This is a genomic window from Limnohabitans planktonicus II-D5 (assembly GCF_001270065.2).
Lineage (GTDB): Bacteria > Pseudomonadota > Gammaproteobacteria > Burkholderiales > Burkholderiaceae_C > Limnohabitans_A > Limnohabitans_A planktonicus.
The window spans coordinates 230,058-286,607 of record NZ_LFYT02000002.1 but is presented as its reverse complement, the minus strand read 5'-3'; the positions used below and the strand labels follow the sequence as shown (position 1 = coordinate 286,607).

Below are 56,550 nucleotides of genomic sequence, written 5' to 3'. Positions count from 1 at the left end.
TGAGCTACGAAATCGCCATGGGCTTTTGCTTCTTGGTGGTCTTGATGGTTTCGGGCAGCATGAATTTGACCGAGATCGTTCTGGCGCAAGGCAAGGGCCAAATGGCCCACATGGGCCTGGGCTTCCTGTCATGGAACTGGTTGCCTTTGTTGCCGATTTTCCTGGTCTACCTGATCTCGGGCGTGGCAGAAACCAATCGTCACCCGTTTGACGTGGTCGAAGGCGAAGCCGAAATCGTGGCCGGTCACATGGTTGAATACTCGGGCATGGGTTTTGCCATCTTCTTCTTGGCCGAATATGCCAGCATGTGGTTGGTGTCCATTTTGGCTGTGATCATGTTCCTGGGGGGCTGGTTGTCACCCATTGACAGCGCCTTGTTCAATTGGATACCCGGCTGGATCTGGCTGGGTCTGAAGACCTTCTTGGTCGTGTCCATGTTCATCTGGATTCGCGCCACATTCCCGCGCTTTCGATATGACCAGATCATGCGTCTGGGTTGGAAGATTTTCATCCCGGTCACCCTGTTGTGGCTGTTGGTGGTGGGCGTTTGGCTCCACTCGCCATGGAACATCTGGAAATAAGCGGCGCACCCCATGACCACAATGACTGCTTCTTCTTTTTCGATCAAAGACTTCCTCAAGAGCTTCATGCTCGTGGAGTTGTTCAAGGGCATGGCCCTGACCGGACGCTACGCTTTCGCCCGCAAGGTGACGGTGCAGTTTCCTGAAGAAAAAACGCCTTTGTCGCCACGTTTTCGTGGCCTGCATGCACTGCGCCGTTATGACAACGGCGAAGAGCGCTGCATTGCTTGCAAACTCTGCGAAGCCGTTTGCCCCGCGATGGCCATCACCATCGAAGCCGGCCAGCGCGAAGACGGTTCACGCCGCACCACGCGTTACGACATCGACCTCACCAAGTGCATCTTCTGCGGCTTTTGCGAAGAAAGCTGCCCGGTGGACTCCATCGTCGAGACGCATATTTTCGAATACCACGGTGAAAAACGCGGTGACTTGTACTTCACCAAGGACATGTTGCTGGCCGTGGGCGACCGATACGAAAAAGAGATCGCTGCCGCCCGTGCCGCAGACGCTCCTTACCGTTGATCGTCGCCAAGTCCTGAACATTTAAAAAGACAGACCTATGGACGTCAAGACCGGTTTCTTCTACCTCTTCTCGGTGGTGCTGCTGTTTGCAGCCTTCCGGGTGGTGACTGCACGCAACCCCGTGCATGCTGTGCTGTACCTCATGCTGGCTTTCTCGCAAGCCTCGGCCGTGTGGTTCCTGCTCAACGCCGAATTCCTGGCCATTTTGCTGGTGCTGGTGTACCTGGGTGCGGTGATGGTGCTTTTCCTGTTTGTGGTGATGATGCTGGACATCGGCATGGACACCGTGCGCAAGGGCTTCTGGAAAAACTTTCCGCTCGCAGCCACCTTGGGTGCCATTGTGGCGCTGGAGATGGCCGCAGTGCTGTTGTCGGGTTTCCGCTTGTCAACAGCGCCAGCCATGGCCCTGGGCGCTGTGCCTGTGGACAATACCAAGGCTTTGGGCATCTTGCTGTACACCGAGTACCTGATGCCCATCCAGATCGCTGCGGCCATTTTGCTGGTAGCGATGATTGCCGCAATTGCCCTGACTTTGCGTGAGCGCAAGGACAGCAAGGCGATTGACCCGTCCATTCAGGTCAGGGTGCGTGCGGCTGATCGTATGCAAGTGGTCAAGATGGCTCCGACCCAAGCGGCCCCTGCGCCGGATGCTCAAACTGATGCAGCACCTGCAGAGGTGAAAAAATGATGACACTGACCCTGGGACACTACTTGTCGCTCGGCGCAATGCTCTTCGCATTGGCCGTGATCGGCATCTTCCTGAACCGAAAGAACCTGATCGTTTTGCTCATGGCCATCGAACTGATGTTGTTGGCCGTGAACATGAACTTTGTGGCGTTTTCGCACTACCTGGGTGACATGCACGGCCAAGTGTTCGTGTTCTTCATCCTGACGGTGGCTGCGGCCGAATCGGCCATTGGTCTGGCCATCCTGGTGCTGTTGTTCCGCAATCAGCACAACATCAACGTGGACGAACTCAATTCGCTCAAGGGTTAACAAGAATATGAGTCAAACCCTCAACGCCAGCACGCTCCTGGCAGTCCCTCTGGCTCCCCTGGTGGGGGCGGTGCTGGCCGGTGTTCTCGGCACGCAATTCGGTGGCAACTGGATGGGCCGACGCCTGTCGCACACCCTGACCATTCTGGGTGTCCTGGTGGCCTTCATCTTGTCGGCCATGACGCTCAAGAGCGTGATCGATGGTGCACGCTTCAACGAAACGCTCTACACCTGGATGGTGGTCGGTGGGCTGAAGATGGAAGTCGGCTTTCTCGTCGATGGCATCACCGCCATGATGATGTGTGTGGTGACCTTCGTGTCACTGATGGTGCACATCTACACCATTGGTTACATGGAAGAAGACGAAGGCTACAACCGGTTTTTTGCCTACATCTCGCTGTTCACCTTCTCCATGCTGATGCTGGTGATGAGCAACAACTTGCTTCAGTTGTTCTTTGGCTGGGAAGCTGTGGGCCTGGTGTCGTATTTGCTGATCGGGTTTTGGTATAACAAGCCCACGGCCATATTCGCCAACATGAAGGCTTTTTTGGTCAACCGTGTGGGTGACTTCGGTTTCATCCTCGGTATTGGATTGATCGCTGCTTACACCGGCACGCTCAACTACACCGAGTTGTTTGCCAAAGCCAATGAGTTGGCGACGATTGATTTCCCGTGGTGCATCTTTGGCATGGACGCCATGCTGATCACCGTGATCTGCATTTGCTTGTTTATCGGTGCCATGGGCAAGTCGGCCCAGTTCCCTCTGCATGTGTGGTTGCCCGACTCCATGGAAGGCCCCACGCCCATCTCCGCCCTGATCCACGCTGCCACCATGGTGACAGCAGGCATATTCATGGTGGCCCGCATGTCGCCGCTGTTCGAGTTGTCTGACGCGGCTTTGAACTTCATGATGGTCATCGGCTCGATCACCGCTTTGTTCATGGGCTTTTTGGGCATCATTCAAAACGACATCAAGCGCGTGGTGGCTTATTCCACCTTGTCTCAGTTGGGTTACATGACGGTGGCTTTGGGTGCATCGGCTTACTCGGTCGCGGTGTTCCACCTGATGACACACGCGTTCTTCAAGGCGCTGCTCTTCTTGGGTGCTGGCTCCGTCATCATGGGCATGCACCACAACCAGGATATCCGCTACATGGGTGGCGTGCGCAAGTACATGCCCATCACCTGGATCACCTCTTTGCTGGGTTCGCTGGCCTTGATCGGAACACCTTTGTTCTCGGGTTTTTACTCCAAGGACAGCATCATCGAAGCCGTGCACCTGAGCAACTTGCCTGCCGCCGGTTTCGCTAATTTCGCGGTTTTGGCGGGTGTGTTTGTCACTGCCTTCTACTCGTTCCGCATGTACTTCCTGGTCTTCCACGGCAAAGAGCGTTACGACCAGAATCCGGATGCGCACCATGGCCACGATGACCATCACGGACACGATGATCATGGCCACGACAAACCGCACGAATCACCTTGGGTGGTGACGGTGCCGCTGGTCTTGCTGGCCATTCCTTCGGTGTTGATCGGTTTCATGACCATCCAGCCCATGCTGTACGGCGACTTCTTCAAGGACGTGATTTTCATTGACGCGGTCAAACACCCTGCCATGAAGCAACTCGGTGAGTTGTTCCACGGTCCTGTGGCCATGGCGTTGCACGGTCTGAGCACTGCACCGTTCTGGCTGGCTTTGGCGGGTGTGGTGGCGGCTTGGTACATGTACCTGGTCAACCCCAAAGTGCCTGCCTTCTTTGCCCGCGCCCTGCGCCCGCTGATCGTGGTCATGGAAAACAAGTACTACATTGACTGGATCAACGAAAACATCCTGGCCAAGGGAGCTCGTGGCCTGGGCCTGGGCCTGTGGAAGGTGGGCGACCGCGCCATCATCGACGGCTTCTTCGTCAACGGCTCATGGAAAGTCGTGGGTCTGGTCTCCGGTGTGGTGCGCTGGTTCCAATCGGGCTTCCTGTACCACTACGCCCTGGTCATGATTTTGGGTGTGCTCATGTTGATGACGTATTTCGTCTGGCTCGCTTAACGGTTTTGAGGACAAGATAAAAATGGAATTGTTAAGCCTTGCCATCTGGATGCCGATTGCTTTCGGTGTCGCCCTGCTGGCCCTCGGTCGTGACAGCCAAGCCCGCGCCGTGCGCTGGCTGGCACTTGTCGGCTCGATCGCCAGTTTCCTGGTCACGCTGCCCCTGTATTTGGGCTTTGCGCTCGGCACCTCGGGCATGCAGTTTGTCGAAAAAGTCTCGTGGATTGAGCGCTTCAACGTGCACTACCACTTGGGCGTTGATGGCATTTCGCTGTGGCTGGTGCTGCTCACCGCGTTCATCAACGTGATCGTGGTCATCGCAGGCTGGGAGGTCATCACCCGCAAGGTCAACCAGTACATGGCCGCGTTCATGATCCTGTCGGGCCTGATGATTGGCGTGTTCAGTGCCTTGGATGGCATTTTGTTCTACGTGTTTTTTGAAGCCACGCTGATTCCGATGTATTTGATCATCGGTATCTGGGGCGGTCCTAACAGGATTTACGCAGCGTTCAAGTTTTTCTTGTACACCTTGCTCGGCTCCTTGTTGATGCTGATTGCGCTGATTTATTTGTACGTGGCTTCAGCCGGCAGCTTCGACATCCTGACCTGGCACAAACTGCCTTTGTCGGGCTCGGTGCAGACCTTGCTGTTCTTTGCATTCTTTGCAGCTTTTGCCGTGAAGGTGCCGATGTGGCCTGTACACACCTGGTTGCCTGATGTGCACGTAGAAGCACCTACAGGCGGCTCCGCCGTACTGGCGGCCATCATGCTCAAGCTCGGTGCTTACGGTTTCCTGCGTTTCTCGATGCCCATCGCACCTGACGCCGCCCGTGAGTGGGGCATGTTCATCATTGTCTTGTCCTTGGTCGCCGTGATTTACGTCGGCTTGGTCGCCATGGTGCAGCAAGACATGAAAAAGCTGGTGGCTTACTCATCGGTCGCGCACATGGGTTTTGTGACCTTGGGCTTTTTCATCTTCAACCCGCTGGGTGTGTCCGGTGGCATTGTTCAAATGATTGCGCACGGCTTTGTGTCTGCGGCCATGTTCCTGTCGATCGGTGTGCTGTACGACCGTGTCCACTCCCGTGAAATCGCCAGCTACGGTGGTGTGGTCAACACCATGCCCAAGTTCGCGGCTTTTGCCCTGTTCTTTGCCATGGCCAACTGCGGCTTGCCAGGCACTGCCGGTTTTGTGGGCGAGTGGATGGTCATTTTGGGGGCCGTGAAGTTCAACTTCTGGATCGGCCTGCTGTCGGCTTCAGCCTTGATCTTTGGTGCCGCTTACACGCTTTGGATGTACAAGCGTGTCTATCTGGGCCCTGTGGTCAATGAAGACGTCAAAGCCTTGACCGACATCAACAGCCGCGAATTCCTGGTGATGGCCTTGCTGGCTGCTGCCGTGCTCTACATGGGCGTCTACCCCAAGCCCTTCACCGATGTGATGGACAGCTCGGTGCTGGACCTGCTCAAACACGTGGCCCAGTCCAAACTGCCTTGAGCAGGGGATGGGTCTCGCATTGCCAGATTTGAAGAATTGAAAGAACACCCATGATGGACAACTCCAGTTGGATGACGGTTTATCCGGAGATCGTGTTGCTGGTCATGGCCTGCGCCATTGCGCTGGTCGACCTCTTCGTGAAAAGCCCCAAGCGCACCGCCACCTACGCCCTGACCTTGTTGTCATTGGGCGGTGTGGCTGTGTTGCACGCCCTGTATGCTGACGCTGCCCAAACTTTCTACGGCTTTGACCGCTTGGTGGTGAGTGACCCGATGGGGCACTGGTTGCGCTGCTTTGCCACGATCGCGGTGATGGTCACCTTGGTCTATTCACGCCCCTATGCGTTTGATCGCGACATGTTGCGTGGCGGTGAGTTGTTCAGCCTCAGCATGTTTGCCTTGCTGGGCATGAGTTTCATGATCTCGGGTCAGAACTTCATTGTGATTTATCTGGGGCTGGAGCTGTTGACACTGTCAAGCTACGCCCTTGTGGCGCTGCGCCGTGACCACACGCAAGCCACTGAAGCGGCCATGAAGTACTTTGTGCTGGGTGCCATGGCCTCGGGTTTCTTGTTGTACGGCATGTCCATGATGTACGGCGCGACCGGCAGCCTGGAGTTGTCTGAAGTCTTGAAGGCGATTGCCACAGGACAAGTCAACCACCAGGTGTTGGTGTTCGGTCTGGTGTTCATCGTGGCTGGCTTGGCTTTCAAGATCGGCGCGGTGCCTTTCCACATGTGGATTCCCGACGTCTATCAAGGCGCACCCACTGCGGCCACCCTGATGATTGGCGGTGCACCCAAGTTGGCGGCTTTCGCCATCATGATCCGCTTGTTGGTGGAAGGCTTGCTGCCCTTGGCGTTTGACTGGCAACAGATGCTGTCGGTCTTGGCCATAGGGTCCTTGCTTGTGGGTAACTTGGCAGCGATTGCCCAAACCAATCTCAAGCGCATGCTCGCGTATTCGACCATTGCACAAATGGGTTTTGTCTTGCTCGGGTTTGTGGCCGGTGTCATCAACGGTCAAACCACTTTGGCCGCCAACGCCTACAGCTCGGCCATGTTCTACATCGTCTCTTATGTGTTGACCACCTTGGCGGCTTTCGGCGTGATCATGCTGCTGGCGCGTCAAGGCTTCGAGAGCGAAGAAATCACCGACTTGGCTGGCTTGAACCAACGCAGTCCCTTGTATGCTGGCGTGATGGCGATCTGCCTGTTTTCCATGGCTGGCATTCCGCCCATGGTGGGCTTCTATGCCAAGTTGTCTGTGCTGCAATCTTTGATCGTGTCGGGGCAAAGTTTTTACATCGGCTTGGCGATCTTTTCAGTGATCATGTCCCTGATCGGCGCTTTCTATTACCTGCGTGTGGTCAAGGTCATGTACTTTGACGAACCCGTGACGGCCACCACCGTGTCGGCCGATGCGGATGTGCGCGTGGTCTTGTCCATGAACGGTTTGCTGGTGTTGGTGCTGGGCATTGTGCCGGGTGCTTTGATGGCCTTGTGTGCCAACGCAGTGGCCCGTATGTTGGCGATCTGATCATGGCGAGCAATTGGCAAATTTTGGCCCTGGTCGTGCTGGCCTTGTGTGCGGCCAATTTGCCCTTTGTGAACCAGCGCATCTTGGTGCTTGGGCCGCAACGCATTACCAAATCACTGGCAGTGCGTCTGGTTGAATTGATGGTGCTGTATTTTGTGATCGGAGCACTGGGCCTGGCGCTTGAAAAACATGGTGGTCAAATTGCGCCCCAAGGCTGGGAGTTTTACGCCATCACCGCCACCATGTTCGTGACCTTTGCCTTTCCGGGTTTTGTTTTTCGCTATTTGATGCACCGGACGCACTGAAGCGGCATCATCCATGGCCTGCCGTTTGCGTATTCCTCATGTCTGATGAGCACCTGATCGAACACCGCATTGACCGGCAAGAGTTGTTGCGGGGTCATTTTTTACATGCTTTTCGCGACACGGTGCGCTTGCCAGATCAAAAAACGGCCACCCGTGAATATGTCGTGCACCCTGGGGCGGTGATGATCATCCCGCTTTTGCAAGAGCCCGATGGTTTGAAGCTGGTCCTGGAGCGGCAATACCGCTACCCCGTGGGGCAGGTGATGATCGAGTTTCCTGCTGGCAAACTCGATCCTGGTGAAGACCGTTGGGGCTGCGCCCAGCGTGAATTGCTCGAAGAAACCGGTTACACCGCACGGCAATGGGCCAGGGCAGGGGTGCTCCACCCAGTCATTGCTTACTCCACTGAAGTGATTGAAATCTGGTTTGCCCGAGACCTGCATTTGGGCAATCGCCAACTGGATGATGGTGAATTTCTGGATGTGTTCACCGCCACACCCACCGAATTGATGGCCTGGTGCCGGGAAGGGCAAGTCACTGACGCTAAAACCTTGACCGGGGCGCTTTGGCTGCAAAATATGCTCTCAGGTGACTGGCCCCTGACTTGGCAAAGCGTTGCCTGAAACCCCTCGCGCCACATGAAAGTTCTTGACCTCCAGTGCCGTCAGGGCCACAGCTTTGAAGGCTGGTTCGGCTCTCAGGACGACTATGACGCGCAACGTGCGCGGGGTCTGGTCACATGCCCGATGTGCAACGACATCGAGATCACCAAAATGCTGTCTGCGCCGCGGCTGAACCTGGGGCATGGTGTGGCACCTCCCGCCGATGCCCCTGAAGCAGCCCCCTCAGCAGCTTCAGAAGGGGGTTCTGCTTTGCCAGTACCCACAGCATCGAGCACCGAGTTGCCCAGTCTGGTGCAGATGCAAGCGGCGATGATGAACATGGTGCGCCACGTCATGGCCAACACCGAAGATGTGGGCAGTCAATTCGCCGAAGAAGCCCGCAAGATCCATTACGGCGAAGCCCAGGAGCGCAACATCCGGGGCCAGGCCACGCGTGAAGAAACTGAGGCCTTGCTGGATGAGGGCATTGACATCTTGCCATTGCCCGTTCCTGCTGCCCTGAAAGAGCCGCTGCAGTAAATCAGGAGCGCCCCGGTTTCCTGCTGGTCGGTAGCTTGAGCTCCGACTTGTGCTTTTGCTGGACAAACACCGCCTGAGCTGAAGATGCGACCTGCCAACTTCATTTCGGCAGACCGAAGCGTGTCTGCCATCACCGCCAAGCCCCGCCGTCTGCGGCATACTCGCGCCAGCCCATGAACATGCTCCACATTCCAGACACCGAGGTCGAGTTGACCGCCATCCGTGCCCAAGGCCCGGGCGGGCAAAACGTCAACAAAGTCTCCAGCGCCATCCAGCTGCGTTTTGATGTGGCCACTTCATCTTTGCCCGATGACGTCAAGCAGCGCTGGTTGCAGTCTGGCGACAGCCGCTTGACGCAAGAGGGTGTGTTCATTCTCAAGGCACAACGCTACCGCACCCAGGAATCCAACCGGCACGATGCCTGGATGCGGCTGTACGAACTGTTGGCTCAATTTGCCAAAGCCCCCAAGGCCCGCAAAGCCACGAAACCCACAAGGAGCTCGGTGCAGCGGCGGCTGGAGGGCAAGGCGATGCATGCCAAACTGAAAGCTTCACGCCGATCAAGCGATTGAATAGGGTACAGCACCTTGGCAATCCCTGTGGGTTGCGGCGCTATGCGTCATGCCCTCAAGCGCGTGTGAGCGCACCCATGGCTGCTTGCAACGTGTGCGCCAAAGCATCCGGCGCATCAGCTGCCACCACTTTTCGCTGCGCCAAGCTGCGCAGCCAGGTGATCTGTCGTTTGGCCAGCTGACGTGTGGCAAAGATGCCGCGCTCGCAAATTTCACTTTCGCTCCAGCCTTCATCCAGGCCTTGCCAAGCCTGCCGGTAACCCACGCAGCGCATCGAGGGTAGCTCCGGGTTCAGGTCGCTGCGCGCGCGCAGCAGGCGCACTTCTTCCATAAAGCCTTGTGCCATCATCAGATCAAAACGCTGGGCAATGCGCTCGTGCAGCCATTTCCTGTCCATGGGCTCCAGGCTCAGCACCGGGATGTGCCAGTCGGGCACAGCGGCCTTGGCGCTTTGGTGGAAAGACGACAAGGTTTGGCCGGTGGCTGTCCACACTTCCAGCGCCCGGCCAATCCGCTGGCTGTCGCCAGGTGCCAGGCGTGCCGCGGTGATGGGGTCGATTTGCTTCAGTTGGGCATGCAGGGCGGGCCAGCCGACTTGTTCGGCGTGGGCCTGGATATTGCCGCGTATCTGCGGATCGGCGGCGGGGATGTCGTTCAGGCCTTCCTGCAGCGCTTTCAGATACAGCATCGTGCCGCCCACCAGTAGCGGTGTTTTGCCGCGTGAGCGTATGTCAAGAATGAGCCGACTGGCGTCTTTGGCGAATTCGGCCGCGCTGTAGCTGTGCAGCGGCTCAAGGATGTTGATCAAGTGGTGGGGCACGGCGGCCAGTTCTTCGCGGCTGGGTTTGGCGGTGCCAATGTCCATGCCCCGGTAGACCAGGGCCGAGTCCATGCTGATAATTTCTGCGCCGCCTTGGCGCTCTAGGTTGTGCGCCAAGGCCAAGGCCGCAGCGGTTTTGCCACTGGCCGTGGGGCCCACGATGGCGATGGCGTCGATGGCTCGGCTCATGACAGGGCTTCGGGCACCAGCGTGGGCTGGACCACCACCGGGCGGCCGTGGCGCTGCACGGCGGTCCAGGCGATCAGGCTTACGCACACGCTCCACAGCAGCATGCCGTGAACCATGGAAAACAGCGGTGTATCCATGTGCCTGCCCAGCCAGCCGCCCATGCCAAAGGCCCCCAGCATCATGATGAATCCATTGAGTGCCGAGGCTGTGCCCGCCCGCGCAGGAAAGGGTGCCACAGCGCCGCTTTGGCTGCAAGGCATGTTCACGCCATGGCCGATCATGTAAATGCAGACCGGCAGCATCACGGCCCAGGGGCCATACCAGGCTTGGCCCTGGCCCGCATAGGCCAGTACGGTCAACAGCACGCCACCACTCAAGGTCAGCACTGCGGCTGAGGCAATGGCACGTTGCACGCTGGTGCGCTTGAGCATCCAGCGGCACCAGAAGGTGCCCACGATGTAGGCCAGCGACATGCTCAGCATCAGGAAGCCGTAGGCGGTTTTACTCAGGCCCATGTCCTGTATGAAGACAAAAGAAGAACAGGCCAGCATGGTGAACAGGCCCAAGAAAGTGGTGGTGGACATGGCGCACCAGCTGAGGAATGTGGGGTGGCGAAGCATGTCCCGGTTGGCGCGCAGCGTGGCGCGCCAGGCCAAGGCATGGGGGTCGGGGCGCGCCAGGGTTTCCTGAAAGCGCCCATACAGCAGGCACCAGGTGATCAAGCCGAACAAGGCCACGCTCAGCAGCGCCACACGCCAACCCAGCAAGTCGGTCAAAAAGCCGCCAGCAGGTCCACAAGTGCAGGCGATGATGCCAAGTCCGGTCAGGGCTTGCGACATGGCGTGGGCCCCTTTTGCGGGCTCAAACAGGTCGCGCACCACGGCGCGGGCGGTCATGACACCCGCACCCAGGGCGATGCCCTGAAGTATGCGGGCCGCTATCAGCCAGCCGATGCCGGGTGCCAGCACACAGGCCAGCGACGCCAGTACATAGGCACCAATGCCCCACAGGAGGATCGGTCGTCGGCCATAGCGGTCGGACAGGGGCCCCCAGACCAGTTGCGACAGGCCAAAAGCGAGCAGCATGGCGGACAGTGTCAGTTGCGCTTGGCCCATGCCTGCCGCCAGGTCCTGCGTGATGGCGGGCAGGGCGGGCAGGTACATGTCGGTGCTCACCGCCTGCATGCCCAGCAGCAGGGCGAGGATCAGCACGGTGAGGGCTTGTGACATGCCTTGTCGTGTGGCTGCGTTTTCAACGGTTGTTTGAAGCGCCTGTGTCATCACCGACCCCGCAAAAACAGCGCATCCAGATCGCGCATCGTCATCTGCCTCCAGGTGGGGCGGCCGTGGTTGCACTGGTCAGATCGTTCAGTCTCCTCCATCTGACGCAATAAACCGTTCATTTCGTCCAAGGTCAAGCGGCGGTTGGCGCGCACTGCGCCGTGGCAGGCCATGGTGGCCAGGATCTCGTTTTGGGCGCGTTGCACCACGGTGCTGGCGTCATGCTGGCCCAGCTCGGCCAGCACGCTGCGGGCCAGCTCTACCGCATCACCTTGCGCCAGGCTGGTGGGTACGGCGCGCACGGCCAAGGTTTTGGCCGACAGCGGTGAGATTTCCAGGCCCAGCTGTTCCAAGGCTTCGGCGCAGGTCTCGGCCGTGGCCACTTCAGTCGGGGTGGCGGCAAAAGTGGCGGGGATCAGCAGGGGTTGGCTGGCGATGCGCGGGCCTTCGCTGCATTGTGTGTTGAGTTGGTTTTTAAGGCGCTCGTACACGATGCGCTCGTGCGCGGCATGCATGTCCACCACCACCAGGCCTTGCTTGTTTTCAGCCAGGATATAGACGCCGTGCAGTTGGGCGATGGCGCGGCCCAGGGGCCAGTCACCTTCGGGCAGGTGGGTGGGCTCTGGCAGGGAGGCGGCGCCGCTGCTCAAAGTGTCCGCTGGGATTGGGGCTGTTTCTGCTGGGGCACCTGGAAGCCAGGCTGGCGTGGGGCGCTCCTGAGCGCTCAGGCTTTCGCCGCGCTCGGGCGGGTTCCAAAGTGCCTTGAGGTCAGCCATGGCCTGCTCACCGTCCACACGGGGTCGCACAAAATCTGCCGGTTTGTAGGTGGGGGCGCTGAAGGTGGAGGGACCGGGACGCTCAAACGCCATGCCGCCTTGCTGCCAACTGGCCGATTCGGGCAGGGCTTTGGGGGCGGGGCCGTGCTTCAATTCGAAGTCACTGGCTGCGTTCGGCGGCATGTCAGACAGGTTTTGCGAGCGTGGCGCAGCCAGCGCGTTTTCCAGCGCGTGTCGCACAGCCTGGTGCACAGCGCGGCTGTCCCTGAATCGCACTTCGATCTTGGTGGGGTGCACGTTCACGTCCACCAAGGTCGGATCGATCTCCATGAACAGCGCATAGGCTGGCTGCTTGTGCCCGTGCAGCACGTCTTCGTAGGCGCTGCGTGCGCCGTGCATAACCACCTTGTCACGCACAAAACGGCCATTGACATAGGCAAACTGGTGGTCGGGGCGGGAGCGGGCGGCATCAGGCAAACCGGCGCGGCCGATCACTTTGAGCGGTCCTGCGTTGTATGCCACGGCGATGGACTGCGCCACGAATTCTTCGCCCAGCACATCAGCCAGGCGCTGTTCCAGGCCCGCAGCGCCGGGGTGCACGCGCCATTGCTCGACCAGCTTGCCCTCGTGCCAAATGGCAAAGCCCACATCGGGGCGGGCCAGGGCATGGCGGCGCACTGCCTCGATGCAATGCGCCAGCTCGGTGCTGTCGCTTTTCAAAAATTTGCGGCGGGCGGGGGTCGAGAAAAACAGCTCTTTCACTTCTACCGTGGTGCCCACGGCGCGGGCCGCAGGGCAAATCTCACCGGTGCGGCCGTCCAAAGCGAAGGCATTGGGCTGGCCGTCCATGCGCGAGAGCAGGGTGAGTTCGGACACCGAATTGATGGCCGCCAGCGCCTCGCCCCGGAAACCCATGGTCATGACCGATTCGAGTTCATCGAGGTTGCCGATCTTGCTGGTGGCGTGGCGCTTTAAAGCGGTGGCCAGCTCGTCCGGCGCAATGCCGCCGCCGTCGTCTTCCACCGAAATCAGCCGGGTGCCGCCACCCATCAGGCGCAGGGTGATGCTGCGTGCCCCCGCATCCATGGCGTTGTCCACCAGCTCGCGCACCACTGAGGCGGGGCGTTCGACCACCTCTCCAGCGGCGATCTGGCTGATCAGTTCATCGGGAAGTTCGCGGATGGGGCGGCGCGCGGAAGCCGGGGTCTGTTGATGAGTCACGGGCTGATTTTAGGGCTTGAGCCGGTTCTCAATAGCTTTGAGTACTGACGAGGGCTTGTCTTTTGTCGGCGGTCCCAGACCCTGACATGAGGCCTGCCTCACAGGGAGAAAACGTCCATCTTCTCGAATGAAGGGTGAAGACCCGCATGGCATTTCATCATTTGAGCAATTTATTTCATGATGTGGGATTTTCTGAGGGTGAGTAAGGCAAATATTTTTCAATATGAAAAAGAGGATTTCATATTGAGAAATATTTTCCGTAAGCTATTGATTTTTATGAAATAAAAAAATGTCTTATATAAGACATAAGAATGGATAAAGGTCTTGTAGAAGAGTTAAGATTCAAACATCGACAAAGCAGAAACCACTGCCCACATCGCCTGATTTCAACTTGACCACAGGAGTTTTCCATGCCAGCAGACATCACTCAACAACTCAGCCGTGAACAGCAAATCGCCGCTCTCGAAAAAGACTGGGCGACGAATCCCCGTTGGAAGGGTGTCAAGCGCGGTTATTCCGCTGCAGACGTCGTGCGTCTGCGTGGCAGCATGCCTATCGAGCACACCTTGGCCAAGCGCGGCGCTGAGAAGCTGTGGGAAAAGGTCAACGGCGGCGCCAAGAAAGGCTACGTCAACGCCTTCGGCGCTATCTCTGCCGGTCAAGCCATGCAACAAGCCAAAGCTGGCTTGGAAGCCGTTTACCTGTCGGGCTGGCAAGTCGCCGCTGATGGCAACACGTCTGAAACCATGTACCCCGACCAGTCGCTCTACGCCTACGACTCGGTGCCCACCATGGTTCGCCGCATCAACAACACATTCAAGCGCGCCGACGAAATCCAGTGGGGCCGTGGCATCAACCCCGGCGACAAAGAATTCATCGATTACTTCCTGCCCATCGTGGCCGATGCAGAAGCTGGTTTCGGTGGCGTGTTGAACGCTTTCGAACTGATGAAGAACATGATCGCATCCGGCGCTGCTGGTGTGCACTTCGAAGACCAATTGGCTGCCGTCAAGAAATGCGGCCACATGGGTGGCAAAGTCTTGGTGCCCACGCAAGAAGCTTGCGAAAAGTTGATTTCGGCGCGTTTCGCGGCTGACGTCATGGGCGTGTCCACCATTGTGTTGGCTCGCACCGACGCAGAAGCGGCCAACTTGATCACTTCTGACCACGACGCCAACGACAAGCCATTCTTGACCGGCGAGCGCACCCAAGAAGGTTTCTACCGCGTCAAAAACGGTCTGGAACAAGCCATCAGCCGTGGCGTGGCTTACGCGCCTTACGCCGACTTGGTGTGGTGCGAGACTGGTGTGCCAGACATTGGCTTTGCCCGCGAATTCGCCCAAGCCGTGCACGCTGCATGTCCCGGCAAGCTGCTGTCGTACAACTGCTCGCCATCGTTCAACTGGAAGAAAAACCTCAACGACAGCCAGATCGCTTCTTTCCAGGAAGACTTGTCTGCATTGGGCTACAAATACCAGTTCATCACCTTGGCGGGTATCCATATCAACTGGTACAACACCTTCCAGTTCGCCAACGCCTACGCCAACGGCGAAGGCATGAAGCACTACGTCAACATGGTGCAAGAGCCTGAATTTGCAGCACGTGACAAAGGCTACACCTTCGTGTCTCACCAGCAAGAAGTCGGCGCAGGCTATTTCGATGACGTGACCACCGTGATCCAGGGCGGCTCGTCATCCGTGAAAGCCTTGGCCGGTTCGACTGAAGAAGAGCAGTTCCACTGATCAACTTTGGGATGCTGAAGGCGAGGGCGGCGTAAAATCTGGCCTCAGCGTTTAGTCATTTCCCCCAAGCGCGGCCTATGCCGCGCTTTTTTACTTGCAAACTCATGGTTCAGATCACTCTTCCCGACGGTTCATTGCGTGAATTTCCCGGTCCCGTGACCGTGGCTGATGTGGCCGCATCCATTGGCGCTGGCTTGGCCAAAGCGGCTTTAGGCGGCAAAGTCAATGGCCAATTGGTAGACACCAGTTTCAGCATGTCGGCCAATGCCAACTTGGCCATCGTGACCGCCAAAGACCCTGAAGGTCTGGACCTGATCCGCCACTCCACTGCGCACTTGCTGGCTTATGCCGTCAAGGACCTGTTTCCGCAGGCGCAGGTCACGATTGGTCCCGTCATTGAAAACGGCTTTTATTACGACTTTTCGTACAGCCGCCCCTTCACGCCAGAAGATTTGGTCGCCATTGAAAAACGCATGACCGAACTGGCCAACAAGGACGAGCCTGTGGTGCGCCGTGTTTTGCCGCGCGATGAAGCTGTGGCCTATTTCAAGAGCTTGGGCGAGCACTACAAAGCCGAAATCATTGCCAGTATCCCCGCTGATCAAGACGTGAGTCTTTACCGTGAAGGCATATTCGAAGACCTGTGCCGCGGCCCCCACGTGCCCAGCACCGGCAAGCTCAAGCACTTCAAGTTGATGAAGGTGGCCGGTGCCTATTGGCGCGGCGACAGCAAGAATGAAATGCTCCAGCGTGTGTATGGCACAGCCTGGGCCAGCAAGGAAGACTTGCAGCAGTACCTGACCCGTCTGGAAGAGGCCGAAAAGCGCGACCACCGTAAGCTGGGCCGCGAGCTTGACCTGTTCCACATTGACGAGCATGCCCCAGGCCTGGTTTTCTGGCATCCCAAGGGCTGGACAGTCTGGCAAACCATTGAGCAGTACATGCGTCAGGTGTACCGTGACAACGGCTACCAGGAAGTCAAAGGTCCCCAAATCTTGGACAAAACCCTGTGGGAAAAAACCGGTCACTGGGACAAGTACCGCGACAACATGTTCACGACCGAGTCGGAAAAGCGCGACTACGCCCTCAAACCGATGAACTGCCCGGGTCATATCCTGATCTTCAAGCAAGGCATCAAGAGTTACCGCGATCTGCCTTTGCGCTATGGCGAATTTGGCCAATGCCACCGCAACGAGCCTTCGGGCGGCTTGCACGGCATCATGCGCGTGCGCGGCTTCACGCAGGACGACGGCCACATCTTCTGCACTGAAGACCAGATCCTGCCCGAGTGCGACACCTTCACGAAAGTGCTCAAAAAGGTGTATGCCGATTTCGGATTCACTGACATCCTGTACAAGGTGTCCACACGTCCTGCTGCCCGCATTGGTTCTGACGAGTTGTGGGACAAGGCTGAAAAAGCCTTGATGGACAGCTTGCGCCACTCGGGTTGCGATTTTGTGATTTCTGAAGGGGATGGTGCTTTTTATGGCCCCAAGATTGAATACACATTGAAAGACGCGATTGGTCGGGAGTGGCAGTGCGGCACTATTCAGGTGGACTTCAATTTGTCAGAGCGCCTGGATGCTGAATATGTGGCCGAAGACGGCTCGCGCCAGCGTCCCGTGATCTTGCATCGCGCCATCGTAGGCAGCATGGAGCGATTTATTGGCATTTTGATTGAGCAACACGCAGGTGCCTTGCCGACGTGGCTGTCTCCCGTTCAGGTGTCGGTGCTCAACATCACCGATGCACAGGCCGATTACTGTCGTGAAATCGCTGCAAAATTGCACAAATCAGTGTCAAATCAAGGCCTTAGGGTCGAGTTGGACCTGCGTAACGAGAAAATCACGTATAAAATACGCGAGCATTCGTTGCAAAAGCTGCCTTACATCCTCGTCGCTGGTGACAAAGAAAAGGCAGCAGGTACCGTCGCAGTGCGCGCCCGAGGCAACAAAGACCTCGGTGTGATGTCGATCGATGCGTTCATTGAACTCATTGCTGCCGACATCGCTTCTAAAGCCTGAAGGTGAGTTTCGCCACAAGCTTTGGCCCGTGGGCACAAAGATGGATGGGCTGCATATCGCAGTTTTATTCCGTAAAGGATTGAGTCATCGCTACCGAATTTCGTGATCGTCGCCAACGCGAAGAACGTAAACACCGTTTGAACCGTGAAATCATGGCCCCTGAGGTCCGTGTTTCCGGTCCTGAAAACGAGCCGTTGGGCATCTTGTCTCTGGCAGAAGCCCTGCGCATGGCAGGTGAATTGGACGTGGACCTGGTTGAAATCGCCGCCACCGCCAATCCGCCAGTTTGTCGTTTGATGGACTACGGCAAGTTCAAGTACCAAGAGCAAAAGCGTGCGGCGGAAGCCAAAGCCAAGCAAACGGTGATTGACATCAAGGAAGTCAAATTCCGCCCGGGTACGGACGATGGTGACTACCACATCAAGATGCGCAACATCCGCCGCTTTTTGGCAGATGGCGACAAATGCAAAATCACCCTGCGTTTTCGTGGTCGCGAGATCACCCACCAGGAGTTGGGTTTGGCCTTGTTGAATCGGATCCGCGACGAGTTGGCCGATTCGATCATCGTGGAGCAGTTTCCAAAACTGGAAGGCCGCCAGATGATCATGATGATTGCGCCAGGACGTAAAAAACCTGCAAGCGGGGGCAAAGCTGTAGACGCTTCTGCACCTGCTGAATCGGCGTAAAAAAGAATTTGTCCAGCTTTTGGGCTGGTCAGGTCAAGAGTCGCTTGAAAGTGACTCTTGTTAAAAGTGGCTCGGGGCCATCAAGGCTGCAAAGATATTGCAGACGCCTCACGAGCACAATTAAAGGAGCATTCAAATGCCCAAGATGAAGACCAAAAGCAGTGCTAAAAAGCGCTTCCGTGTTCGTCCCGGTGGAACCGTTAAACGCGGCCAAGCCTTCAAACGTCACATCCTGACCAAGAAGACCACCAAAAACAAGCGCCACCTTCGCGGTGCAGTGGCTGTGCATGAGACCAATATGGGTCACATCGCACAAATGCTGCCCATGGCTGGCCTGTAATTACTGACGAACAAGGAGAATAAATATGCCTCGCGTTAAACGTGGTGTAACGGCACGCGCCCGTCACAAGAAAGTTTTGGCCCTTGCAAAAGGTTTCCGCGGTCGCCGCGGCAATGTCTTCCGCATCGCCAAACAGGCGGTGATGAAGGCCGGCCAATACGCCTACCGTGACCGCCGCACCAAAAAGCGTGTGTTCCGTCAGTTGTGGATTGCTCGTATCAACGCCGCTGCGCGTGAATGCGGTCTGACCTACAGCCAGTTCGCCAACGGCCTGAAGAAGGCTGCCATCGAAATCGACCGTAAGATGCTGGCGGACATCGCCGTGCACGACAAGGCCGCTTTTGCTGGCATCGTGAACCAAGTCAAAGCCAAATTGGCCGCAGCTTGAGTCCATGAGTGACATGGGCCCTCGGGCCTGTGCCACGCACTCGATCAAAGGGATTGAGGCTCACAAAAGCTTCAATCCCTTTTTTATTTTGTCATCTACGAAATTCCCATCATGAACGAGCTGGACACCCTGGTCGAATCCGCCCGCCAGAGTTTTGTGCAGGCACTGACACCTGCTGATCTCGAAAACGCCAAGGCCCAATTTTTGGGTAAAGCCGGTCGCATCACCGAGCTGATGAAGGGCATGGCCGCTCTGAGCGTGGAAGACAAGAAAACCCGCGGTGCCGCCATCAACATCGCCAAGCAAGCGATCGAGGCTGCGCTCAACGCGCAACGCCAAGCGCTGGCCGATGCCGAGTTGCAAGCGCAACTCAAGGCAGAAGCACTTGATGTGACGCTGCCGGGCCGCAGTGCCAACTCAGGTGGCTTGCACCCCGTCTCGCTCACGCTCGAGCGCGTCGAAAACATTTTTGGCTCCATGGGCTTCGAAGTCGCCCAAGGCCCCGAGATCGAAACCGACTGGTTCAACTTCACCGCGCTCAACACGCCCGAAGATCACCCGGCACGTTCCATGCACGACACCTTCTATGTGGAAGGTGGTCACCTGCTGCGCACGCACACCAGCCCCATGCAAATCCGCCATGCAGTGCAGCACGTCAAGCGTTACCGCAACCAAATTGATGCTGGTCAGGCCATGCCTGAAATTCGCGTCATTGCGCCGGGCCGCACCTACCGTGTGGACAGCGATGCGACCCATTCGCCCATGTTCCACCAGTGCGAAGGCCTGTGGATCGGTGAGAACGTGAGCTTCAAAGACCTGAAGGTGGTGGTCACCGATTTCTGCCGCACCTTCTTCGAAAGCGATGACTTGGTCTTGCGCTTCCGTCCCAGCTTTTTCCCCTTCACTGAACCCAGCGCCGAGATCGACATTCAGTTCCAAGCAGGCCCTCTGGCGGGTCGTTGGCTTGAAGTGGGTGGCTCCGGCCAGGTGCACCCGAACGTGGTGCGCAACATGGGCCTTGACCCCGAGCGCTTCATCGGTTTTGCCTTTGGCATGGGCATGGACCGCTTCACCATGCTGCGCTACGGCGTGAACGACTTGCGCCTGTTCTTTGACGGCGATGTGCGCTTCCTGAGCCAGTTCCAGTAATTCCCTCCCAAGTCCGATACACGAGACAAGAGTCATGCAATTTCCCGAATCCTGGTTGCGCGAGTTCTGCAACCCGTCGCTGACCACCCAGCAGCTGGCCGATACCTTGACCATGGCCGGTCTCGAAGTGGAAGAGCTCGAGCCTGTGGCGCCTCCTTTCACAAAGATCGTGGTCGGTGAAATCATGGAAGCCGTGCAGCACCCCAACGCCGACCGCCTGCGCGTTTGCCAGGTGGACGTGGGGCAGGGCGCTTTGCTCAACATCGTGTGTGGCGCGCCCAATGCCCGCGTTGGCATTCGCGTGCCGTGCGCCGTGGTGGGCGCTGAGTTGCCACCGGGTGATGACGGCAAGCCTTTCGTCATCAAGGTCGGCAAGCTGCGCGGCGTTGAAAGCCAGGGCATGCTGTGCTCGGCCAAAGAATTGCAGATCGCCGACGACCACGGCGGTCTCCTGGAATTGCCCGCAGATGCGCCTTTGGGACAGAACATCCGCCAGTACTTGAACCTGGACGACACCCTGATGACGCTCAAGCTCACGCCCAATCTGGCGCATTGCTTGAGCGTGTACGGCATCGCCCGCGAAGTGTCGGCCCTGACCGGAGCGCCTTTGAAGGCCCCGACTTTTCCGGCAGTGGCTACGCAGATCAGCGACAAGCTGGCCGTGAATGTGCAGGCCCCCGACCTGTGCGGCCGCTTCAGTGGCCGCGTTGTGAAGGGCGTGAACACGAAGGCGCAGACCCCGCAGTGGATGGTGGACCGCCTGGCCCGTTGTGGTCAGCGCAGCGTGAGCCCCCTGGTGGACATCTCCAACTACGTGATGTTCGAGTTTGGCCGGCCTTCGCACATTTTTGACCTCGACAAGATCCATGGTGGCCTGCAGGTACGCTGGGGCCAGCCCGGTGAGTCGCTCAAACTGCTCAACGGCAATACCGTGACCGTGGACGACAAGGTCGGCGTGATTGCTGACGACAGCCAGGTCGAGTCCTTGGCGGGCATCATGGGTGGCGACGCCACCGCCGTGTCCGATGACACCCAAAACATCTACATCGAAGCCGCTTTCTGGTGGCCCACCTCGATTGCGGGCCGCTCGCGCCGCTTCAACTTCTCGACCGATGCAGGCCACCGCTTTGAACGCGGCGTGGACCCGCAGCTGACGGTGGAGCACATCGAGCGCATCACCCAGCTGGTGCTCGACATTTGCGGCACGCCCGAGACACAGGTCGGCCCCATCGATGACCAGATTCTGAACATTCCAGCGATCACCCCCGTCACCCTGCGCGTGGCCCGTGCGGTCAAGGTGATTGGCATGCCTTTGACCCAGCAGCAATGCGCCGATGCCTTGCGGGGTCTGGGTCTGCAAGTGGCCGAAGGCGAGGGCACCGTCACCGTGACGCCGCCCAGTTTCCGGTTTGATTTGCAAATCGAAGAAGACCTGATCGAAGAAGTGGCCCGCATGGTGGGCTACAACAACCTGCCTACGACGCCACCGCTGGCCCCCATCACCGCCAAAGTGCGCCCAGAGACTGAGCGCAGCCCGTCGACCGTGCGACGTGCGATTGCCGCTTTGGGTTATCAAGAAACCATCAACTACAGCTTTGTCGAGGAATCTTGGGAAAAAGACTTGGCGGGCAACGCCAGCCCGATCCGCCTGCTCAACCCGATTGCCAGCCAGATGAGCGTGATGCGATCGAGCCTGATTGGCTCGCTGTTGCAGGTGGTCAAGTTCAACGCCGATCGCAAGGCCGACCGCGTGCGCGTGTTCGAGCTGGGGCGAGTGTTTTTGCGCAACGCTGCTGTCCAGAACAGCGACACCACCGTCGAAGGGTTCGATCAGCCCATGCGCGTGGCAGGTATGGCCTGGGGCCCGGTCGAGCCTTTGGGATGGCAGGGTAAGGCTCGAAACGTTGATTTTTACGACGTCAAAGCCGATGTGGAAAAGCTGTTGGCCCCAAGCAAAGTGACCTTTGTGGCCGCCGAGCATCCCGCCTTGCACCCGGGCCGCTCTGCCCAAGTGCAGATGGCTGGCGTGGTGATCGGCCATGTGGGCGAGTTGCACCCTCGCTGGCGTCAGGCCTGGGAGCTGACCAGTGCGCCTGTGGTGTTTGAGTTGTCACTGGATGCTGTCACGGTCCGAAATGTGCCTGTGGCGCAAGCGGTGGCGAAGCACCAGTCGGTGGAGCGCGACATCGCGGTCATCGTGAATGAGCACGTCACGCATGGCCAATTGATGGCGGCCATCCACGCGGCACCCACCCAGGGTTTGCTGCGGGATGCGGTGTTGTTCGACATTTACCGCCCCAAAGCCGAATCGACCGGCGGCTTGGCAATGGGCGAGAAGAGCCTGGCGGTGCGCTTGAGTTTGCACAGCGACGAAGCCACGCTGACCGATGCTCAAATCGAGGCTGTCATGACAGCAGTGGTTCAGCAGCTGGGCACCGAACTTGGCGCTCGGCTGCGCGGCTGATGCGCCTGGATACCTACTTGGAGCGCGCACATGCAAATCAGTTTTGAATCTCTGGAGACCCCCGCGCTGACCAAGGCGCAATTGGCCGATTTGCTGTTTGACCAGATTGGTTTGAACAAGCGCGAGTCCAAAGACATGGTGGATGCTTTTTTTGACTTGGTGGTCGAGAACCTGATCTCCGGTGAGGATGTGAAGATTTCTGGTTTTGGCAATTTTCAGATTCGCACCAAAGCAGCTCGTCCTGGACGCAATCCCAGGACGGGAGAATTGATTCCTATTGATGCACGTCGTGTGGCGACCTTCCATGCCAGTCATAAACTCAAGGCCTTGATTCAGGGTGACCCCGTTGACGAAGATGATGTGACGGAGTTGGGCAGGCCCTGAACAGTCATTCTCAGGAGTTGCGTCATGTTGTTCAAATTCAAGTCACAAGCCACCAGCGACCTCATCATGCTGGAGGCGGATGCACGCAGGCTGCTCAAGATCATGTTGGGTGATGATCCCGTCAAGGGCATTGTCCTGGCCCAAAATCTGGCAGGGGCGATGGCTTCGCTCGAGGCTGCTGTGGCCCAGGACGAAACTGCCCGAAGGTTGCGCTCTGAACAAGCGCAGGCAGGTGTTGCTCCGGCGGATGACTCACAAGAAATTCAACTGGACCCCGTTCGCCTGGCGCAAAGAGCCCGCCCCATGATCAACATGCTGGAGCGTTGCCAGGCTCAAGATGTGGATATGGTCTGGGGCGTTTGAGGCGCTCTGAAGGTAGAGCCAAGTTGGCGCCTCAGCGCGTGAACACATCACCACGGATTTTGTAGCCCGCCTTGATTTGCCTTTTGGCAAACCAGCCTGCGTTCATTTCCAACACAAAGCGCACGGGCTTGGCCGAGCAATGAGAATCATCGCTTTGAGGCTTCATGTCCGCCAGATTGACAATCGTGCCGTCATCTTCCACAAAGGCGGCCGTCAAGGGAATCAGGGTGTTACGCATCCAGAAGCATTGCATGGCCGGCTGTTCAAACACGAACAACATGCCTTCGTGCTGAGGCATGTCCTTGCGTGACATGAGTCCAATTTGGCGTTGTTCGGGCGTTTGAGCCAACTGCACGTCCATGACATGCATGCCTGCACTCAATTTGGTGCGGGTCAGATGAAGTTGCGGTGCGGGCTGTGCTTGGCTGTGCAGGTTGCCCAGCAAGCAGGCTGTAGTGATCAGCCGGGCGGCTACTTGGTGAAAAGTCTGAAGGGTGAACATTGGGCGTGGGGTCATGGTGCGAATCATTTCGCGCGCTGGCGATAAGCCCTCAAGCATAAAGGCAAGTCGTCATGGTCTGCAGGCCCCGACCTGCCGAGCTGATCAGGCCGTGGGAATGGGGATTTCGCTGGCCAAGGCTGTTAAGGATTGCTCGGCACCGTTTTCAGCCCGGATATTCGCGGCCATGATGCCTTTGTTGCCCTGTGCAAGCTCGAAAGTCACCCGAGCGCCTTCTTTCAAGCTTTTGTAGCCTTCGGCCTGGATGGCCGAAAAATGAGCAAAAGCATCGGGTCCGCCGCCGTCAGGCTCAATGAAACCGAAACCTTTTGCATCGTTGAACCACTTGACTGTACCGCTGGGCATGCGACGTCTCCATCATTTGTTTGCACCAATTTGAGGCGTGCTTGTCGTATTTGTCAATGAGAGGTTTTCCCCGAGGATTGGGGTTTATACGCAGATCGAAGAAGTCTTTTATGAGCTTTGCACAAAAGGACTTCAAAGCCTCTATAGAATGAATTCATGGCAACGAAAAAACCTCCAAATCCAGCGCTGCCGCCAGTAGTACCTCGCTCCCCGGATGGTGGCGATGCTGTCGTGCTTGAGCGCCATACCCAGAAAATTCAGCCACCCCAGATGTATCAGGTGGCCATGCTCAACGATGACTTCACCCCCATGGAATTCGTGGTCATGGTGATTCAGGAATTTTTTGGCAAAGACCGCGAAGCGGCCACCCAGATCATGCTCAAGATCCATTTGGACGGCAAAGGCGTCTGTGGGGTCTATTCACGCGACGTGGCGGCCACCAAGGTTGACCAGGTGCTGGATACGGCCCGACAAGCCGGGCACCCGTTGCAATGTGTCAGCGAGCCCATTGAATAGTGGGCAAATCACCCCACATCGTTTTTATCTCTCAAGCAAGGCAAAAGGAAATCACATGATTGCCCAAGAATTGGAAGTCAGTTTGCACATGGCCTTTGTTGAGGCCCGTCAGCAGCGCCACGAATTCATCACAGTCGAGCACCTGCTCTTGGCATTGCTGGACAACCCCAGTGCTGCTGAAGTTTTGCGCGCTTGCGCCGCCAACATCGATGATTTGCGCAAAGCCTTGAGCAATTTCATCAAGGACAACACGCCACAGGTCGCGGGAACCGAAGAGGTGGACACCCAGCCTACCTTGGGTTTTCAGCGCGTGATTCAGCGTGCCATCATGCATGTTCAGTCCACTGGCAGTGGCAAAAAAGAGGTGACCGGCGCCAACGTGCTGGTGGCCATCTTTGGCGAGAAAGACTCGCACGCCGTTTATTACCTGCACCAGCAGGGCATCACGCGCCTTGACGTGGTCAACTTCATTGCCCACGGCATCCGCAAGAGCGACCCGCCAGAAGCGGCCAAATCGGCTGAAAGTCCAGCCAGCAGCGAAAGTGAAGAAGGCGGGCAGGGTGGCGAGCGCAGTGAAAAAGCGTCACCCCTGGAGCAATACACCAACAACCTGAATCAGGCGGCCAAGGACGGCAAGATTGATCCCCTGATTGGGCGCGAGTACGAGGTGGAGCGCACGATTCAGATTCTGTGCCGCCGTCGCAAGAACAACCCGCTGCTGGTGGGTGAGGCCGGTGTCGGTAAAACCGCGATTGCAGAGGGCTTGGCCTGGCGCATCACCCAAGGCACTGTGCCCGACATCCTGGCCGAAGCCACGGTGTATTCGCTGGATATGGGGGCCTTGCTGGCGGGCACCAAATACCGTGGCGACTTTGAGCAGCGCCTCAAGGGCGTGCTCAAGTCACTCAAGGACAAGCCGCACGCCATCCTGTTCATTGACGAAATCCACACCTTGATCGGTGCGGGTGCCGCTTCAGGCGGGACGCTTGATGCCTCCAACTTGCTCAAGCCTGCGCTGTCCAGTGGTCAGCTCAAGTGCATTGGTGCGACGACTTTCACCGAGTACCGAGGTATCTTCGAAAAGGACGCGGCCCTCTCGCGTCGTTTCCAAAAAGTGGATGTGGTCGAACCGACGGTGACAGAGACCGTGGACATCCTCAAAGGCCTCAAGAGCCGTTTTGAAGATCACCACAGCGTCAAATACACGATCGCAGCCTTGCAGGCCGCTGCCGAGCTGTCGGCCAAGTTCATCAATGACCGCCAGTTGCCCGACAAGGCAATTGATGTCATCGACGAAGCTGGTGCTGCGCAGCGTATACAGGTCGCATCCAAACGCAAAAAGACCATTGGCAAGGCCGAGATCGAAGACATCGTGGCCAAGATTGCACGCATTCCGCCAGCGAATGTGTCCAACGACGACCGCAGCAAGCTGCAAACCATCGAGCGTGACCTCAAGTCGGTGGTGTTTGGCCAGGACAAGGCGCTTGAAGTGCTCTCTTCTGCTGTCAAGATGGCGCGTTCGGGCTTGGGTAAAACTGACAAGCCCATTGGCTCCTTCCTGTTCTCGGGCCCCACGGGCGTGGGCAAGACCGAGGCGGCCAAGCAACTGGCCTACATCATGGGCATTGAGTTGATCCGCTTTGACATGTCCGAGTACATGGAGCAGCACGCGGTGAGCCGCCTGATCGGCGCGCCTCCGGGTTATGTGGGTTTTGACCAAGGGGGCCTGTTGACCGAAGCGGTGACCAAAAAGCCGCATTGCGTGCTGCTGCTCGATGAAATCGAAAAGGCGCACCCCGCGATCTTCAACGTGTTGCTGCAGGTCATGGACCACGGCACGCTGACCGACAACAACGGGCGCAAGGCCGACTTCCGCAACGTCATCATCGTCATGACGACCAACGCGGGCGCCGAAACCATGAACAAGGCCACCATTGGCTTCACCAACCCACGCCAGGCGGGCGACGAGATGGGCGACATCAAGCGCCTCTTCACCCCCGAGTTCCGCAACCGCCTGGACGCCATCGTCAGCTTCAAGCCGCTCGATGAGCAGATCATCCTGCGCGTGGTCGACAAGTTCTTGCTGCAATTGGAGCAGCAACTGGGTGAAAAGAAGGTGGACGTCACCTTCACCGACAAGCTGCGCAAGCATCTGGCCAAGAAGGGCTTCGACCCGCTCATGGGGGCACGCCCCATGCAGCGCCTGATCCAGGACACCATCCGCAAGGCCTTGGCCGACGAATTGCTGTTCGGTCGCCTGACCGAAGGTGGCCGCCTCACGGTGGACATCGACGACAAGGACGAGGTCTTGCTGGACATCATGCCCAACCCGAAAAAGGACAGCCGCTCTTCGCGTTCGGAGCCCGCCGAGCCAGAAGAGGCCACAGCGGGTTGATGCCGCCATGCTGGAAACGGCCCACAAAAGAGGCCCGTTTGGGCCTCTTTTTGAGTTAAATATTTCCTGAATCCGTGACCAAAGCTTGAGTCCCAATCTCACTTTCTGGATTTACTCCAAACAAGGCCACTTTCTCAGTGAAACACGCTTGCACATCGCTTTCCCGTGCTTGTTCCACACCTGTTTTCGCCCGCTCAGGTCTATTGCCGTGTGCCTTGCCTGATTTTGGATGCACTCATCCCCGCCGCTTTTATGCGACTGGGTTTGCTCCGTCATAAATGGTGTTGCCGGTAACGCCTGTACTACGTGCCCCGCAATTGCCCGTAGTGCATCGCAAACACCTCAAACGCCCCATCGTTGCGCCCCATACCCAGCACCAACTGACCGGCATGCCGAATCAGCCGGGCGGCCTTGAACATCAACTCCTGCAGCACCGTTTTGATGCGCCTGCGCTTGGCTTTGTGGCGTACCGGCGAGCCCGGCTCGTTCAAGGTGTGCTGGCCTATCAAGCGCAGCAAATTCATCGCCACCGCAGCCAACTGGCACACCAAATAGTTGGTGTCGAATTTGCCCGAGGGCAAACGCTCCAAATCCATGTCGGACTTGAACTCGGAGTGAAACTGCTCGTGCGTGGCGTGATCACAGTACAGCGCTATCACTTGCGCGGGCTCAAAGCTTGCATCCAACGTGGTCGTCCAACCTTCAAGCACGTACTCGGGCAACAAGAGAGGCTGGCCGTGCTTGTTAATGGTGCGCTCAGTCAAGCGATAAATGCGCCGCGCAGGGCACTTCTGGGTGCCCACGCCCTGTAGTGCCAGAGCCTCTTGCCACACGCAAAAGCGCTTGCCTTGGCGCTCCAGGCACCACTGCACTGTGGGGTCTGCGTTCCTTTTGGCGGCGATGGTCTCCACGGGTGTGGTGCGGGGATTCCACTTGATGATGAAGGCCATGGCATGCTTGCGCCCCTGGCCCTGCGCGCAGATGGCCCGCATCAGCTTGAGCGAGCAAAAGCCCGAGTCGGCGCGCACCAGCAAAGGGGTGTCTACCAAGCTGGCTGCCATGGGCAAGACACGCTCAAGGTTGTACTCGCTCTCGCTGGCCGAGTGCTGGGTGCCAGGGCGCAAAGCCAGCTCCAGGCAATAGCCCTCAGTGCCCAGATAGGCGGCCAGCGGGCAATAGCCGTCAACGCCTGCATAGGTGCGCCCCACCAGCTCTTTAGTGGTGCCGCTGTTGTCCATGGCGAATGTGTCGATGTCCAGCGCCGTGTAGCCACAGGGCAAGCGTCCAAAGTCAATAGGCTGGCCGTTGATGCGGCTGCTCAAAAGTGCGGTGTTCAGCTCCGCTGCCAAATCAAACCAGTCCAGTGCTTGTGCATTCATGCGTTGGCGCAGCGTGGGACTGGAAGGCACGGTTTTGAGACCCAAAGAGCGCATGAAAAAGGCATCGGTGCGAAAGCTTTCGATGGCGTCGAAATCGTTCTTGCCCAAGCACAGAAGGCCCAAGTAGGAGCGCACGATGTCGCTGTTGGCAACGCCCGAGCGCACGGGAAACTTGGGGTCAACGAGGGCGCTGAAGTTGATGCGCTTGAGATATTGACCGACAAGGGCCAGACCGGCATGGGAGCTGAGGTCGTAGGGGAGTTTCCTGATAATGAAATCGGTCATGGGAAGAATCACCTGCGGGGTGATAAGTACATGACGGTTAAGTTGTTGATTTCAATAGGTAAAATTCACTTTTTTGCGCATCAAGTCACGGATTCAGGTATTTTTCATATGCTGAAAGAGTAAATTTTTGTTACATTCATATCTAATTTAACTAGTTATTAGATAAAAATTGATACCATACAGCTCCTCTTTACTGTCTTCTCGGGGTTGAAATGAAAAATATATCAATTTTTTTGTTAATTGTTTTTTCGTCAATTAATGCGTTTTGTCAACCAGCATCTGATATGGTTGGTAGTCAAAAAAATGATCAGGGATTATTCACAATTATTGAATATAATTCGTTACCCGTGTCAGATACCTATGAAGATAAAATTACTGGGCTAAAGTGGAAATCATGTCAATTAATTGAAAAATTTGATCAATCTCAAGGTGTATGTGTCTCCGATCGCGAGAAATTTAAGAATTGGGCAGAGGCTGTTGTTTATATAGATAAGCAAAATAAAATAACAGGCGAAAAATGGCGTCTTCCAAATTTTCAACAAATTTTAAGCTTGTATTCATGTGTTGGTAGTTTGCGTGATCAATCTGAGATGAAATATTTTTCGGAATTCAAATACAAAAATATATCAATAGTTACAAAACCTAAAATTCAAAAAACAGATCGGTCGGACTCTGATTGGGTATGCCGTGATTCTATATTTCACAAAAATAAAAATATACAAATTACACACATTGGTGTTACAAGGCCCGTTCTGATTGTACCTGCGAATAGCAATCATGGAGAATTTGTTTCAAGTGATAAATATTCATACAAAGATGTTTCTCGATTTTCAGAATACGATAGAGATAATATTTTGAGAATGCTCCCAAGAGTGGGTGCTGATGCAAACATTGCTAATTCTATGCGTAGTGTTTCCGATGGAAAATATATACTGGTTCAAGGGGAAGGAGAGGATTGGGACCTTGCAGTTAGGGACGCTTATGAAGTCTACGGAAAATTGACTGAAGAAGCAAAACGTCAGAATGAAAAAACAGAAAAATGGGTGCGTGATGGAAAGGTTGCCGCACAAAAACAACAAGAACAAGCTATTGAAAATCAAAAGACAAGAGATTCTGATTTATTAAAACTAATCAGAAATGTAAAAATTGGGGACGATATAAAACAAGGATTGGTTTTGGAAGTTAAAGGTGAAATGGTACTTGTTCAAACTTATAAATATGTATGCACGATGTACATGAAGTCGGGTGAGTGTAATACTCTTAGTTATAAAAAAGTGGTTGCTAATAATGAGTGGATAAAGAGGTCAGATATTAAGCTGCCTCGTTGATAAATGTTTCTGAATTATATTTTGAGTGAAAAATATATATTTGTCTATTAAAATCAAAAAAGGTCCTGTGACCTTTTTTGAATAAAAATTCTATTTTGATTCGTCGTCTATAAGGCGTGGCTTCGCAACTTCGTCGTGTTGAATGTGAATACCTTCAGAGGTATCCACAAGGAAAAAGTGCAAGATGTGCCAATCCCAATGCCTCGCATGGAGTTGGCATGCCCAGCTGAGGTTGCGGTCTGGACTCTTGGCTAGGCGAATGAGTTTGGCTTGGTTTACCCGAGTTCGACACGAAACGCCTTAAGTGGTCGTCCCTGAGAAACCCCTGAAACCCGCATGAATGCTTGCTTTCAGGGTCATTCCCAATGTTCAAAACTCCCACATTGATATTCAATGGAGCCTGTTTTCTGGGAGTTTTTGAGGCCCATATGTCCATCACCGCCGATTTCTTTCGCAACCGCCTCGATCAAATGATCGATCTGCGTCATCCACTGGCCGTTTTGGCCAACCGCATGCCTTGGCAAGAAATCGAAGCCTCATTGGCCCACCTCTTTGCCCGCCAGGTGCGCGCTGGCAAGAAGATCGAAGACTCAGACTTGTTTGGTGCGACCGAAGTGATTGCCGGTGCTGGCGTCTCCAATGCCGGCCGCCCCCGCTTGCCCACCCGCCTGATGGTCGCCCTGCTGTACCTCAAACACGCCTTCAACGAAAGCGATGAAGACCTCATCCAGCGCTGGGGCGAAACACCCACTTGGCAATACTTTTCTGGCAACGAGTACTTTGAACACCGCTGGCCTTGCGACCCAACCCAACTGGTCAAGTTCCGCAAGCTGCTGGGCGAAGAAGGCGTGGAAGAACTCTTGGCCCGCACGGTAGAGGTGGCCGTGACCTTGAAGCTGATTGCCAAGAAAGAGCTCAGTCAAATCATTGTCGACTCCACTGTTCAAGAGAAAGCCATCGCCCACCCTACTGACAGCAAGTTGTTGGAGACCGCTCGCGTCAAACTGGTCGAAGCGGCCAAGGCCCAGGGCATCGAGCTCAAGCAAACCTACGCCAAAGAGGGACAACTGCTGGGCTACAAGGCTGGGCGCTACGCCCATGCCCGCCAGTTCAAACGCATGCGCAAGGCCATCAAACGCCAAGCCACCATCGTGGGCCGATTGCACCGCGAGATCGCACGCAAGATGACGACTTTGAGCCAAGCCGTTCAAGACGCTTTGGGCGTGAGCATCGGCAAAGCCAAACGGTTGATCGCCCAATCGCGCAGCAAAAAGGCGCAAGACAAACAACCCAAGCTGTACAGCTGGCACGCCCCGGAAGTGGAGTGCATCTCTAAAGGCAAGAGCCGCAACCCGTATGAATTTGGTGTGAAGGTGGGCATTGCCACCACACTCCAAGGCACTTTGATCGTGGGTGCCAGAGCCTTCCCAGGCAATCCGTACGACGGACACACGCTCAGCGAGCAAGTGGAACAAGCCAGCATCCTCATGCAAGCCCTGGACACCAAGCCGAACAAGGCGATCGTTGACCTAGGCTACCGGGGGGTGGACAAAGCCAACCCCGACATAGACATCAAGCACCGGGGCAAATTCAAAAGTCTGACGGATGAAGACAAAAAAGATCTCAAGCGCCGACAAGCCATCGAGCCCATCATTGGACACTTGAAAGCAGATCACCGAATGAACCGGTGCCACCTGAAAGGGTCACTGGGCGACAGTTTGCACGCAGTGCTGTGCGCAGCCGGTTACAACATTCGGTGGCTGCTGCGCATGATCGTAAAAAAGGGCATCAGCCTTTTTTTGCGCCTACTTTTGTCCACCGCTTTGGGGGAGTTGGGCCACCGATTGCGGCAGTTTTTTATGGGTCCCTCGGTCAAGTCCGGATCAATGAACTTGACCCTGGTCTGAAAGTGAATTTTTCAGGGACGACTCATTAGAAACCGCTTCAAAGTTTCCACTGTAACAGGCTCAATTGAGTATCCTGCTCGGGCTTTCTGATGTTCATCACCGCCAGCAGATCGTCCTGCTCGCTGTGAATTTTGGAGATACCTGTGAGTGGCACCCCCTGGTTGATTGCAACGCTTGGCGTTGAGTTTTTCTTAGTTGCGACAAGGCGCTCACGGGAGAGGCGCTGTCGGTGTTTGTTAACAAAGTTGTCCGGTTTTATAAACGGCTTAAGCCTTTTTTCTGATGACCTCAGTTGCTCCCTCGGCGGGTTTAGTCACACCACTTTGATGTGCTCCCAGTTGCGCGTTTGCCTTGACTTCCTTCGGCCCGTCTTGCTGTAGTTAATCGCTTCAGAAACTACTTCTTTGCGTTTTTGCAAAATCTCTTTGTCTTGCCCCTTGTTTCTTTGCTCAGGCGGGCTTTCGTCGGGTAGTATTTCAGCAGCCTGTTAGAGGTGAGTGTGGATAAATCCGATGGCATTCTCGGGGCATTGATTAACGCTTGCGTTTTCCACTTGCCGATCCCAGTAAGCCACCCAAAACGCCACGCACAATTTCTCGCCCAATGGCCGAGCCCATGGTGCGCACCGCACTTTTGACCACCATTTGCGCCACCCCATCATGTTGACCACCACGTGGGCCGGTGGAGCCGAAGATGAAATCGGACACGCTGTTCATTAGGCCTGATCCGCTATCGGCTGGTGTTTCGGCAGAACCCGTTGGGGTTGATGTGCCGGTCGCAGCAGGCGAGCCTTTGAGTTTTTCATAGGCCGACTCGCGGTCTTGCGCGGCTTCGTACACCCCAGCAACCAGTGAGTTTTTCAGCAAACCCTGGCGCTGGGCGGGGGTGATGGGGCCCAGCTGGCTGCCCGGGGGCAGCACAAACACGCGCTCGGTCTCGCAGGGGCGGCCCTTGGCGTCCAGAAAACTCACCAAGGCCTCGCCCACGGCCAGCTCGGTGATGGCCGCTTCGATGTCCAGTCCCGCCTTGGGCCGCATGGTTTGCGCGGTCGATTTCACGGCTTTTTGATCGCGCGGCGTGTAGGCGCGCAGGGCGTGTTGCACCCGGTTGCCCAACTGGCCCAGCACGCTGTCGGGGATGTCGAGCGGGTTTTGCGTGACGAAGTAGACCCCCACGCCCTTGGAGCGCACCAGTCGCACCACCAGCTCGATGCGCTCGACCAGGACCGCAGGCGCGTCCTTGAACAGCAAGTGCGCTTCGTCGAAAAAGAAGACCAGCTTGGGCTTTTCCGGATCACCGATTTCGGGCAGCACTTCGAACAACTCGGACAGCATCCACAGCAAAAAGGTGGCGTACAGGCGCGGCGAGTTCATGAGCTTGTCGGCCGCCAGGATGTTCACCACCCCCTGGCCCTGCGCGTCGGTCTGCATGAAGTCTTCAATGTTGAGCATGGGCTCGCCAAAGAACTGGTCACCGCCCTGGGTCTCGATTTGCACCAAGCCGCGCTGGATGGCCCCGATGCTGGCGGCGCTGATGTTGCCGTACTCGGTGGTGAACTGCTTGGTGTTATCCCCCACGTACTGCAGCATGGCCCGCAGGTCTTTCATGTCCAGCAGCAGCAAACCGTTGTCGTCGGCGATCTTGAACACCAGGTTCAGCACCCCGGCCTGGGTGTCGTTCAGCCCCAACATGCGGGTCAGCAACAAGGGGCCCATGTCGGAGATGGTGGCGCGCACTGGGTGTCCTTGCTCGCCAAACACGTCCCACAAAGTGGTGGGGCAGGCCAGGGGCTCGGGCAGCGAAAGCCCTCGGTCTTGCAGCACGGCGGCCAGCTTGTCGCCGATCTTGCCCGCTTGGCTGACCCCGGTCAGGTCGCCTTTGACGTCGGCCATGAAGACCGGCACTCCGATGCGCGAAAAGTTTTCGGCCAGGGTTTGCAGCGTGACGGTTTTGCCCGTACCAGTGGCCCCCGTGATCAAGCCGTGGCGGTTGGCAAGGCTTGGCAAGAGTTCGCAGAGGGCGTGCTTGTTTTTGGCAATCAGCATGGGTTCAGACATGAAAATAGGCTCCCTGGCTTCAAAAGTAAAATTGAGCCCATAGGTTAAATCAACAATCAAGGAATTCCCGATGGCTGGCCACAGTAAATGGGCAAATATTCAGCACCGCAAGGGCAGGCAAGACGAAAAAAGGCAACGTATTTGGACCCGCGTGGTCCGTGAAATCATGGTGGCCGCCCGCACGGGTGGTGGTGATGTCAGCGCCAATCCACGTTTGCGCCTGGCCATCGAGAAGGCCAAAGCGGCCAACATGCCGGCAGACACCATCAAGCGCAATGTGGACAAGGCCACCGGTAACCTTGAAGGCGTGAGCTACGAAGAAATCCGTTACGAAGGCTACGGCATCGGCGGCGCAGCCGTCATTGTCGACACCATGACCGACAACCGGGTGCGTACCGTGGCCGAAATGCGCCACGCCTTCAGCAAGCATGGCGGTAATCTGGGCACCGAGGGCTCAGTGGCGTTTCAGTTCAAAAATTGCGGTCAGCTGATTTTTGCCCCGGGCACCGACGAAGACAAAGTGATGGAAGTGGCTTTGGATGCGGGTGCCGAAGATGTGATCACCGATGAGGAGGGTGCCATTGAGGTGCTGACCGCGCCCGCCGACTTTGAAGCCGTTAAAAATGCCCTGGAAGCCGCTGGCCTGGTGGCTGACATGGCCGAAGTGACCATGCGGGCTGAAAACACCATCGCCCTGACCGGGGAAGATGCTGCAAAAATGCAAAAACTTCTGGACATTCTGGAAGATCTGGACGACGTGCAAAACGTATTCCATAACGCCGACATCGAAGAATAAGGAAATCTGATGAAAGTATTGGTGGTCGGCAATGGGGGCCGTGAACATGCCATGGCCTGGAAATTGGCCCAGTCTCCCCGTGTGCAGCAGGTGTATGTAGCCCCCGGCAACGGTGGCACCGCCCGCGATGCCATGCTGCACAACATCCCCATCACGGACATTGCACAGCTGCGGCAATGGGCACTGGACAACCAGATTGGTTTGACTGTGGTCGGTCCCGAGGCCCCTTTGGCCGCAGGCATCGTGGACGATTTCCGGGCGCACGATTTGCGCATTTTTGGACCCACGCAAAAAGCTGCGCAGCTGGAAAGCTCCAAGGCCTTTTCCAAGGCCTTCATGGCCCGCCACCAGATTCCCACGGCTGAGTTTGACACCTTCACCGATGCGGCCCTGGCCCACGCCTATGTGGAGCGCAAAGGCGCGCCCATCGTGGTCAAGGCCGACGGACTGGCTGCAGGCAAAGGTGTGGTGGTGGCCATGACCTTGGCCGAGGCGCATGAGGCGATTGACTTCATGCTGCTGGACAACACCCTGGGCGTGGCGCACAACGAGGGCGGCGCACGGGTGGTGATTGAAGAGTTTTTGCAAGGCGAAGAGGCCAGCTTCATTGTGATCTGTGATGGCCAGAACGTGGCGGCCATGGCCACCAGCCAGGACCACAAACGCTTGCTGGATGCCGATCAGGGCCCCAACACGGGCGGTATGGGAGCCTATTCGCCCGCACCGGTGGTCACGGCCGAAGTGCACGCCCGCGCCATGCGCGAGGTGATCCTGCCCACCATCCGGGGCATGGAAAAAGACGGCATCCCCTACACCGGCTTTTTGTATGCCGGGCTGATGATTGACGAGCAGGGCCGCCCCAAAACGCTGGAGTTCAACTGCCGCATGGGCGACCCCGAAACCCAGCCGATCCTGATGCGTTTGAAGACCGACTTCCTGGAAGTCATGCTGGCCGCTACCTCATCGGGGCTGGACAAGATCAACATGGAGTGGGACCGCCGTGTGGCTCTGGGTGTGGTGATGGCCGCTGCAGGCTATCCCATGAATCCCCGCAAAGGCGATGTCATCAACGGCCTGCCCAAGGACGCCGACGACGCCATGGTGTTTCATGCAGGCACCACCGCGCAAGACGGTAAAACGGTCACCTCTGGCGGCCGCGTGTTGTGTGTCACAGCCTTGGCCGATTCGGTGCGACAGGCCCAACAAAAAGCCTACGAAACCCTTGAAACCATTGGCTTTGAAGGCATGCAGTACCGCAAGGATATTGGCTATCGTGCCATCAAACACTGAGTCCCAATAGTCCGAACATGAACGAACGACATGCCCCACACCCCGTCAAGTTTCAGGGGTCTCGCTTTGCACGCTGGATTTTGAAAATACTGGGCTGGAAACTGGAGTTCGAGGGCTTTCCCACACTTCAGGGTGTGGCCATCGTCTACCCGCACACCAGCAACTGGGATTTTCCGATTGGCATCCTGGCCAAATGGGGCTTGGGCATTCCGGCCAAATTCTGGGCCAAGGATTCGCTGTTCAAGTTTCCGGTGTTTGGTGCTTGGCTTCGTTGGGTCGGGGGCTTGCCGATTGACCGCAGCTCACCCAAAGGCGTGGTGGGCGACATGGTGGAACTGTTCGAGCAGTACAAAAGGTCGGGGCGCTTGCTGTGGTTGGGCCTGGCCCCTGAAGGCACGCGTAGCCTGACCCCCGGCTGGCGCAGCGGTTTTTACCAAGTGGCGCTGAAGGCCGATGTGCCCCTGGTGCTGGTCAAGTTTGATTGGGGACGGCGCACCTTTTCCCTGATGGATGTCTATCAACTGACCGGCCGGGTGGAAGAGGACTATGCCCACATGGCTCAGGTATTTAAGGGGGTGCAAGGCTTTCATGAACAGCAAATGGGGCCCGTGCAACCTTGGCTTGGCACGGCTTTGCCAGCACCAACAGAATCCAACAAAGGTCATTCATGAACGACATTTTTGATTTGAACGCCGCGCGCCAGTACCTGGTGAACTTGCAGTCCAGCATCACCCAGTCTTTGACAGACATGGACGGCACGTCCTTCTTGGTGGACCACTGGCAAAAAGATCCCGGCGACAAGTTGCAAGGCCAGGGCATCACGCAGATTTTGGAAGGTGGGCCCATTTTTGAGCGTGCTGGATGCGGGTTTTCTCATGTGACCGGGCCACAATTGCCGCCCTCGGCCACACAGCACCGCCCCGAGTTGGCCGGTTGCGCTTTTGAGGCCATGGGCGTGTCCTTGGTGTTTCATCCGCGCAACCCCTATGTGCCCACGGTGCACATGAATGTGCGCACGATCGCGGCCAAGCCCGAAGGCAAGGCCCCTGTGGCCTGGTTTGGTGGCGGGATGGATCTGACCCCTTACTACGGTTTTGACGAAGATGCGGTGCATTTTCATCAGACTTGCAAGGATGCGCTGGCCCCATTTGGCGAAGGTCTGCACCCCCGTTTCAAGACCTGGTGTGATGACTATTTTTCCAACAAGCACCGCCATGAGCAGCGCGGTGTGGGCGGCATTTTCTTTGACGATTTTTCCGAGCTGGGCATGGACCAAAGCTTTGCCATGCTGCAAAGCGTGGGCAACGCCTTGCTGAGCGCCTACATGCCGATCGTGCTGCGCCGCAAAGACATGGCTTATAGCGAGCGCGAGCGCGACTTTCAGCTCTATCGCCGGGGCCGCTATGTCGAGTTCAACCTGGTCTGGGACAGGGGCACACATTTTGGCTTGCAATCGGGTGGGCGCACGGAATCCATCTTGCTGTCCATGCCTCCGGAAGTGCGTTGGTCTTACCAGCGGCAAGACCCGCCAGATTCGCCCGAAGCGCGTTTGCTCAGCCACTTTCTGGTGCCCAAGGATTGGGTTTGACGCAAGCGCCTTGTGTGCAGCGCCTGGGCGTCTTTGGCGGTGCATTTGACCCACCGCATCAGGCCCATGTGGCGCTGGTGAATGCGGCGATGACGCAGTTGCAACTGGACCAAGTCCGGGTTTTGCCCACGGGGCAGGCCTGGCACAAGACCCGCACCTTGAGTGAAGCAGCACATCGCCTGGCCATGACCCGATTGGCCTTTGAAGGGCAAAGCCGGGTCGTGGTAGATGATCGTGAAATCATGCGTTCGGGCCCCAGTTACACCGTGGACACCTTGCATGACTTGCAGGCCGAGTTTCCGCAGGCTCAGCTTTATTTGTTGCTCGGCAATGACCAGCGGCGCTCTTTAGCGGCTTGGCACCAAATCGAGGAAATCGGCCGCATCGCTATAATCTGCGCCGCAAGCCGTGATACAGGCGTCAAGGCCTGGAGCGATTCCGGCTCCACCCCTTCACAGCCCCTTTCTGACGCCATCGAAGCGCGCATTCAGATTTTGAACATGCCGCTGATGCCCCACAGCGCCACGGACATCCGTGTGCTCGTGGCCACAGACCAAGCAATTTCAGGTCTGGTGCCTACCGCTGTTGAACGCTATATTCACGAACACCACCTCTACAGGCCCCATTGATGACCGAAACTGCTGCCAAAAAAGACACCCAAAAACTCCAGCGTGCCATTGTCGACGCGCTGGAAGATGTGAAAGCCCAGGACATTCAGGTGTTTGACACTGAACACCTTTCCCCCTTGTTTGAGCGCGTGATCATTGCCTCTGGCACCTCCAATCGCCAGACCAAGGCCTTGGCTGCGAGTGTGCGCGACAAGGTGCGTGAAGCCGGATTTGGCAAGCCCCGAATGGAAGGCGAAGACAACGGCGAGTGGATCATTGTGGACTGCGGCCAAGCCGTGGCGCACATCATGCAGCCCACCATCCGCACCTATTACAACCTCGAAGAAATATGGGGTGGCACACCGGTGCGCCTGAAGTTCGGTGCGCCCAAGCCTGCAGCCGCTGCCGAGGTCAAAGGCCACATCAAAAACTCTGTGGCCAAAAAATCAAGCGCTAAAGCCAGCGCCAAAACCGGTGCAGCCAAAACCACTCCAGCAAAAACTGCTGCAGCCAAACCAGCAGCCAAGCCCGTCAGCAAGGCCAAGCCCGCCTTGAAAGCCCCGGTCAAATCGGCCAAGCCAGCAGCCAAATCTGCGGCCAAGCCAGCAGCCAAATCTGCGGCCAAGCCCACTGCCAAGTCCGTGGCCAAGCCCACTGCCAAGTCCTTGGCCAAGCCTGCTACCAAAACCAGCAAGCCCACTGTGAAGACGGTAGGCAAACCAACAGCCAAGCCTGCGGCCAAATCGGCGGCCAAATCCGCTGTCAAAAAGGCCCCAGCGCGCAAGGCCGTGCAAGCTGCGACCCGTCGCAAAGCCGATTGATCCTGCATGAAGCTGCTGATCGTGGCGGTCGGCCTGCGCGTGCCCGACTGGGCGCAAACCGCCTGGGACGACTACGCCAAACGTTTCCCGCCTGAGCTCAAGGTCGAGCTCAAGGCCGTGAAAACCGAGCCCCGGGGCTCCAAAACCCTGCCCACCTTGTACGCCGCCGAGCGCCAGCGCATAGAAGCGGCCATTCCTCGCGGCACCCGCATCGTGGTGCTCGATGAGCGTGGCACCCACCTGACCACCCAGGCCCTGGCCACACGGCTGACCAGTTGGCAGCTCAGTGGTGACGATGTGGCCTTGGTCATTGGCGGCCCCGACGGGCTGGAGCCCGAGTTTCGGCAAGCGGCCCACGAGCGCATTCGCTTGTCGGACATGACATTGCCCCACGCCATGGCCCGGGTGCTCTTGATTGAGCAGCTCTACAGGGCCTGGTCGATCAACGCCAACCATCCCTACCACCGCGAATGAGAGACTTCATTTATCTGGCATCCCAAAGCCCACGGCGCAGCCAATTGCTGGACCAAATCGGCGTGGCTCACCAACTGCTTTTGGCGGGCCCTGAAGAAGACGCAGAGTCTTTGGAGTCGGTGCGCGGTGCAGAAGCGCCTGGGCGTTATGTGGCGCGTGTCACGGGCCTCAAGCTGGATGCGGCTGTGGAACGTTTGAAACGCCAAGGCCTGCCCGCAGCGCCGGTGTTGTGCGCCGATACCACCGTGTGCTTGGGCCGTGACATTTTGGGCAAACCGGCTGACGAAGCCGATGCGGTGCGCATCCTCAAGCGGCTGGCGGGCCAATCTCACCGGGTATTGACCGCTGTCGCGGTACAAAAAGGCAAGCAGAGGGTGGACGCGGTTTCCGAATCGTGGGTACGTTTTGCGCCCATGACCGCTGCGCAGATCAAGGCCTATGTGGCCACGGGCGAGCCCCTGGGCAAGGCCGGGGCCTATGGGGTGCAGGGCAGAGCAGCTGCCCACATTGAGCAGATTCGGGGCAGTTATTCAGGCATCATGGGCTTGCCGCTGTTTGAGACCGCTGCCTTGCTGCGCTCGTTGGGTGTGCGCTGTTGAGCCTGTCATGACCGTTTGCCGTGTCATCTTGCCGGTATCAATCCGAGGTGGTCAAGCACGGCTGTGCGCTGTTTCGCGGATGTCCTTGGTTTCAACTCTTTCCTTCTGATTACCCACCATGCAACAAGATATTTTGGTCAATTGGTCGCCCCAGGAAACACGGGTGGCGGTGGTGGAGTTTGGCGCGGTGCAAGAGTTGCACGTTGAGCGCACGCTCGAGCGCGGTTTGGTGGGCAATGTCTACTTGGGCAAGGTGGCCCGCGTCTTGCCTGGCATGCAATCGGCCTTCATTGACATTGGTCTGGACAAAGCGGCTTTTTTGCATGTGGCCGATGTGTGGCAAAAGCACGCCGAAGGCGAGGCCGCCGCGGCCCGCACAGGTCAGCCGATGGTGCCGATCGAAAAGCAGGTGTTTGAGGGCCGCGCCATCATGGTGCAGGTCATCAAGGACCCGATGGGCACCAAGGGGGCCCGCCTGTCGACGCAAATCAGCATCGCGGGCCGCCATTTGGTCTTTTTGCCGCAAGACGATCACATTGGTGTGTCGCAAAAAATCCCCTCCGAGCAGCGCGATGCTTTGCGCAAACGCGTGCAGGCCTTGGCCGGGCCGGCAGGTGGCGGCTTTATTTTGCGCACCAATGCAGAGGACTCCAGCGACGAAGAGCTGCAAGACGACATCACCTATTTGCGCAAGACCTGGGCACGCATCAAAGAGGCTTCGATGCGCTTGCCGCCGCCTTCCTTGCTGCACCAGGACTTGACGCTGTTGCAGCGCGTCTTGCGAGATCTGGTGGGGGAGGCCACACAAAGCATACGCATTGACTCTCAAGAGCAATTTGGCAAGTTGGTCGAGTTTGGCCGTGAGTTCATGCCCAAAGCCGCCGAGCGTTTGCAACACTACAAGGGCGAGCGACCGATTTTTGACCTGTATGCCATTGACGAGGAAATCGCCAAGGCGCTGGGGCGTCGGGTGGACTTGAAGTCTGGTGGCTACCTCATTATCGACCAGACCGAAGCGCTGACCACGGTGGACGTGAATACGGGGGGGTATGTGGGGGCGCGCAATTTTGAGGACACGATTTTCAAAACCAATCTGGAAGCGTCACAGGCCATAGCACGGCAATTGCGGCTGCGAAATCTGGGGGGCATCATCATTGCCGACTTCATTGACATGTCCCGTGCTGAACACAAGGATGAGGTGCTGGCCGAGTTTCGCAAGCAACTGGCGCGCGACCGCGTCAAGACAATGGCGGGGGGCTTTTCCTCATTGGGTCTGCTGGAGATGACGCGCAAGCGCACCCGCGAGTCCCTGGCCCACATCCTGTGCGAGCCGTGCCCGAGCTGCCAGGGCAAGGGGATTGTCAAAACCCCGCGTTCGGTGGCTTATGACATCCTGCGCGAAATCTTGCGTGAGGCTCGGCAGTTCAATCCGCGAGAGTTCCGGGTCGTGGCAGCGCCAGCGGTGATTGATTTGTTGCTCGACGAAGAAAGCCAGCACCTGGCCGGTTTGTCGGACTTCATAGCCAAACCGATATCGCTGCAAGTCGAGGCCTCCATGGGGCCTGAGCAGTACGACATCGTGTTGATGTGATGTGACTCGGTTCTTGCTGGGTGCCCAGGCGAAATGAGACTGCTTGCGGTGCTCTTTGAGAGGCTGCTTGCATTTATGCAGGCTTGTTGTCTTCGCCCGTGATCCACTCACCCCGGTTGTGCAGCCTGGCGTAGGCACCGCCTGCGGCCAGCAGCGCAGCCGGTGCGCCTTGCTCCACGATGCGGCCCTTGTCCATGACCACCACCCTGTCTGCGTGCTCGATGGTGGACAGTCGGTGCGCCACGATCAGGGTGGTGCGGCCCTTCATGAGTTGCTGCAAGGCTTCTTGCACCAGGCGCTCGGAGGCATTGTCCAAGGCCGACGTGGCCTCGTCCAAAATCAAAATCGGCGCGTCTTTGTACAGGGCTCGGGCAATCGCCAGGCGTTGGCGCTGACCGCCAGACAACTCGCCCGCGTTGTGGCCGAGCAGGGTGTCCATGCCCTGGGGCAGTTGTGCCACATGCCCCGATAAATTGGCCGCTTCCAGGCATGACTGGATGCGCGCACGATCCGGGGCTTGGCCCAGGCAGACGTTGGCGGCCAAGGTGTCGTTGAGCATGACCACATCCTGGCTGACCATCGCCATTTGTCGGCGCAAACTGGCCAGTTGCCAGTCTTGAAGTGGCACGCCATCGAGCAACACCTGGCCGGCACTGGCTTGAACAAAACGGGGCAACAGTTGCACCAGGGTGGTTTTGCCTGCCCCAGAGGTGCCCACCAGCGCCACGGTTTCGCCCGGTTGCACCAACAGATCGACACCGCTTAATGCCGGAGCGCTGTCGGGGCTGAACTGCACATGCACGCCTTTCCACTCGATCGCGCCTTGGGCCTTGTCCACCTGGTGTTGGCCCTGTGTTTCGGCAGGTGCATCGCTGAGCAAAGCCAGGCAGCGCTCCAGCGCGGCCAGTCCACGGGTGAGCGGGTTGGCCACATCGGCCAGACGTTTGATGGGGGCCACCATCATGAGCATGGCGCTGATGAAGGCGACAAAGCCGCCCACGGTGGCACCAGAAGCCCCGCTTTTGCTTTGCATCAGGGCGATCACCAGAACCACCGACAGGGCGATCGCGGCGAGGATCTGGGTCAAAGGTGCTATGGCCGCAGATGAGGCGGTCGATTTCAGGGCCAGCCTTCTGAGCTGGTAGCCAAGGCTTGCGAATCGGTTCATTTGCTGGGTTTGTGCGCCATGTAAGCGCACCATGCGGTGCGCCAGCACGTTTTCTTCCACCACATAGGCCAAGTCATCGGTCGCTTGCTGGCCTGCCTTGGTCAGCCTGTAAAGCCGTTTGGACAGCACTTTCATGGTCCAACTCAAGGCTGGAGCCACGGTGAACACCACCAGGGTCAGTTTCCAGTTGATCCACATGAGAAAGCCGACAAAGGCCAGCAACGTGAAGCTGTCCCTGGCCAGGCCAATGAGGGCAGATATCAGCTGGTTGGTGCCGTTTTGCACTTCGTAGACCACAGTGTTGGACAGGGCACTGGCCGATTGGCGACCAAACAAGCTGATGTCGGCGCGCAACAACTGGGCAAACATGTCTTTGCGCAGGTTTTCCATGCCATCGTTGGTGATGCGTGCCAGGGCATATTGCCCGACAAAGTGTGCGATGCCTCTGAGGGTGAACAAACCGATCACGGCGATCGGGATGGACCACCAGGGCAGGCTGTTTTCAGTGAAGCCTTTGTCCAGCAAGGGCTGAAACAGCGCAGGAATCAGGGGCTCTGTCAGCGCCCCGACCAGCGTGGCCATGGTGGCCACCGTCCAGATGCCACGTTGCTTGGCAAAGTAGGGGGCCAGGCGGACCAGTCGGCTGCGGATGGTCTGGGGGGGGCGTTCGGGGGTATTTGGCGTCATGGGCGCTTTGATTGTAAGCAGGGCATTCCAGGCCACTGAGCGTCTTGGGCCTGCGCTGGCGCAACAGCAGCCCTTTTTTGACCGTAACAAGGCGTGTGCATCCTGCCAATGGGTCATCTTGACGGTGTACGATCGGGCCTTCGAATTTTGTCCACAACCCTGCTGCCCCTATGAAGCTTTTTTCGCTGCACATGAGCCCGTCTGGCGGCTTGTTCAAATGGTTAATGGCCTTGTGTCTGGCCGGCGGCATGACTGTGTCAGCTCAGGCCGAGTTTCGCGTCGAAGTCACGGGCGTAGGCATGACGCAGTTGCCGGTGGTGATCGCGCCATTCAAAGGTGAAGCGACAGCGCCACAGAAATTTGCCAGCATTGTTCAAAATGATCTGGAGCGCAGTGGTCAGTTCAAAGGCTTGGCGTTTGGCAGCGTCCAGCTCGATGAAATGAGTCGACCCGATTGGTCTGCCTTGCGGCAGTTGTCAGCTGAGGCTTTGTTGGCTGGCTCCATCACCCGTTTGGCCGATGGCCGCTATGATGTGCGTGCGCGCTTGTGGGATACGGTCAAGGGTCAGGAAAAAGCCGATTACAAAGACACGGTGGTGGCCGCCGATTTGCGTTTGTCGGCACACCGTGTGGCCGACTGGGCTTATCAGCAGTTGACCGGCTTGCCGGGTGTTTTTGCCACCCGCATCACCTATGTCACCAAGACCTCAGGCAGATACACCCTGTGGATTGCCGATTCCGATGGTGAAGGGGCCAAGTCGGCCTTGATGAGTCCGGAGCCCATCATTTCGCCCGTCTGGTCACCCAGCGGCACACAGCTGGCTTATGTGTCGTTTGAGTCGCGCAAACCCGTGGTGTATGTGCACGAGCTGGCCACGGGTCAACGCCGCGCCGTGGCCAACTTCAAGGGCTCCAACAGTGCCCCCACTTGGGCGCCCGATGGCAAGTCTTTGGTGGCCACACTGAGCCGCGATGGCGGATCGCAACTGTTTCGCATCGATCTGGCCGGGGGCGAGCCGCGCCGCTTGACGCAGGCGGGCAGCATCAACACCGAGCCCGTTTTCTCGCCCGATGGCACTGCCTTGTATTTCGTCAGCGACCGAGGTGGTAGCCCCCAGATTTATCGCATGCCTGCGCAAGGCGGCCCGGCTGAAAGGGTGACTTTTTCGGGCAGCTACAACATTTCGCCTGCCGTCAGCATGGATGGCCGCTGGCTGGCCTTCATCTCGCGCATCGGTGGGCAATTTCGCCTGCATCTGATGGACGTCAATTCAGGTCAAGTCACGGCGCTGTCCGACACATCGGCCGATGAACGCCCGAGCTTTGCACCCAACAGCCGCTTGGTGATGTACGCCACGGTGCAGCAAGGTCGCGAGGCCCTGATGACCACCACCTTGGACGGGCGCATCCGTGCTCGCCTGGCGGGGCAGGGCGGTGACATTCGGGAGCCCCATTGGGGTCCGATGTGGAAATGAGTTTGAGACATTTGTTTTTTTAATCAATGAGGTGGAACATGAAGAAAATTTGGGCGGGTATGTTGTTGGCAGCCTTGTTGGCCGGTTGTGCATCGGGGGTGAAGTTGGATGAGGTGCCCGTCGAAGACAAATCTGCCCGCGCTTCTTCGGGGGTGACCGCAAAAGGCGTGGACATGAGTTCGCAAACAGGGGTGTCCAATGTCAATGCCGACAAAGTCGGTTCCGGCATCGGGCCTGCGGGTGTTGCGCATGTGGTCTATTTCGATTACGACAGCTTTGTTGTGCGTGCAGACGCTCGCCCAGTGATTGAAAACCACGCGCGATTCCTGCAAGCCAACAAGCAACGCAAGGCCAATTTGGAAGGTCATACCGACGAGCGCGGTGGCCGCGAGTACAACCTGGCGCTGGGACAAAAACGGGCCGAGGCTGTGCGTCAGGCACTGACCTTGCTTGGCGTCTCGGACAGCCAATTGGAGGCAGTGAGCTACGGCAAGGAAAAGCTGGCTGCCCAAGGTGCCACAGAGCTGGATTACGCGAAAAACCGTCGCGTTGAAATCAGGTATTGATGGCCATGAACACGCTTTTGATTGCCGCGCGCTCCTTCAGTCGCACACCTTGCCGCCCAGGCCTGCGTTGGGTGGTGGCTTTGTCTTTGGCCGGTGTGCTGGGCACCGCTCAGGCGGGTCTGTTTGAAGACGATGACGCGCGCCGCGCCATTTTGGAGTTGCGCCAACGTCTGGAGCAAACCAGCAAAGCCTTGAGCGAAGAAAACGCCCAATTGCGCCGTTCACTGCTGGACTTTCAGGCGCAAATAGACGCCCTGAAAGCCGAAATTTCACAAGGCCGAGGTGCCCAAGAGCGTTTGGCGCGTGATGTCAGCGATGTTCAGTTGCGGCAAAAAGACATCCAATCGGGTCTGGACGAGCGCTTGCGCCGCTTTGAACCCCTGAAGGTCTCAGTCGACGGCAGGGAATTCATGGCCGATCCCGCCGAAAAGCGTGAATTCGAGGCGGGCATGGAGATCTTCCGCAAGGGAGATTTCGGTGCAGCGCAAACTTCATTGAATCAGTTTGTTCTGCGTTACAGCCAAAGCGGTTATTTGCCCTCGGCCCTTTTCTGGCTGGGCAATGCGCAATACGCCACCAAGGCCTACAAAGAGTCTTTGGGCAATTTCCAGCGCATGCTCAATGAGGCCCCGGCTCACCCGCGTGCGCCTGAAGCCCTTTTGGCCATCTCGAACGTGCAATTGGAACTCAAGGACGTCAAGGCTGCCCGCAAATCACTCGAAGATTTGATCAAGGCTTACCCGAACTCGGAAACTTCGGCCACAGCCCGTGACCGTTTGGCGCGCCTGCGCTGATGGAGCGTTTGCTTTGATCACCATGGCAGCCTTGCAGGCCCAAAGCCTTGAGGTCACAGCCGTGACCTTGCTGCTGGGTTTGATGATGGGGGGGGTGCTGCACCGCAGCCATTTTTGTACCATGGGTGCCCTGAGCGACTGGGTCATCATGGGCGATACGACCCGATTGCGCCAATGGGTGCTGGCCATTTCCCTGGCTGTGCTGGGTGTGGGTGCCCTGTCTGGTTGGGGCGCGATCAGTCCTTTGAACACCGTCTACGCCGCTGACCGATTGCCATGGCTGTCATACGGTCTGGGCGGCACGATGTTTGGTGTCGGCATGGTTCTGGCGTCAGGCTGTGCCAGCAAAGCGCTGGTGCGACTGGGGGCAGGCAACCTGAAATCTCTTGTGGTCTTGATGGTCATGGGCATCAGTGCCTTGGCGACCATGCGCGGCTTGCCTGCGGTGTGGCGAGTGCAATACCTGGACCCTGTGGCCTTGGCCTTGCCACACGGGGCCTTCGTCGGGCAGACGTTGGCATGGTGGACGGGCTGGGCTTTGCCACTGTCATGGGCGGTGGCAGCAGGTCTCATCGGCCTGTCATTGGGCTTGTGGGTACTCAAGGAATCTGCATTCAGACAGTCATCCAACCTCTGGGCTGGTTTAGGGGTGGGCGCTTTGGTGGTCGCCATGTGGTGGGTCAGCGGTGTGCTGGGTTTTGTGCCCGAACATCCGCAAACCCTGGAACCCGTCTTTTTAGGCACTGCCAGTGGCCGCATGGAGAGCATGAGTTTCACCGCGCCCGTGGCCATGTGGGGGGACGCTTTCATGTACTTCAGTGATGGCAGCAAACGTCTGACCACCGGCATGGTGCTGGCCCTGGGCGTTATGCTGGGGACATTTGTCAGCGCCCAACTCGACGGCAGTTTTCGCTGGGAGGGCTTTTCACAAACTGGCGATTTGGCCCTGCACCTGCTGGGCGGCACCTTGATGGGCGTGGGCGGCGTGTTGGCCCTGGGATGCACCATCGGCCAGGGGCTGTCTGGCCTGTCGACCCTGAGCTGGGGCAGCTTTGTGGCTGTGGCCGGTATTGTGATGGGGGCCTGGCTGGCCTTGAAATGGCAGCTGTATCGTGCGGAGCGGCTGGCATGACCGAACGTGTCGAATCCGATGAAGCCCGCCGTTTTGGGGGATTGACCCGTTTGTATGGTGTGCTGGGTGCACAGCGCATACGTCAGGCCCATGTGGTCGTGGTGGGCATCGGCGGGGTGGGTTCCTGGGCCGCCGAGGCACTGGCTCGCAGTGGCGTGGCACGTTTGACGCTCATCGACATGGATCACATCGCCGAGTCCAACATCAACCGTCAAATTCATGCCCTGACCCACACCACCGGGCAGGCCAAGGTTCAGGCCATGCGTGAGCGCATTGCCGCGATCCACCCGCAGTGTCTGGTGGATGCAGTGGACGATTTTGTCTCCCCCGACAACTGGCCTGGTCTGTTGCCCAGCGTGCCCGATGCCGTGATCGATGCGTGCGATCAGGTCAAGGCCAAAGTTTGCATGGCGCAGTGGGCCCTTGAGAACCGCATCGGATTTGTCGCCGTGGGCGCAGCAGGCGGCAAGCGCTTGGCGCACAAAGTGGATGTCGATGATTTGGCCAACATCACGCATGACCCCTTGCTGGCGCAAGTTCGCTACCGTTTGCGCAAACACCATGGTGCTGCCCGCGATGGCAAACGCATGGGCATTCGTGGCGTGTTCAGCCGTGAATCGGTGGCCCCGCCTGATGCGTCTTGCGCCATCGAAGGCGATGGTTCACTCAACTGTCACGGTTACGGATCGGTGGTCAGTGTGACCGCCACATTTGGCATGTGCGCAGCCTCTGAAATTTTGAACTTTTTGGCAACTTCACTCGGGAAGCCCTGAAAAAGACGCTATAATTTGAGTCTTGCTGCAGTGCACCGCAATGCAGCAAAGGGACCATAGCTCAGTTGGTAGAGCAGCGGACTTTTAATCCGTTTGTCGTGGGTTCGACCCCCGCTGGTCCCACCAAATTTAAAAGCACTTTGTATTTCGGTACAAAGTGCTTTTTTCATGGTTTCTTCACGGATGGGCGCATTCCACGCAAACCCATCGGAAAGCGTCACGACATGTCTGCCGAATCGAACATCCAAAATGAATTGAAAAAAATGGTGCTGTGCGAACCTTGCACCGGCATACAGCGCAATTGGCGACGTGCTCCAGGTCATGCAGAACTGGTTCAAGGCAGCAACCGCAAAGAGTCCCGTGAAACGGGCCAGGTGACCATCACCCGTTACCGCTGCGACCGCTGCGGTACATCCTGGGAATACGAAAACAATAAAGCCGACCAACACGCGGGCTGGTCCGTGGTAGGTGGGTAAATGCGCAATGTCGGACTCTGCGAGTACCGACCTACGGAGACTGCATTTCTTGTAGGTCGGCGGTCGAAGACCCCGACATCTGTGTAATGACCGGTAGCGCTCGTGCTGGGCGTTGCGGTGAGACAGACTATGTCGGATTCTGCGAGTGCCGACCTACGGGGGCTGCATTTCTTGTAGGTCGGCGGTCGAAGACCCCGACATCTGTGTGATGACCGGTAGCGCTCGTGCTGGGCGTTGCGGTGAGACAGACAATGTCGGACTCTGCGAGTGCCGACCTACGGGGACAGCATTTCTTTTAGGTCGGCGATCGAAGACCCCGACATCTTTGTGATGACCGATAGCGCTCGTGCTGGGCGTTGCGGTGAGACAGGCAACGTCGGACTCTGCGAGTACCGACCTACGGGGACAACATATCTTGTAGGTCGGCGGTCGAAGACCCCGACATCTGTGTGATGACCGGTAGCGCTCGTGCTGGGCGTTGCGGTGAGACAGACAATGTCGGACTCTGCGAGTGCCGACCTACGGGGTCAGCATTTCTTGTAGGTCGGTGGTCGAAGACCCCGACATCTGTCTGATGACCGGCAGCGCCTGAGATTCAGGCCGTTTCTTCCAGCAGCTGCGTCAATTCCAGCCAGCGCTCTTCCAGGGTGGTGAACTCATCGCTGAGCGCTTTGAGTTTTCGTCCAGCATCCGCAATGTCAGCAGGGGACAGCGGTGTGCTCAAGAGCTGCTCCAAGGCGCTCTTTTCAGCCTCGATGCTGGCCATGCGCTGTTCGTTTTGCTCCAGCTCTTTTTTCAGTGGCCGTGTTTGCGCGGCCAGTTGTTGACGCCGCTGGGCGTCTTGCTTGCGTTGTTCGGCGCTGCTCAGGGCGGGTGTGACAGGGCTGCTGGCAGCGGTCACGGGTGCAGGCTTGGGCACTTCGGCGACCACGACTGCTTGCGTGGGTGCTGCCACTGACACGGCATTTTTCGCCGAGTTTTTGGCTTCTTCGCGCAAACGCTTGGACTCGTCTAGCAGGTACTTCTGGTAATCGTCCAAGTCGCCATCAAACGGCTCGACCTTGCCCCGGCCCACCATCCAGAACTCGTCGCACACGGCGCGCAGCAAGGCGCGGTCGTGGCTGACCAGCATGACGGTGCCTTCAAACTCGTTGAGCGCCATCGACAGCGCCTCGCGCGTGGCCAAGTCCAGGTGGTTGGTGGGCTCGTCCAGCAGCAGCAAATTGGGCCGCTGCCACACGATCATGGCCAGCACCAGGCGTGCTTTTTCGCCGCCACTCATGGTGCCCACGGTCTGCTTGACCATGTCGCCTGAGAAGTTGAAGGTGCCCAGGTAATTGCGCAAATCCTGCTCGCGGCTGGGTTCGCCACTGCCCGGGCCCAGCTCTTTGGCCAGACGAATCATGTGTTCCAGCGGGTTGTCCTGCGGGTGCAGCACATCGAGTTCTTGCTGCGCAAAGTAGCCAATGTTCAGGCCCTTGCCTTCGGTCAGCGTGCCCGCCAACAGCGGCATGGTGCGGGCGATGGTTTTGACCAAAGTCGATTTGCCCTGGCCGTTGGCCCCCAGAATGCCGATGCGCTGCCCGGCCAGCACCGATTTGCTCACGCCTTGCAAAATGGCTTTGGGCTCATCGTCCACCACGTAGCCAAAACTCGCATCGCTGATCGCCAGCATCGGGTTGGGCAGGTTGTTTGGTTCCTTGAAGCCAAAGGTGAACTCGGCCTCGGCCAGCAACGGAGCCACTTTTTCCATGCGCTCGAGCGCTTTGACACGGCTTTGCGCCTGCTTGGCCTTGCTGGCCTGGGCCTTGAAACGGTTGATGAATTTTTGCAAGTGGGCGATCTTGTCTTGCTGCTTGGCAAACGAGGCCTGTTGCAGCTCCATCTGTTGGGCCCGCAAGATTTCAAACGCGCTGTAGTTGCCGCCGTAGCGGGTCAGTTTGGCGTGGTCAATGTGCAGCGTGACATCGGTCACCGCGTCCAGAAACTCCCGGTCGTGGCTGATCACGATCATGGTGCCCGCATAGCGCTGCAACCAGGCCTCCAGCCAGACCAAGGCATCCAAATCCAAGTGGTTGGTGGGCTCGTCCAGCAGCAGGATGTCGGACGGGCACATCAGCGCCCGGGCCAGCTGCAAGCGCATGCGCCAGCCGCCCGAAAAACTGTTGACCGGGTTGTTGAGTTCATCCACCCGAAAGCCCAAGCCCAAAATCAGGGCTTCGGCGCGGGGCAGGGCGTCGTGATCGCCCGCGTCGGCCAGGTCGGTGTAGACGTGGGCCATTTCCATGCCGTCGCCACTGGCTTCGGCGGCCACCAGGCGTTGGCGCAACTCGGCCAGGCGGGTGTCGCCTTCCAGCACAAAGTCGCTGGCGGGCTGGTCTGTCTCAGGCATGTTCTGTGCCACCTGCGCCATGCGCCAGGCTTTGGGCATGTCAAAGTCGCCACCGTCTTCGTGCAGCGTGCCGTTGAACAAGGCAAACAAGGTGGACTTGCCCGCACCATTGCGTCCAACCAAACCGACCTTTTCTCCGGGGTTGAGGGTGACCGAAGTCTGGTCCAGCAGCACTTTGGTGCCGCGGCGAAGGGTGACGTTTTTGAGGTTGATCATGAAAAAGCAGTGACCGGACAGGTTCCGGGATAAGGGGCGTGGTCAGCTTGAGGCTGACGCTGCAAGGGGCACAACCCGCTATTTTCGCCGATGTGGGCTTGGGTCAACGGGCACGAGGCTTCCAAGGACCCGATTGGGCGCGCCGCAAGTCAGCCGCCAGCGCCGTGTTGTGGCCGCACAGGCGAGGCCACCCGGTTGGCTGCGTCAAGACTTTTTCAGTGGCGCAACAGGGCTTCCCGGGTGATCAACAGCACTTGGTCGTCGCCCGCACTGGTATCCAGCCAAGCCACTTCGAGTTCGGGAAAGGCCGCGATGAAGTGCTCCACCTCATTGCCGATTTCCAGCACCAGCACCGCGTGCTCACTCATCCGGGCTGGCGCGTCCTTGAACAATTGCCGCACAAAGTCCATGCCGTCTGTGCCGCCCGCCAAAGCCAGTTCCGGCTCGGCACGGTACTCGGCGGGCAGCGCGTCCATGCTGGCCTGGCACACATAAGGCGGGTTGCACAAGATCAAATCAAAAGGGCCGGGCAGGGCAGACAGGCCATCGCTGTGCACCAGCGTCACGCGCTCTTGCAGATCGTGGCGTTCCACATTGATGGCGGCCACGGCCAGCGCGTCGTCAGAAATATCGGCCCCGGTGACCTGCACCTCGGGCCAGGCCAGCGCCGCCAACACGGCCAGGCTGCCGTTGCCGGTGCACAGGTCTAGCACCTGTTTGGTCTGATCGCTCAGCCAGGCGTCGATGGTGCCGTCGGCCAGCACCTCGGCGATCAGGCTGCGCGGCACGATGGCCCGCTCGTCGATGTAAAACGACACCCCTTGCAGCCAGGCTTCTTGCGTCAGGTATGCGGCGGGTTTGCGGGTGGTGATGCGTTCTTCGATCAGCGCAGCGCAGGCGGCTTGCTGCTCGGGCGTCACGTCTTGGTGGCTTACCTCGTCAAGATCGGTGTCGAGCGGCAAACCCAGACGCCAGAGCACCAACCAGACGGCTTCGTCAAAAGCGTTCTGAGTGCCGTGGCCAAAAGCCACGCCGGCTTGCGTGAGCCGCTTGGCCGATGCCGCGATCAGCCCCGAAAGGGTCAGGGCGCTCATGCGGACAGGCCCGCGTTGAGTTGTTCCAGTGTGCGGCGATAGATGCCCTTGAGCGGCGCGATGTCACTCAGCGCCACATGCTCGTTGACCTTGTGGATGGTCGCATTCGGTGGGCCGAACTCAATCACCTGGGGGCAGATCTTGGCGATGAAGCGCCCGTCACTGGTGCCGCCGGTGGTAGACAGTTCGGTGGTCAGGCCCGTTTCGTCGGTAATCGCTTGTTGCACGGCGGCCACCAAGGTGCCGGGTGTGGTCAAAAATGGCAGGCCGCCGATGGTCCAGGTCAGCTCGTACTTCAAGCCATGTTGATCGAGCACGGCGGCCAGGCGCTTCTGCAGGCTTTCGGGCGTGGATTCGGTGCAAAAGCGGAAGTTGAAGTCCACCACGCAGTCGCCCGGGATCACGTTGCTCGCGCCCGTGCCCGCGTGGATGTTGCTCACTTGCCAGCTGGTGGGGGGGAAGAAGGCATTGCCTTCGTCCCAGCGGATGGCCACCAGATCGGCCAACGCAGGCGCGAGGCGGTGGATCGGGTTGTCGGCCAGGTGCGGGTAGGCAATGTGGCCCTGCACGCCTTTGACGGTGAGCTTGCCGCTCATGGTGCCGCGCCGGCCGTTCTTGATCATGTCGCCGGTCTGTTGCACCGAAGTGGGCTCGCCCACGATGCAAAACTGTGGTGCGTCGCCACGGGCCTGCAGCTTTTCACACACGACCACGGTGCCGTCAAGGGCAGGGCCTTCTTCGTCGCTGGTCAGCAAAAAGGCGATGCCTAAAACCGGGTTGGGGTTGGCTGCCAGAAACTCTTGCACCGCCACCACCATGGCCGCCAGCGATGTTTTCATGTCGCTCGCGCCGCGCCCAAACAGCTTGCCGTCCTTGTGGGTGGGGGTGAAGGGGTCGCTGTCCCATTGTGTGAGTGGCCCGGTGGGGACCACGTCGGTGTGGCCTGCAAAGGCCAAGGTTTGGCCCGAGGTGCCTGCGCGTTTGGCCCAGAGGTTGCGCACGCGGAAGGTGTCTGGACCGGAGTCCATGAACTCGCAGACAAAGCCCAGCGGTTTCAGGGCGTCGGCGATCACATCCATGCAGCCGGCATCTTCGGGGGTGACAGAGGGGCGAGCGATCAGTTGTTCGGCCAGGCGAAGGGTGTCGTGACAGGTGGTGGCGTTCATGGCTCAGACCTTGTTCGGGTGTGCGCGCACAAAACGCGCAATGCGCTCGGCCGCTTCGAGGCACTCGGCGGTTTCGGCCACCAGGGCCATGCGGATGCGGCCACGGCCCGGGTTGCTGCCGTTGAAATCCCGCGCCAAGTAACTGCCGGGCAGCACGGTGACGTGTTCTGCTTGATAAAGCGCTTGGGCAAACGCGGCGTCGTCGCCTTGCCAGCCTTCGGGCACGCCCGCCCAGAGGTAAAAGCTCGCGTCGGGCAGTTTCACATCCAGCACTTCGGCCAGCACGGGGGTGACCTGGGCAAACTTGGTGCGGTACTGGTTGCGGTTATCCACCACATGGGCTTCGTCGCCCCAGGCGGCGATGCTGGCCGCTTGTACCACGGGGCTCATGGCGCTGCCGTGGTAGGTGCGGTAAAGCAAAAACTGCTTGATGATGGCCGCATCACCGGCCACAAAGCCGCTGCGCAGGCCGGGCACATTGCTGCGTTTGGACAGGCTGGTGAAGGCAATCAGATGCTTGAAGTCGGTACGGCCCAGCTGGTGGGCGGCTTCCAGACCCCCCAAAGGCGCTTCTTCGCGGAAGTAAATCTCGCTGTAGCACTCGTCCGACGCAATCACGAAACCGTGTTGGTCGGACAGGGCGAACAGCTTTTGCCATTCCGACAGGGGCATGACAGCACCCGTGGGGTTGCCAGGTGAGCAAACGAACAAAAGCTGCGTGCGGGCCCAGACCTCGGCAGGCACGCTGTCCCAGTCGTTGGCAAAGTTACGCGCCGGGTCGCTGGGCACGTAGTAGGGCTCTGCGCCAGAGAGCAAGGCCGCGCCTTCGTAGATTTGATAAAAAGGGTTGGGGCTGACCACCGTGGCCCCGGGTCGGGTCGGGTCGATCACGGTTTGCGTCAGGGCAAACAGGGCTTCGCGCGAACCGTTCACGGGCAACACCTGCGTGGCCGGGTCCAGCGCCAGCTGGTAGCGGGTTTGCAGCCAGGCCGCGCAGGCCTTGCGCAGCGCAGGCTCGCCCGCTGTGGCCGGGTAGGCCGACAAGCCGTTGGCGACTGATGCCTTGAGCGCTTCCTGAATGAAGGCAGGCGTGGCGTGCTTGGGCTCGCCAATGCCTAAGCTGATGTGGCGAAGAGCAGGGTTGGGCGTGACGCTGGCGAACAGCTGCTTGAGCCGTTCAAAAGGGTAGGGTTGCAGCTTGGCGAGGAGGGGATTCATCCCTTGATTATCCGGGATCAACTGTCTTGCGCAGGCCTGCGTCATTGAAACATCTGGATCGCTCGCGTCTTTCGATGCTGGGGCGTCGACGTTGATGTGGCTTGAGGCCTTTGGGGTTAGTGAATCCTGTGAAAAAGCCGTTCTTTCTCTTGGATGCCGATACATCAACACCTGAGGTGCTTGCACCTACCTGATTCGCAAACAAGAGACAGGGGCATGGGCAAAATTAAAGTAAAAGATGACTGAAATGCCGAACATTCAAGCATGGTTCTACTTGTCAAAAAAAACCAACTAGGTTAGAGTTTGAACATGGAGAAACCAACACCGCATTGCAAGCTGATTGTGGTCAAAGCTCTCATTGAAGCTGGCAAAGTACGAGTAACCCATTCGGCCAGGCTTGGGGCCACTGCATTGGGGTTGGAACTGCGCGAAATGCTGGCCGTGGTCATCGCGCTCACGCCATCAGATTTTTACAAGAGCATGACCGCTCATGCGGATCACACGATATGGTAGGACGTGTACCGCCCCAGCACTCAGGTGGGCGATGTGTACCTTAAGCTCACAGTCATTGATGACGTGCTGATCGTTTCTTTCAAGGAGCTATGACCATGAAATGCCCTGTTTGCGGCGCTGCGGAACTGATCCATGACACCCGCGACCTGCCCTACACCTACAAGGGTGAAAACACCATCATCCCCGCAGTGACAGCTGATTTTTGCCCTGCCTGCGATGAGTCAATCACCGACATGCAGGAAACCGATCGTGTCATGCGCGAGATGCAGACTTTCAACAAGCAGGTCAACGCGGCGATTGTTGACCCCGGATTCATCGTCAAGGTGCGCAAGAAGCTAGACCTTGGGCAGCGTGAAGCCGCCGAAATCTTTGGCGGGGGTATCAATGCCTTCTCGCGCTACGAGAACGGGAAAACCAAACCACCCCTGGCCTTGGTCAAGCTGTTCAAACTGCTTGATCGTCATCCCGATTTGCTGAACGAGGTCAGATCCGCCTGACTTCGTTGGCCTGCGGTTCTGTTTTGACAGCTTGGATGCCGGAAATGAGCTTGGCAGGCAGTCAGGTCAAACCTTGGCAAACCGTAACGGGTTTCCATAACCCAGCACTGTTAAGTCTGCAGGGTGACTTCAACCTTGCACCTTGTGGGAGCTAGCCCTGCTGGCGATCAGACGCTTATGGACCACATGCTTTTCGCTTGCAGGGCAAGCTCCCACAAAAATGGACCACATGCTCTGCAGTTTGCGTGGTTGTGAAAGTTGCAGCCTGCGCGAGATTTGAAGGCTGGCAGTTTGCGAGGCATCGCGCACGGGGTGCGGCTGCCACCCCAAATGGCCTCACCGCCCTTTAATCAAGCCTTCAAAAGGCCTGATCAAGGGTCTCAGGCCAGTGGCTATTCAATACGCCCGCAATGGTCAGCCCTTGACCGCCCCTGCCGTGAGCCCGGTGATGATTTGCCGCGCTGCGATGAACGTGAAAATCAGCGGAGGGATGGCGATCAGGCTGGTCATGGCCATGACTTTGCCCCAGTCCACGCCCAGGTCGGTGATGAACAGGCTGGCCGCGACGGGCAGGGTGCGTGTTTGCCGATCGGTCAGCACCAGCGCCAGGATGAATTCGTTCCAGGCGATGCGGAAAGTGAAGATGGATGCCGCCGCCAAACCCGGCCCCATGAGTGGCAAGAGCACTTTGGTGAAGATCTGGAATGGGCCACAGCCGTCGATGGCAGCGGCTTCTTCCAGTTCAATTGGCACCTGCAGCACAAAGCCGTAGAGCAACCAAATGGTGAAGGGCAGGTTGACAGCCACATACAACAGCACCAGCCCCCAGAGGCTGTTGACCAGTTGCCATTCATTCCAGATCA

At 57.9% G+C, this 56,550-nt stretch carries 53 protein-coding genes, 1 tRNA gene and 1 pseudogene (2 of these 55 running past the window's edge); 42 read left to right on the top strand and 13 right to left on the bottom strand.

The annotated features are described in order from the left end of the window. The 11 genes from nuoH to arfB form a co-directional block, all read left to right on the top strand. Positions 1-581, top strand: the 3' portion of a protein-coding gene (gene nuoH, locus H663_RS23040) for an NADH-quinone oxidoreductase subunit NuoH (protein ID WP_053175868.1). 502 nt of this gene lie to the left of the window's left edge; only the last 581 of its 1,083 coding nucleotides appear in the window; its start codon lies beyond the left edge, outside the window; the stop codon is at positions 579-581. Between the two features lie 21 nt (positions 582-602). Beyond that, positions 603-1,103 carry an NADH-quinone oxidoreductase subunit NuoI gene (gene nuoI, locus H663_RS23035; RefSeq protein WP_420844032.1) on the top strand — a complete coding sequence of 167 codons (501 nt, stop codon included), beginning with the start codon at positions 603-605 and terminating at the stop codon, positions 1,101-1,103. Positions 1,104-1,140: 37 nt separating this feature from the next. After that, positions 1,141-1,791, top strand: coding sequence for an NADH-quinone oxidoreductase subunit J (locus H663_RS23030; RefSeq protein WP_053175874.1), 651 nt, complete (start codon positions 1,141-1,143; stop codon positions 1,789-1,791). After that, positions 1,791-2,099, top strand: coding sequence for an NADH-quinone oxidoreductase subunit NuoK (gene nuoK / locus H663_RS23025; RefSeq protein WP_053176930.1), 309 nt, complete (start codon positions 1,791-1,793; stop codon positions 2,097-2,099). The genes H663_RS23030 and nuoK overlap by 1 nt, the downstream gene beginning before the upstream one ends. A gap of 7 nt (positions 2,100-2,106) precedes the next feature. After that, positions 2,107-4,140, top strand: a complete 2,034-nt coding sequence (nuoL, locus tag H663_RS23020; protein ID WP_053175877.1) for an NADH-quinone oxidoreductase subunit L — start codon at positions 2,107-2,109, stop codon at positions 4,138-4,140. 22 nt (positions 4,141-4,162) lie between these two features. Then, positions 4,163-5,638 carry an NADH-quinone oxidoreductase subunit M gene (locus H663_RS23015; protein WP_053175879.1) on the top strand — a complete coding sequence of 492 codons (1,476 nt, stop codon included), beginning with the start codon at positions 4,163-4,165 and terminating at the stop codon, positions 5,636-5,638. A gap of 50 nt (positions 5,639-5,688) precedes the next feature. Then, on the top strand, positions 5,689-7,176 hold the full coding sequence (gene nuoN / locus H663_RS23010; RefSeq protein WP_053175881.1) for an NADH-quinone oxidoreductase subunit NuoN: 1,488 nt from the start codon (positions 5,689-5,691) through the stop codon (positions 7,174-7,176). 2 nt (positions 7,177-7,178) lie between these two features. Beyond that, complete coding sequence (locus H663_RS23005) at positions 7,179-7,481, top strand: DUF2818 family protein (protein ID WP_053175883.1); 303 nt, start codon at positions 7,179-7,181, stop codon at positions 7,479-7,481. Between the two features lie 38 nt (positions 7,482-7,519). Continuing rightward, a complete protein-coding gene (locus H663_RS23000; RefSeq protein WP_053175885.1) occupies positions 7,520-8,104 on the top strand; it encodes an NUDIX domain-containing protein in 585 nt (194 codons plus the stop codon). A gap of 15 nt (positions 8,105-8,119) precedes the next feature. Then, positions 8,120-8,623 carry a DUF1178 family protein gene (locus H663_RS22995; RefSeq protein ID WP_053175887.1) on the top strand — a complete coding sequence of 168 codons (504 nt, stop codon included), beginning with the start codon at positions 8,120-8,122 and terminating at the stop codon, positions 8,621-8,623. A 173-nt stretch (positions 8,624-8,796) separates the two neighbouring features. Beyond that, positions 8,797-9,195, top strand: coding sequence for an alternative ribosome rescue aminoacyl-tRNA hydrolase ArfB (arfB, locus tag H663_RS22990; RefSeq protein ID WP_053175889.1), 399 nt, complete (start codon positions 8,797-8,799; stop codon positions 9,193-9,195). Positions 9,196-9,250: 55 nt separating this feature from the next. Here the strand turns inward: arfB and miaA are convergent, their stop codons facing one another. Genes miaA through mutL form a run of 3 tightly spaced genes read right to left on the bottom strand, consistent with a single transcriptional unit; the run spans position 9,251 to position 13,481 of the window. Beyond that, positions 9,251-10,204: a tRNA (adenosine(37)-N6)-dimethylallyltransferase MiaA gene (gene miaA / locus H663_RS22985; RefSeq protein ID WP_053175891.1), complete on the bottom strand. Its 954-nt coding sequence runs from the start codon at positions 10,202-10,204 to the stop codon at positions 9,251-9,253. After that, positions 10,201-11,433 carry a multidrug effflux MFS transporter gene (locus H663_RS22980; RefSeq protein WP_053176932.1) on the bottom strand — a complete coding sequence of 411 codons (1,233 nt, stop codon included), beginning with the start codon at positions 11,431-11,433 and terminating at the stop codon, positions 10,201-10,203. Before H663_RS22980 ends, miaA begins: the two co-directional genes overlap by 4 nt. A gap of 50 nt (positions 11,434-11,483) precedes the next feature. Then, positions 11,484-13,481, bottom strand: a complete 1,998-nt coding sequence (gene mutL / locus H663_RS22975; RefSeq protein WP_053175893.1) for a DNA mismatch repair endonuclease MutL — start codon at positions 13,479-13,481, stop codon at positions 11,484-11,486. Positions 13,482-13,891: 410 nt separating this feature from the next. Between mutL and aceA the strand changes: the two genes are divergently transcribed. The 9 genes from aceA to H663_RS22930 all read left to right on the top strand — a co-directional run bounded on the left by aceA (position 13,892) and on the right by H663_RS22930 (position 23,021). Further along, the gene (gene aceA, locus H663_RS22970; RefSeq protein ID WP_053175895.1) at positions 13,892-15,223 is read left to right on the top strand and encodes an isocitrate lyase; all 1,332 of its coding nucleotides are present in this window, start codon (positions 13,892-13,894) and stop codon (positions 15,221-15,223) included. A gap of 104 nt (positions 15,224-15,327) precedes the next feature. Beyond that, complete coding sequence (thrS, locus tag H663_RS22965) at positions 15,328-17,247, top strand: threonine--tRNA ligase (protein WP_053176934.1); 1,920 nt, start codon at positions 15,328-15,330, stop codon at positions 17,245-17,247. 86 nt (positions 17,248-17,333) lie between these two features. Then, positions 17,334-17,933, top strand: a complete 600-nt coding sequence (gene infC, locus H663_RS22960; protein ID WP_083451314.1) for a translation initiation factor IF-3 — start codon at positions 17,334-17,336, stop codon at positions 17,931-17,933. Positions 17,934-18,069: 136 nt separating this feature from the next. Beyond that, positions 18,070-18,273, top strand: a complete 204-nt coding sequence (rpmI, locus tag H663_RS22955) for a 50S ribosomal protein L35 (protein ID WP_019428895.1) — start codon at positions 18,070-18,072, stop codon at positions 18,271-18,273. 25 nt (positions 18,274-18,298) lie between these two features. Next, the gene (gene rplT, locus H663_RS22950; RefSeq protein WP_026036460.1) at positions 18,299-18,661 is read left to right on the top strand and encodes a 50S ribosomal protein L20; all 363 of its coding nucleotides are present in this window, start codon (positions 18,299-18,301) and stop codon (positions 18,659-18,661) included. 111 nt (positions 18,662-18,772) lie between these two features. Beyond that, positions 18,773-19,810 carry a phenylalanine--tRNA ligase subunit alpha gene (locus H663_RS22945; protein WP_053175899.1) on the top strand — a complete coding sequence of 346 codons (1,038 nt, stop codon included), beginning with the start codon at positions 18,773-18,775 and terminating at the stop codon, positions 19,808-19,810. A gap of 34 nt (positions 19,811-19,844) precedes the next feature. Then, positions 19,845-22,274, top strand: coding sequence for a phenylalanine--tRNA ligase subunit beta (gene pheT, locus H663_RS22940; protein ID WP_053175901.1), 2,430 nt, complete (start codon positions 19,845-19,847; stop codon positions 22,272-22,274). Positions 22,275-22,304: 30 nt separating this feature from the next. Beyond that, the gene (locus H663_RS22935) at positions 22,305-22,658 is read left to right on the top strand and encodes an integration host factor subunit alpha (protein WP_053175902.1); all 354 of its coding nucleotides are present in this window, start codon (positions 22,305-22,307) and stop codon (positions 22,656-22,658) included. A 24-nt stretch (positions 22,659-22,682) separates the two neighbouring features. Continuing rightward, positions 22,683-23,021, top strand: a complete 339-nt coding sequence (locus tag H663_RS22930) for a DUF1840 domain-containing protein (protein WP_053175905.1) — start codon at positions 22,683-22,685, stop codon at positions 23,019-23,021. 31 nt (positions 23,022-23,052) lie between these two features. On the opposite strand, the gene H663_RS22925 is transcribed toward H663_RS22930, so the two are convergent. Both H663_RS22925 and H663_RS22920 read right to left on the bottom strand, forming a co-directional pair. Next, on the bottom strand, positions 23,053-23,538 hold the full coding sequence (locus H663_RS22925) for a DUF192 domain-containing protein (protein ID WP_205872664.1): 486 nt from the start codon (positions 23,536-23,538) through the stop codon (positions 23,053-23,055). Between the two features lie 87 nt (positions 23,539-23,625). After that, positions 23,626-23,886 (bottom strand): cold-shock protein, encoded by a 261-nt coding sequence (locus H663_RS22920; protein ID WP_053175909.1) that lies wholly within the window; start codon positions 23,884-23,886, stop codon positions 23,626-23,628. A 156-nt stretch (positions 23,887-24,042) separates the two neighbouring features. Between H663_RS22920 and clpS the strand changes: the two genes are divergently transcribed. Both clpS and clpA read left to right on the top strand, forming a co-directional pair. Then, on the top strand, positions 24,043-24,402 hold the full coding sequence (clpS, locus tag H663_RS22915; RefSeq protein WP_053175911.1) for an ATP-dependent Clp protease adapter ClpS: 360 nt from the start codon (positions 24,043-24,045) through the stop codon (positions 24,400-24,402). Positions 24,403-24,457: 55 nt separating this feature from the next. Beyond that, on the top strand, positions 24,458-26,797 hold the full coding sequence (gene clpA, locus H663_RS22910; protein ID WP_053175912.1) for an ATP-dependent Clp protease ATP-binding subunit ClpA: 2,340 nt from the start codon (positions 24,458-24,460) through the stop codon (positions 26,795-26,797). 302 nt (positions 26,798-27,099) lie between these two features. On the opposite strand, the gene H663_RS22905 is transcribed toward clpA, so the two are convergent. Further along, positions 27,100-28,461, bottom strand: a complete 1,362-nt coding sequence (locus H663_RS22905) for an IS1380 family transposase (protein ID WP_053175914.1) — start codon at positions 28,459-28,461, stop codon at positions 27,100-27,102. A gap of 212 nt (positions 28,462-28,673) precedes the next feature. Here H663_RS22905 and H663_RS41235 point away from each other — a divergent pair, with 212 nt between their 5' ends. Both H663_RS41235 and H663_RS22900 read left to right on the top strand, forming a co-directional pair. Continuing rightward, positions 28,674-29,789 carry an Lcl C-terminal domain-containing protein gene (locus H663_RS41235; RefSeq protein ID WP_133239949.1) on the top strand — a complete coding sequence of 372 codons (1,116 nt, stop codon included), beginning with the start codon at positions 28,674-28,676 and terminating at the stop codon, positions 29,787-29,789. A gap of 428 nt (positions 29,790-30,217) precedes the next feature. Further along, positions 30,218-31,696 carry an IS5 family transposase gene (locus H663_RS22900; RefSeq protein WP_240620325.1) on the top strand — a complete coding sequence of 493 codons (1,479 nt, stop codon included), beginning with the start codon at positions 30,218-30,220 and terminating at the stop codon, positions 31,694-31,696. A 533-nt stretch (positions 31,697-32,229) separates the two neighbouring features. Here the strand turns inward: H663_RS22900 and H663_RS22895 are convergent. Continuing rightward, a complete protein-coding gene (locus H663_RS22895; RefSeq protein WP_053175916.1) occupies positions 32,230-33,753 on the bottom strand; it encodes a helicase HerA-like C-terminal domain-containing protein in 1,524 nt (507 codons plus the stop codon). A 70-nt stretch (positions 33,754-33,823) separates the two neighbouring features. On the opposite strand from H663_RS22895, the gene H663_RS22890 reads away from it, so the two are divergent. The 9 genes from H663_RS22890 (at position 33,824) to rng (ending at position 41,520) form a co-directional block, all read left to right on the top strand. Beyond that, positions 33,824-34,549 (top strand): YebC/PmpR family DNA-binding transcriptional regulator, encoded by a 726-nt coding sequence (locus H663_RS22890; RefSeq protein ID WP_053175918.1) that lies wholly within the window; start codon positions 33,824-33,826, stop codon positions 34,547-34,549. 9 nt (positions 34,550-34,558) lie between these two features. Then, complete coding sequence (purD, locus tag H663_RS22885; RefSeq protein WP_053175921.1) at positions 34,559-35,839, top strand: phosphoribosylamine--glycine ligase; 1,281 nt, start codon at positions 34,559-34,561, stop codon at positions 35,837-35,839. Positions 35,840-35,856: 17 nt separating this feature from the next. Next, positions 35,857-36,510 carry a 1-acyl-sn-glycerol-3-phosphate acyltransferase gene (locus tag H663_RS22880; RefSeq protein WP_053175923.1) on the top strand — a complete coding sequence of 218 codons (654 nt, stop codon included), beginning with the start codon at positions 35,857-35,859 and terminating at the stop codon, positions 36,508-36,510. Next, complete coding sequence (gene hemF, locus H663_RS22875) at positions 36,507-37,427, top strand: oxygen-dependent coproporphyrinogen oxidase (protein ID WP_053175925.1); 921 nt, start codon at positions 36,507-36,509, stop codon at positions 37,425-37,427. Before H663_RS22880 ends, hemF begins: the two co-directional genes overlap by 4 nt. After that, positions 37,424-38,056: a nicotinate-nucleotide adenylyltransferase gene (gene nadD, locus H663_RS22870; protein ID WP_420844030.1), complete on the top strand. Its 633-nt coding sequence runs from the start codon at positions 37,424-37,426 to the stop codon at positions 38,054-38,056. Before hemF ends, nadD begins: the two co-directional genes overlap by 4 nt. Next, a complete protein-coding gene (gene rsfS / locus H663_RS22865) occupies positions 38,056-38,856 on the top strand; it encodes a ribosome silencing factor (RefSeq protein WP_053175927.1) in 801 nt (266 codons plus the stop codon). The genes nadD and rsfS overlap by 1 nt, the downstream gene beginning before the upstream one ends. A gap of 6 nt (positions 38,857-38,862) precedes the next feature. Beyond that, on the top strand, positions 38,863-39,330 hold the full coding sequence (gene rlmH / locus H663_RS22860; RefSeq protein ID WP_053175929.1) for a 23S rRNA (pseudouridine(1915)-N(3))-methyltransferase RlmH: 468 nt from the start codon (positions 38,863-38,865) through the stop codon (positions 39,328-39,330). Beyond that, on the top strand, positions 39,327-39,929 hold the full coding sequence (locus H663_RS22855; RefSeq protein ID WP_053175931.1) for a Maf family protein: 603 nt from the start codon (positions 39,327-39,329) through the stop codon (positions 39,927-39,929). Before rlmH ends, H663_RS22855 begins: the two co-directional genes overlap by 4 nt. A gap of 118 nt (positions 39,930-40,047) precedes the next feature. Next, positions 40,048-41,520 (top strand): ribonuclease G, encoded by a 1,473-nt coding sequence (gene rng, locus H663_RS22850; protein WP_053175934.1) that lies wholly within the window; start codon positions 40,048-40,050, stop codon positions 41,518-41,520. 73 nt (positions 41,521-41,593) lie between these two features. Here rng and msbA read toward each other — a convergent pair whose 3' ends face one another. Continuing rightward, a complete protein-coding gene (gene msbA, locus H663_RS22845; RefSeq protein ID WP_053175936.1) occupies positions 41,594-43,375 on the bottom strand; it encodes a lipid A export permease/ATP-binding protein MsbA in 1,782 nt (593 codons plus the stop codon). Positions 43,376-43,599: 224 nt separating this feature from the next. Here msbA and tolB point away from each other — a divergent pair, with 224 nt between their 5' ends. The 7 genes from tolB to H663_RS22810 all read left to right on the top strand — a co-directional run bounded on the left by tolB (position 43,600) and on the right by H663_RS22810 (position 48,591). Beyond that, a complete protein-coding gene (gene tolB / locus H663_RS22840; RefSeq protein WP_240620332.1) occupies positions 43,600-44,850 on the top strand; it encodes a Tol-Pal system beta propeller repeat protein TolB in 1,251 nt (416 codons plus the stop codon). A 38-nt stretch (positions 44,851-44,888) separates the two neighbouring features. Then, positions 44,889-45,416 (top strand): peptidoglycan-associated lipoprotein Pal, encoded by a 528-nt coding sequence (pal, locus tag H663_RS22835; RefSeq protein WP_083451317.1) that lies wholly within the window; start codon positions 44,889-44,891, stop codon positions 45,414-45,416. Between the two features lie 5 nt (positions 45,417-45,421). Further along, the gene (ybgF, locus tag H663_RS22830; protein WP_083451371.1) at positions 45,422-46,210 is read left to right on the top strand and encodes a tol-pal system protein YbgF; all 789 of its coding nucleotides are present in this window, start codon (positions 45,422-45,424) and stop codon (positions 46,208-46,210) included. Between the two features lie 22 nt (positions 46,211-46,232). After that, positions 46,233-47,342: a YeeE/YedE family protein gene (locus H663_RS22825; protein WP_053175941.1), complete on the top strand. Its 1,110-nt coding sequence runs from the start codon at positions 46,233-46,235 to the stop codon at positions 47,340-47,342. Then, complete coding sequence (locus tag H663_RS22820; protein ID WP_240620322.1) at positions 47,339-48,115, top strand: tRNA threonylcarbamoyladenosine dehydratase; 777 nt, start codon at positions 47,339-47,341, stop codon at positions 48,113-48,115. Before H663_RS22825 ends, H663_RS22820 begins: the two co-directional genes overlap by 4 nt. Positions 48,116-48,165: 50 nt before the next feature. Further along, positions 48,166-48,241: transfer RNA gene (locus H663_RS22815), tRNA-Lys, on the top strand. A 98-nt stretch (positions 48,242-48,339) separates the two neighbouring features. Then, complete coding sequence (locus H663_RS22810) at positions 48,340-48,591, top strand: hypothetical protein (protein WP_053175944.1); 252 nt, start codon at positions 48,340-48,342, stop codon at positions 48,589-48,591. A 595-nt stretch (positions 48,592-49,186) separates the two neighbouring features. Here the strand turns inward: H663_RS22810 and H663_RS22805 are convergent. The 4 genes from H663_RS22805 to dapC all read right to left on the bottom strand — a co-directional run bounded on the left by H663_RS22805 (position 49,187) and on the right by dapC (position 54,677). Next, the gene (locus H663_RS22805) at positions 49,187-51,199 is read right to left on the bottom strand and encodes an ATP-binding cassette domain-containing protein (RefSeq protein WP_053175946.1); all 2,013 of its coding nucleotides are present in this window, start codon (positions 51,197-51,199) and stop codon (positions 49,187-49,189) included. A 215-nt stretch (positions 51,200-51,414) separates the two neighbouring features. Beyond that, positions 51,415-52,293 (bottom strand): 50S ribosomal protein L3 N(5)-glutamine methyltransferase, encoded by an 879-nt coding sequence (gene prmB / locus H663_RS22800; protein WP_053175948.1) that lies wholly within the window; start codon positions 52,291-52,293, stop codon positions 51,415-51,417. Then, the gene (gene dapE / locus H663_RS22795) at positions 52,290-53,459 is read right to left on the bottom strand and encodes a succinyl-diaminopimelate desuccinylase (RefSeq protein WP_053175950.1); all 1,170 of its coding nucleotides are present in this window, start codon (positions 53,457-53,459) and stop codon (positions 52,290-52,292) included. The genes prmB and dapE overlap by 4 nt, the downstream gene beginning before the upstream one ends. Before the next feature lie 3 nt (positions 53,460-53,462). Beyond that, the gene (dapC, locus tag H663_RS22790) at positions 53,463-54,677 is read right to left on the bottom strand and encodes a succinyldiaminopimelate transaminase (RefSeq protein WP_053175953.1); all 1,215 of its coding nucleotides are present in this window, start codon (positions 54,675-54,677) and stop codon (positions 53,463-53,465) included. 309 nt (positions 54,678-54,986) lie between these two features. Between dapC and H663_RS22785 the strand changes: the two are divergent. Both H663_RS22785 and H663_RS22780 read left to right on the top strand, forming a co-directional pair. Then, a pseudogene (locus tag H663_RS22785) lies at positions 54,987-55,283 on the top strand (type II toxin-antitoxin system MqsR family toxin). A gap of 2 nt (positions 55,284-55,285) precedes the next feature. Beyond that, on the top strand, positions 55,286-55,687 hold the full coding sequence (locus H663_RS22780; protein WP_053175954.1) for a type II toxin-antitoxin system MqsA family antitoxin: 402 nt from the start codon (positions 55,286-55,288) through the stop codon (positions 55,685-55,687). 414 nt (positions 55,688-56,101) lie between these two features. Here H663_RS22780 and H663_RS22770 read toward each other — a convergent pair whose 3' ends face one another. Next, positions 56,102-56,550: the 3' portion of a carbohydrate ABC transporter permease gene (locus tag H663_RS22770; RefSeq protein ID WP_053175958.1), read on the bottom strand. 376 nt of this gene lie beyond the right edge of the window; 449 of the gene's 825 nt are visible here — the last part of the coding sequence; its start codon lies beyond the right edge, outside the window; it ends in the stop codon at positions 56,102-56,104.

Bases quoted from the DNA above. Each gene is read 5' to 3' on its own strand.
- nuoL (WP_053175877.1), top strand. From the start codon at position 2,107: ATGAGTCAAACCCTCAACGCCAGCACGCTCCTGGCAGTCCCTCTGGCT.
- H663_RS22805 (WP_053175946.1), bottom strand. From the start codon at position 51,199: ATGATCAACCTCAAAAACGTCACCCTTCGCCGCGGCACCAAAGTGCTG.
- H663_RS22980 (WP_053176932.1), bottom strand. From the start codon at position 11,433: ATGTCACAAGCCCTCACCGTGCTGATCCTCGCCCTGCTGCTGGGCATG.
- miaA (WP_053175891.1), bottom strand. From the start codon at position 10,204: ATGAGCCGAGCCATCGACGCCATCGCCATCGTGGGCCCCACGGCCAGT.
- H663_RS22930 (WP_053175905.1), top strand. From the start codon at position 22,683: ATGTTGTTCAAATTCAAGTCACAAGCCACCAGCGACCTCATCATGCTG.
- H663_RS23000 (WP_053175885.1), top strand. From the start codon at position 7,520: ATGTCTGATGAGCACCTGATCGAACACCGCATTGACCGGCAAGAGTTG.
- ybgF (WP_083451371.1), top strand. From the start codon at position 45,422: ATGAACACGCTTTTGATTGCCGCGCGCTCCTTCAGTCGCACACCTTGC.
- purD (WP_053175921.1), top strand. From the start codon at position 34,559: ATGAAAGTATTGGTGGTCGGCAATGGGGGCCGTGAACATGCCATGGCC.
- rpmI (WP_019428895.1), top strand. From the start codon at position 18,070: ATGCCCAAGATGAAGACCAAAAGCAGTGCTAAAAAGCGCTTCCGTGTT.
- rlmH (WP_053175929.1), top strand. From the start codon at position 38,863: ATGAAGCTGCTGATCGTGGCGGTCGGCCTGCGCGTGCCCGACTGGGCG.
- nuoN (WP_053175881.1), top strand. From the start codon at position 5,689: ATGATGGACAACTCCAGTTGGATGACGGTTTATCCGGAGATCGTGTTG.
- pal (WP_083451317.1), top strand. From the start codon at position 44,889: ATGAAGAAAATTTGGGCGGGTATGTTGTTGGCAGCCTTGTTGGCCGGT.
- arfB (WP_053175889.1), top strand. From the start codon at position 8,797: ATGAACATGCTCCACATTCCAGACACCGAGGTCGAGTTGACCGCCATC.
- H663_RS22920 (WP_053175909.1), bottom strand. From the start codon at position 23,886: ATGCCCAGCGGTACAGTCAAGTGGTTCAACGATGCAAAAGGTTTCGGT.
- H663_RS22820 (WP_240620322.1), top strand. From the start codon at position 47,339: ATGACCGAACGTGTCGAATCCGATGAAGCCCGCCGTTTTGGGGGATTG.
- H663_RS22825 (WP_053175941.1), top strand. From the start codon at position 46,233: ATGGCAGCCTTGCAGGCCCAAAGCCTTGAGGTCACAGCCGTGACCTTG.
- H663_RS22905 (WP_053175914.1), bottom strand. From the start codon at position 28,461: ATGACCGATTTCATTATCAGGAAACTCCCCTACGACCTCAGCTCCCAT.
- rng (WP_053175934.1), top strand. From the start codon at position 40,048: ATGCAACAAGATATTTTGGTCAATTGGTCGCCCCAGGAAACACGGGTG.
- clpS (WP_053175911.1), top strand. From the start codon at position 24,043: ATGGCAACGAAAAAACCTCCAAATCCAGCGCTGCCGCCAGTAGTACCT.
- H663_RS41235 (WP_133239949.1), top strand. From the start codon at position 28,674: ATGAAAAATATATCAATTTTTTTGTTAATTGTTTTTTCGTCAATTAAT.
- rsfS (WP_053175927.1), top strand. From the start codon at position 38,056: ATGACCGAAACTGCTGCCAAAAAAGACACCCAAAAACTCCAGCGTGCC.
- clpA (WP_053175912.1), top strand. From the start codon at position 24,458: ATGATTGCCCAAGAATTGGAAGTCAGTTTGCACATGGCCTTTGTTGAG.
- H663_RS22995 (WP_053175887.1), top strand. From the start codon at position 8,120: ATGAAAGTTCTTGACCTCCAGTGCCGTCAGGGCCACAGCTTTGAAGGC.
- dapC (WP_053175953.1), bottom strand. From the start codon at position 54,677: ATGAATCCCCTCCTCGCCAAGCTGCAACCCTACCCTTTTGAACGGCTC.
- pheT (WP_053175901.1), top strand. From the start codon at position 19,845: ATGCAATTTCCCGAATCCTGGTTGCGCGAGTTCTGCAACCCGTCGCTG.
- rplT (WP_026036460.1), top strand. From the start codon at position 18,299: ATGCCTCGCGTTAAACGTGGTGTAACGGCACGCGCCCGTCACAAGAAA.
- H663_RS22895 (WP_053175916.1), bottom strand. From the start codon at position 33,753: ATGTCTGAACCCATGCTGATTGCCAAAAACAAGCACGCCCTCTGCGAA.
- H663_RS22900 (WP_240620325.1), top strand. From the start codon at position 30,218: ATGTCCATCACCGCCGATTTCTTTCGCAACCGCCTCGATCAAATGATC.
- aceA (WP_053175895.1), top strand. From the start codon at position 13,892: ATGCCAGCAGACATCACTCAACAACTCAGCCGTGAACAGCAAATCGCC.
- H663_RS22855 (WP_053175931.1), top strand. From the start codon at position 39,327: ATGAGAGACTTCATTTATCTGGCATCCCAAAGCCCACGGCGCAGCCAA.
- H663_RS22780 (WP_053175954.1), top strand. From the start codon at position 55,286: ATGAAATGCCCTGTTTGCGGCGCTGCGGAACTGATCCATGACACCCGC.
- nuoI (WP_420844032.1), top strand. From the start codon at position 603: ATGACTGCTTCTTCTTTTTCGATCAAAGACTTCCTCAAGAGCTTCATG.
- H663_RS23005 (WP_053175883.1), top strand. From the start codon at position 7,179: ATGGCGAGCAATTGGCAAATTTTGGCCCTGGTCGTGCTGGCCTTGTGT.
- dapE (WP_053175950.1), bottom strand. From the start codon at position 53,459: ATGAACGCCACCACCTGTCACGACACCCTTCGCCTGGCCGAACAACTG.
- hemF (WP_053175925.1), top strand. From the start codon at position 36,507: ATGAACGACATTTTTGATTTGAACGCCGCGCGCCAGTACCTGGTGAAC.
- H663_RS22890 (WP_053175918.1), top strand. From the start codon at position 33,824: ATGGCTGGCCACAGTAAATGGGCAAATATTCAGCACCGCAAGGGCAGG.
- prmB (WP_053175948.1), bottom strand. From the start codon at position 52,293: ATGAGCGCCCTGACCCTTTCGGGGCTGATCGCGGCATCGGCCAAGCGG.
- msbA (WP_053175936.1), bottom strand. From the start codon at position 43,375: ATGACGCCAAATACCCCCGAACGCCCCCCCCAGACCATCCGCAGCCGA.
- H663_RS22935 (WP_053175902.1), top strand. From the start codon at position 22,305: ATGCAAATCAGTTTTGAATCTCTGGAGACCCCCGCGCTGACCAAGGCG.
- nuoK (WP_053176930.1), top strand. From the start codon at position 1,791: ATGACACTGACCCTGGGACACTACTTGTCGCTCGGCGCAATGCTCTTC.
- tolB (WP_240620332.1), top strand. From the start codon at position 43,600: ATGGCCTTGTGTCTGGCCGGCGGCATGACTGTGTCAGCTCAGGCCGAG.
- H663_RS22810 (WP_053175944.1), top strand. From the start codon at position 48,340: ATGTCTGCCGAATCGAACATCCAAAATGAATTGAAAAAAATGGTGCTG.
- H663_RS22880 (WP_053175923.1), top strand. From the start codon at position 35,857: ATGAACGAACGACATGCCCCACACCCCGTCAAGTTTCAGGGGTCTCGC.
- H663_RS22925 (WP_205872664.1), bottom strand. From the start codon at position 23,538: ATGACCCCACGCCCAATGTTCACCCTTCAGACTTTTCACCAAGTAGCC.
- H663_RS23015 (WP_053175879.1), top strand. From the start codon at position 4,163: ATGGAATTGTTAAGCCTTGCCATCTGGATGCCGATTGCTTTCGGTGTC.
- H663_RS23030 (WP_053175874.1), top strand. From the start codon at position 1,141: ATGGACGTCAAGACCGGTTTCTTCTACCTCTTCTCGGTGGTGCTGCTG.
- H663_RS22945 (WP_053175899.1), top strand. From the start codon at position 18,773: ATGAACGAGCTGGACACCCTGGTCGAATCCGCCCGCCAGAGTTTTGTG.
- thrS (WP_053176934.1), top strand. From the start codon at position 15,328: ATGGTTCAGATCACTCTTCCCGACGGTTCATTGCGTGAATTTCCCGGT.